Source organism: Segniliparus rugosus ATCC BAA-974, from assembly GCF_000185725.2.
Classification (GTDB): Bacteria; Actinomycetota; Actinomycetes; order Mycobacteriales; family Mycobacteriaceae; genus Segniliparus; species Segniliparus rugosus.
The window spans coordinates 1,124,890-1,182,099 of the sequence record NZ_KI391954.1 but is presented as its reverse complement, the minus strand read 5'-3'; the positions used below and the strand labels follow the sequence as shown (position 1 = coordinate 1,182,099).

Here is a 57,210-nt window from a genome sequence, read left to right as displayed (position 1 = left end):
CACCACCACGACTTGGTGCTTGGCCGCGATGTCCCGCTTGGCCTGGTCGAGGCCGAAGAGGACCTGCGACTTCTTGTACAGCTTGGTCTCCGGGGTGTTGAGGTACTTCGGGCCGTCGTCGTCCTCGAAGATGCGCCTGGCCCCGAACCCGATGACTTCCCGTGAGGCATTGCGGATCGGCCACAGGAGCCTGCCCCGGAACCGGTCCACCAGGCCGCGCTGCCCTTTGCGCGCGAGCCCTGCTTCCTCCATCTCGGACTCGGCGAAACCTTTCGACCGCAGATGCCGGACCAGGTGGTCCCACCCCCTCGGCGCGAAGCCGCAGCCGAACCGCTCGGCGAGCTCCCGGTCGAAGCCCCTGCCTTTGAGGAACTCCCTGGCGGGCGCGGCCTCCTCGCCCAGCATCAGCCGGGCCGCGTAGAACTCCGCAGCCACCTCGTTCGCGCTGAGCAGCCTGCGCTTGGTCCCCCGGTCCCTGCTGCGCTCCTCGGTGTCGTCGACCCGAGTCAGCTGGAATTTGATCCGGTCGGCGAGCATCTCGACCGCTTCCACGAAACCCACGTGTTCCATATTTTGGATGAAACGGTAGATGTCGCCGCTTTCCCCGCAGCCGAAGCAGTGGTAGAACCCCCGGCTCGGGGTCACTTGGAACGAGGGCGTGCGCTCGTCGTGGAACGGGCACAGCCCGGTGAGCCGGTCATGACCGGCTGCGCGCAACGAGACATAATCGCCGACGACCTCGGCGATCTGGGCGCGCTCCCGGATTGCCTCGATATCCGCAGGAGCGATCACATGCGGATTGTACCTCTGTCCGGGTCCAAACGCGCCAACTGCGTTTCGGTCATCGTCGCCATCTGGTCCACGATCACCCGCTCCTTCGCCGCGTCGTCCGCCGCGTCGCGCCAGAAGCTGGCGAACATCGGGTCCAGCAGGTCCGGGGCCCGGTCGGCGACCAGCTCCGCCACCCGCCGGACTTGTTCGCGCTGCCCCGCCCGCTCGCGGAGCCGGTCCGCGTCTTGCATGACGAACCGCAACGCCGCCACCTTCAGCACCGCGACCTCGGCGCGGACCTCCCGCGCAACGGCGAGGCCGCCCTCGTACCTTCCGAAAGGCCCGTCCCCGTACGCGGCCTTCGTCCCGGCGACCGCCTCGGACGCGAACCGCGACACAAGCTCGGTGGTGAGCTGTTTGAGCGCGACCGAAGCCGCGAGCGAACCGTCGTACCCCACGCACGCCCGCACCGCCTCCAGGCCCCACAGCCGCGCGCCGGCGGCGGCGAGCTCCGCCTCGTCGAAACCGGGGGCGAACGCGTCGTCCCGCGACCATTGGTCCGGGTCGGCGAGCTCGCGCAGGTCGAAGCGCCCGGCGAGCACCGCATCCTCCATATCGTGCACCGAATACGCCACATCGTCCGACCAGTCCATGATCTGCGCCTCCACGCAGCGATCCGCCGAGGCGGCTCCGTCGCGGACCCAGTGGAACATCGCGGCGTCCTCGCCGAACGCGCCGTACTTCCGAAGCTTCTGCTCCCCCTCGCCCGCCGCCAGCCAAGGGTACTTCAGCACCGCGTCGAGGGCCGCGCGGGTCAGGTTGAGCCCGACGCTGCGGCCTTCGCCGTCGAGCCGCTTGGGCTCGAGCAAGGTCAGCACCCGGAAACTCTGCGCGTTCCCCTCGAACCCGCCGCACCGGACGGCGAACTCGTCGAGCGCCTGCTCGCCGTTGTGCCCGTACGGCGGATGCCCGATGTCGTGGGCGAGACCCGCGAGGTCCACCAAATCGGGGTCTGTCCCGAGGCCGAGCGCGATAGCCCTGCCGATCTGGCCGACCTCCAAGGAGTGCGTGAGGCGCGTCCTCGGCGTGTGGCCTTCTTTCGGGCCCACCACCTGGGTTTTGTCCGCGAGCCTGCGCAACGCGGCGGAATGCAGCACCCTGGCCCGGTCGCGGGAGAAGTCCGAGCGGGCGTCGTGGGCTCCGCGCCATTGGTCGGCTTGTTTGGCGGGCTCCGGCGCGATCCGGTCGAAGGCGGACTCGTCGTACTCGTACGGGCCCGCGCCGACACTGCGACGAGATTTCACCTGGCGCACAGCCATCGCGTCTCACGCATCGCGCACCCAGCCCCTTGCCTGCGCGAACTCCGCGAACCGACGACGGATCGTGAGCACCTGGCGAGCGGTGAGGCTGCTGGAGGCGTCCAACAGGATCTCGGTGATCTCCAAGGCGAACTCCTCCGAGCTGAGCGTCGTCACGCCCGTCGCCGGACGCGCCGGCCCGAACGCCTTCGGCTCGGCGGAGCGCGGCTCGGTCTCGTCGTCCGCCGTTTCGCCGTCGGCCTGCGACCTCTTCGGGGTCGCCGCGGTTTTCACCATTGGCTGCTCTCCGTCCGCCTCGCGCACGAAACGGACATTGACCGCCTTCAGGCCTCGGCCGCCGCGCTCCACTTCGAACTCCAGCACCGCCCCCGGACGCAACAGGCGTTCGTCGACGATGGCCTCCTCAAAATCGTTGACATGGATGAACACGTCCTCGCCACCCACATCGGGCGCCACGAACCCGAATCCGCGCACCGCGTCGAAATGCACCAACTTCCCGCTGGACATCATGACCACCGCTCTCCTGCCCCGAGCCCGGGACCGCCAACCTCTCACCGCGCCCCGTCAAGAGGCGCAAGCACCGATTCTAAGCGGAGCTTCGCGCCGCCGCACGCCGGTCGCGCGAGCGCTTTCCCGGCTCGCCCCCGCCCAGCGCGAGCGGCCCGCCGCCGTCACAGCCCGGACGGGTCCAGTCGTTCGAGGAGGTAGCGCCCCACCTGGTCCAGCGCCACCCGCTCCTGCGACATCGTGTCCCGTTCGCGGATCGTGACGGCCTGGTCTTCGAGGCTCTCGAAGTCCACGGTGATGCAGAACGGCGTGCCGATCTCGTCCTGTCGGCGGTAGCGCCGGCCGATGGCTTGGGTCTCGTCGTAGTCGATGTTCCACCGCTTGCGCAGCCGCGCCGCGAGCTCTTTCGCCTTCCCGACGAGCTCGCCGTCCTTCTGCAGCGGCAGCACGGCGGCCTTCACCGGGGCGAGGCGCGGGTCGAGGCGCAGCACCGTCCGCTTGTCCACGCCGCCCTTCGTGTTCGGAGCCTCGTCCTCCGCGTACGCGTCCACGAGGAAGGCCATGAGCGAACGGGTGAGCCCGGCCGCGGGCTCGATGACGTAGGGGGTGTACCGCCGGTCCTCGGCCTGGTCGTAGTAGGACAGGTCCACGCCGGAATGCTTCGCGTGGGTGGAGAGGTCGAAGTCCGTGCGGTTCGCGACCCCTTCGAGCTCGCCCCACTCCGAGCCCTGGAACCGGAACCGGTACTCGATGTCCACCGTGCGGTCCGAGTAGTGCGAGAGCTTCTCTTTCGGGTGCTCGTACAGGCGCAGGTTCTCCGGGTCGATCCCGAGGTCGACGTACCACTGCAGACGGGTGTCGATCCAGTGCTGGTGCCACTCGGCCGCGGTGGCGGGCTCGACGAAGAACTCCATCTCCATCTGCTCGAACTCGCGAGTGCGGAAGATGAAGTTGCCGGGGGTGATCTCGTTGCGGAAGCTCTTGCCGATCTGCGCGATGCCGAACGGCGGCTTGCGCCGCGCGGTGGTGACCACGTTCGCGAAGTTCACGAAGATGCCCTGCGCCGTCTCAGGGCGCAGGTAGTGCATCCCCTCTTCGGTCTCGATCGGCCCGAGATGGGTCTTGAGCATCATGTTGAAGTCGCGGGGCTCGGTCCACTGCCCCGGCTGGCCGGTCTCGGGATCGCGGATGTCGGCGAGGCCGTTCGGCGGCGGATGGCCGTGCTTGGCCTCGTACGCCTCGATGAGATGGTCGGCGCGGTAGCGCTTGTGGGTGATCAGCGACTCCACCAGCGGGTCGTTGAACACCTCGACGTGCCCGGAGGCCACCCAGACCTGCCTGGGCAGGATGATCGAGGAGTCGAGCCCGACGACGTCCTCGCGCGCGGTCACGACGGACTGCCACCACTGGCGTTTGATGTTCTCCTTGAGCTCGACTCCGAGCGGGCCGTAATCCCAGGCCGACTTCGTGCCGCCGTAGATCTCACCGCAGGGGTAGACCAAACCGCGCCGCTTGGCGAGGTTCGCGACCGCATCAACGACACTGCCCTTCTGGGAAGAAGCCACTCTCGTCCTATCTCCTTGGTTCGTACGACACACCCCGCCGCTGGAAGAATTCTGCCACACGCCGTCGAACCAGCTAAGCTGAAGGTACTTCCCGCAGGGGCAGAGCAACCAGCGACAGAGCAGCCCGGCGACGGCACATGAGGAGGAGAGACCTGGCCATGCGAGTGGACGATCAACCGCTGGCGCAATCTGCCCTCCTCGGCGGGGGAGCCGGCCCGGTCGGCGCGGAGCCCCACGACGACAACGAGCCGCACATCGGGCGCCGCGTGCCGACCGGGCACAACCCGCTCCCAGAGAAGGCCGTGCTCACCGCCGCGGGCGACATACTCCGCGCGCTGGCCGCCCCGGTGCGCATCGCCATCGTGCTGCGCCTGCGCGCGGCCCCGCAATGCGTCCACGAGCTGGTCGACGCGCTCGACTTGCCCCAGCCGCTGGTCAGCCAGCACCTGCGCGTGCTGCGCGAGCAGCGCATCGTCGCGGTGGAGCGCTCCGGTCGCGAGGCCATGTACCGGCTCGCGGACCACCATCTCGCCGAGATCATCATCGCCGCCGTCAGCCACGCCGAGGAAGGCGGACAGTGACGGCGGCTGAAACCGCGACGCGCAGGACCTCGCAACGCGCGGCGGTCGCCGCGCTCCTCGACGAGCTCGGCGAGTTCCGTTCGGCGCAGAACCTGCACGCGCAGCTGGTCGCGAGGGGCGCGCAGGTCAGCCTCACCACCGTGTACCGGACGCTCGCGAACCTCGCCTCGGAGGACGCCGTGGACGTGGTCCTCACCGCTTCCGGCGAGACTCTGTACCGCAAATGCTCCACCGGGCACCACCATCATCTCGTCTGCCGGACCTGCGGCCGGACGGTGGAGGTCTCCGGGGAGGGCGTCGAGAAGTGGGCCGCGCAAATCGCCGCCGAACACGGGTTCTCGAACGTGAGCCATGTGGTGGAGGTCTTCGGCGATTGTCCGGACTGCCCACCGGCCTGATCACGGCGTGAGGTTCCGCCTCCTCGCGAAATTCGCTGTTCGCGAGGCTCCGCCGAGGGTACTGTTGCCGCTATGAGCGCAACGCTGGTGGCCAAGGGCCTCAAAGCTTCCCATGGGGCGCGCGAGCTGTTCGCCGATCTCGACCTCGTCGTCGCGCCCGGCGACGTCATCGGCCTCGTCGGAGTCAACGGCGCGGGGAAATCGACCCTGCTCGACATCCTCGCGGGCCGCGCGCGCCCCCAAGCCGGGACCGTGGCCGCCCATCCGGGCTCCGCGATGGTCGGCCACCTCGCCCAGACCCATGAGCGGGACGAGTCGCTGACCGTTCGCGAATTTTTGCTCCAGCGCACCGGGGTCGGGCCCGCGCAGGCCGCGATGGAAACTGCGGCGGAACAGCTCGCCGAAGACCCGAACTCCGGCGACCACTACGCCGAATGCCTCGACCGCTGGCTTCGTCTCGGCGGGGCCGACGCGGAGGCCAGGTTGGAGACGGTCGCCGCCGAACTCGGCTTCGGCCCCTTGCTCGACCTGCCGACGAGCGCGCTCTCCGGCGGCCAGGCCGCCCGCACCGGGCTCGCCGCGCTCATGCTCAGCCGTTACGACGTCTACTTGCTCGACGAGCCGACCAACGATCTCGACTTGGACGGGATCGAACGCCTTGAAGCGTTCGTCTCGGACCTGCGCGCGGGCGTGGTGGTCGTGAGCCACGACCGGGAATTCTTGGCCCGCACGGTCACCAAAGTGCTCGAACTCGACCTCGCCCAGCACAAGACCCAGGAGTACAGCGGAGGGTACGAGGCGTACCTGCGGGAGCGCGAAGTCGCCCGTCGGCACGCGCGGGAGCAGTACGAGGAGTACGCGGACACCAAAGCCGCGCTGGAGGCCCGCGCCCGGACCCAGCGCAACTGGATGGAGCACGGCGTGCGCAACGCGCTGCGCAAGGCCACCGACAACGACAAGTTCGTCAAGAACTTCCGGGCGGACTCCACCGAGAAGCAGGCCGCGAAGGTCAGTCAGAGCATGCGCGCCATCGAACGGCTCGAAGTGGTCGAGGAGCCGCGCAAGGAATGGGAGCTGCGCTACTCCATCGCCACCGCGCCCCGCTCGGGCAACGTGGTCGCCTCGCTGCACGGCGCAGTCGTGCGCCGGGGCGGGTTCGAGCTTGGGCCGGTCGACCTGCAAATCGACTGGGCCGACCGGGTCGCGATCACCGGGGCGAACGGCTCGGGCAAGTCCACTTTGCTCACCGCGCTGCTGGGCCGCGCGGCGGTGGACGAGGGCACGGCCCATCTCGGCCCAGGCGTAGTCGTCGGAGAGATCGACCAAGCGCGGGAGGCGCTGAGCGCGCCGGAAAGCTTGCTGGAGGTCGTCGGCGCGCTCCTGCCCGATCTGCCGACGGCGGACCTGCGCACCTTGCTCGCGAAATTCGGGCTCACCGCCGCGCACGTGCTGCGCCCCGCCGAGACGCTCTCCCCCGGCGAGCGCACCCGCGCCGAACTCGCGCTGATGCAGGCGCGAGGGGTGAACCTCCTGGTCTTAGACGAGCCGACCAACCACCTGGACCTGCCGGCCATCGAGCAGCTGGAGTCGGCGCTCGACGCCTTCCCCGGCACGCTCCTTTTAGTCACACACGACCGGCGGATGTTGGACGCGGTGCGGGTGAACCGGCGCATCGAGGTGGCCGAGGGCAAGGTCGCGGACCAGCTGGTCTAACTGTCACAAGCCGCTTTTTCTTTCCCTTTTTCGATAAAATATGCGGCACTTTCCAGGCGGACCGGACGTACGATCAGCACGACGGGGATCGTGCCGGAAAAGGAATCAGGAGCCTCCCGGCGGAGTTGCGCTCGAGCGCGAAGGCGAAGTTCCGGCCCTTGCGGAGATCGAGCGCGCGGAGGCGGTGCTGTTGTCGTTGAAGGCGGGGGTCGTCTTTGCGTGGTGGCGTGAGGCGTTCATCAAGGTGGGCGGCGAGGTCGTGGAGGTAGTCGCGTAGGCCGACCTGCTGGCCGTCCTCAACGACGGGATCAGGATGGTAGAACCGCGCTGACAGGGAGTCGGCTATTTCGGCCGCCCTCCTCGCCGCGCGTCTGTTCCGGCGTGGCGGCATCAGTCGTGCACCACGCCGAATCGGGCTGCTTTCGCGGCTTTTCGCCTGGTTTGAGAGAGCTTTTCGGCTTTCTCGGCCTGCGCCTCGTCGGTGCCCGGGAGTCCAGCTCACGACCACTTTTTACCCGGTATCCAGTGGCTTCAAACTCATCCCCATATCGAGCGACCACATTTCTCACATACTGCTGCCCCACCTCGTAGAACGCTGCAACTTGAGCTGTCGTGGCGAACTCGCGATTCGGCACCGTCGCCAACTGCTTCACCCGGTCCAGAACGTCAACACGACTACCAGTTGAAGAGCTTGCTCGGCTTATCCGGCGCAACGGATTCGCTCGGCTTATCATCGCTGAACCCATCGCGTGTGATAACAACCGGTTCAGGGATGGCCTGATAGGACTGGGTATTCACCTGAAAACATGGAGAGGTGACTATAACCGAGGGAGGGGATTGCGGGTTGCCGGATGGAGCAGCTTTTATGCTGAGCGTGTATCCGTCAGGCGAGATGCTAAACCTATTCGGCTTGTCGAAGCCGTTCCGCTCTTCGACAGGCCATCCCCAACCCCGCCAGATGTCCCCCACCTTTCCAATAATGGAGTTGTAGTTGGTCTCGGAATGAGAGACCAAAACACGCCAGTTGTCGTACATGCTGGGCGGCGACTCCGGCGATGGCGTGTCGTCGCATGGGCTCAAATTGCCTCCGACTCCACCAAATCGAGAACTGTCTAGGATGTAGCCGTCTGGCAACTCTCGCAGGGTTTTCTGTAGGTATTTGTGGATGATGTCGCGCGCTTCCTCCGGGGTGCTGGGCGGTTGTGGCATGGTCGCTCCTTTTGACGCTAAGGCATTGGTTGGCATGGTGCTTGACGAGGGGTCGGCGTGGGTCTCGCAGCCTGCGAGGATCGCCCCCGCGACGAGGATCGCTGCGAGTCGGCGCTTACTGCTTTGGTGTGACATTGGTAGCCGAGTCCGTTCCGTCGATGATCCTGCCCATGTTGTTCAACGCCTCATTGCCTGGCTCGAAATACGCCTGATGAGCGTCCGAGGTATAGAAGGTGCCCCCTGGTGTCGATCCGACCTGGTGCGCGTCTTTCCAATCAGCCGGGTCATTGCCGAGGTCGCTCGCCCCGATGAAAGACCCCGCGTTGGCGATGTTGATCGGGTCGTTGCTGTTCTTCGCCACGTACACCTGCGCGTCTCCTGCCAAGGAGAGACCGTGGGCGTTGTCCGCAAACATGCCTGGGCTGGCCACGGCGATCACCGCATCCGCGTCGAGGTGGTTGCCGTGGGTGGCGGCTGCTCCCACCTCGGTGGTGCCGTAGGAGTGGCCGATCACGGTGTTGAAGGAGGGGCCTCCGGTGCTGTTGTCGCTATGAGAAGCCCTGATGCCGTCCTGCCACTGGTCTAGAGCATTCGCCCCCTCAAGGGCGAACTTCGGATCCCCCGCCCACTTGTCGTTAAACGGGTTGGGGACGCTCTGGGGTGCGTCGTAGCCCATCCACGTCGTCACCGAGACATCGCCTGCTCCGAGCTTGCCCTCAGCGTGGTCAATAGCCGACCTGTAAAGGTTGAAACTTCTACGGTCGTAGTCGCCCATCTTGCTCTCGTCCGAGTACGTCCCTGGGACGAGGGTCGCGTTCTTCTTCGCGGTGTCGGGATTGTTGATCGACACGGCGGCGTGGCCCTTGTCATCGAGGAAGCCGAGATATCGGGGCGGGTTTTGGCCCGGTCGTGCCACATTCGCGAGGGTTTGAAGTTTCTTCAAGTCGTCGCCCGTGGCTGTTTTCATCATGTCTTTCAGGTGCTGCTGGTTGTAGTGGTCGCGGCCCAGATGGTCGGGAGGGTCGAACGGGATGCCGCCGTGGTTGCCGATGTCGTGGTAGCGGTCGTAGATAGCCTCCTTCTCCTCACGGGTGAGCTGCTGCCAGAGGTCATGCAGCTGTTTAGGGTCGCTGGGCACGCCCATAGTGCCGTTCGCGATGGCCGCGGCTCGCTGGTGGACGGTGTTGTTGGGGTCGTAGGGCGCGTACGCCTGGCCTTTCGCGTTGCGCCCGAGCCCCGTGACATCGAACGCGGCTTTGATCTTCGCGCCCCATGTGTCGCTCACATCGGACAGCTGCTGCGCCAGCGGCGCGAGGTCTTGCCCTCGCTGAGAAGCCAGCGCGGCGAGCGCGGAGCCGACCTGCGGCGGCGCACCGGCAGGGACCGACCCTGGTTTCACCTGCACCGAGAGGTCGTCGGAGACCGTGAACGGGTCGCCGCAATTCCAATGCTTCCCGTCCACGTCCAAACCGACCGGCTCGGCCTCGATCTCCACAATCTTGCTCCGCAAGACGCTCGCGGCGTGCCCGATATGCCCCTCGGCCTGCTCGCACTGGCCCGCCACATCGCGCATCTTCGTCGCCAACAACCCGTAGGTCTTCCCCATACCCTGGCCCGTGAGCTGGAGCGTATCCGAGGCTTGCCCGGTGAACTCCTCGCCACCGCCTGGGAACCGGAGGCGGTGGGAGAATTGCGACTGTTCCGGCTCGTACTTCCCCGCTTGCGCCCGAAGCGCCCGCGCGAGGTCGCCCAAATGCGACGGGTCCACAGCCTCTGCGATCTTCCGGGTTATCTTGCCGCTCACCTGGGTATGTCCAAGCTATCGATGGCCTTCATGCCGTCCTCGTCGGTCAGCTCGACGTCGGACGCTGCGGCGATGACCGCGTTGCCCAAATAGTCCAGCTCCCCGCTGAAACGCCCTTGGAAATCCTTGTAGTCGTTGTGCAAAGCTGCGAGCGCTGCTGTGATCGACAAGCCGATCAGGCCGCTCTGCGCCTCAATGAACCCTTGCGCGGTCTGGTCCGCGCACATCCCGTCCCGCAACGCGAGCACATCCACCCCCGCCTTCCGCAACTTCTCCGTGTCCAGCTTCAACGTCGCTCCCTTCCTCCATCGCGGATTTTCTTCACCGCAGCCTCACGGCTACGCAATTCGAGTTCCCTTTCCCCCCAGTACGCCGACACCCGAACCCCGCCGACGTCCAACACTTGGTTCGGCTTCACCGGCGGGAGGCTGTCCCGGTATGCCGCCACCTGCTGCTCGACCAACGCGGTCTCGTCCTGTTCCTCCTGGGCCATCCGGTCCAAATCCGAGAACCGCCCCGTCCCCTCCACAGCCCCACGGGGCGGCACAGGCAGCGGCATGGGCGGCTTCTCGAACCAAAGCGCGGGATTCGACGGCCACGCCTCCGAAGGCGCGGGCACGCCCGCAGGAGAGGACGTCGGCGCGGGCCGCTCCTCGTCCGCCCTCGCGAACGTCTCAGCCGTCGCGGGGTCGTATCCACGCGAGCGGTAGGGGTCGTAGCTAGGCATCCCGGCCCGCTTCCGTCATGGTCTCCCTGCCTTGTCGACGCGCTCATGTGTTGCGACGACTCTACGGCATTAAAGTTCACGCCGCAACAGCTGTGTTCATCTTTGGCCAAAGTCCGCAAATCGCACTAAAACAGCAGGTGAAATGACATTAATGCGAAGCCATAGAGCAATCGAATTAGTAATTGGAAACAGATCCTTTTGAACTAGTTCGGGTAGAGTTGGGACCGTGACGAGATGTTCTCGGCGCAGGTCTACCAGTGATGGTAGAGCGGGCGATTCGCGGTCTCGATCTAAGCGCGCTGGCCCACGCTCGCGAACGACGGCGCATGACCCGCGCAGACTTGGCCCGCGTGACCGGCCTATCGACCTCCACGATTCAGAAATGGGAGAGCGGAGCGGCATCCCCCAACATTGAGACGCTGGCGAAAGCAGCGGCGGCACTCGGCGTGCCTCTGCGCCGCATCGTCAAAGTCCCCCCAAGTCGGCGCACATTGGCCGACTGGCGACACCTCGCAGGTCTCAGCCAGACCAAACTAGCCCGAGCCGCTGGCCTCACCACTCCCGCTCTCGCCGCTCTCGAACGCGGCGAGAGCCAACTTACAGACGACAAAGCCGACCGGATCGCGCCGCACCTGAACGCCACACACGCCCAGCTACGCGCCGCATGGCAGCGGGCGAGAGACCGGCCACCAGGCGCACCGGCCTAGCGGCGCTGCTCACCCCTCGCTTTGTCCGACTATCCGGCGCACCGCTTCTTGTGCGGCTTCTCCGAACTGTAGCCGCTCCTGGAATCTTTGGATGTCTTCGAGGTCGATATGCCACTTCACAGCCCCGTTTTGGTTCTCGAACGTACGACAGGCATCCCCCGCAAAAAGAGGGTAGCTTTACGACTTGACAGGAACATCAAGAGGCTTTGTCGCCACCACCCTCCCCCACTCGCAGAGCTCGTGGGAGGGGCCCCACCACCCGACTAGAACGGCAATCAGCTCAGCCCCGCTTCACACCAGTGATCAACGCGTTGTAGAAGAACCTATCCGGCACCACCTTGTGCGCCACCCACGTGTCCAACCACGACATGGCCTTCCACGAATTAAAGGCGAACTTCGCCCAGCCCCAGCCGAGCTTCCCCTGCGGCACAGCGGCCTCGAAGGTCCGCACCGGCCAGCCGACGAAAGCTGCGAAGAGCTCTTCGGTGACCACCCGCACGTCCTGCGCGCCAGCCTGACGGCCGATCTCCCGCAGCTGCGCGGGGTCGAAGGTGTGCAGGTCGACGACCGCCTCGAGCGCAGCGGCCCGCGAGGACTCGTCGAGCTCTTGTTTGGGCCGCCGCCAGTCTTTGAAGAACGGGAGCTTGGTCACCGCGATGGTGGTGTGCCAGGTGATCTGGCCGAGCTTGCGCGCGTACCAGTTGCCGACCGTGGTGGGCTCGCCCGCGAAGACGAAGCGCCCGCCCGGCTTCAAGACGCGCAGCACCTCGGTGAGCGCCTGCTGGACGTCGGGGATGTGGTGCAGCACGGCGTGCCCGACCACAAGGTCGAAAGTGTCGTCCGGGTACGGGATGCCCTCGGCGTCGGCCACACGGCCGTCCACGTCCAAGCCGAGCTGCTCAGCGTTGCGCAACGCGACTTTGACCATGCCGGGAGAGAGGTCGGTGACGCTCCCCTTCTCGGCGATCCCGCCTTGCATGAGGTTGAGCAGGAAGAATCCCGTGCCGCAGCCGAGTTCGAGCGCCCGCCCGTACGGCAGCCGCTGGCCGGGGGCGACCAGCTCGAACCGGTTCTTGGCGTAATCGACGCAGCGCTCGTCGTAGGAGATCGCCCACTTCTCGTCGTACGTCTCCGCTTCCCAGTCGTGGTAGAGCACCTGGGCGAGCTTGGTGTCCTTCAACGCGGCCTCGACCTCTTCGGCTGTGGCGTGCGGACGGGGCAGTGCTGTGTCTTCGCCGCCGACGGGCGGTGCTTCGTCATGCGCAGTCATAGCGAAACAGCTTATCGGTTGCTCCCCCGGAGGACTAACGTCCGACGAATTTCGCCTTGCCCGGACCGTTCTCGATGAACGAGTCCATCCCGATGGTCCGGTCTTCCGTGCCGAAAAGGCCGGCGAAAAGCTTTTCCTCCAACCCGAGCCCGGAGCCGAGGTCGGCGTCCAGGCCCTCGTCGATCGCGCGCTTGGCGGCACGCAGGGCGACCGCCGCCGCACCTTGGAATCTCGAAGCCCACTCCACGGCGGCGCGCAGCACCTCGTCCGGGGCCACCACCTCGTCCACGATCCCAAGGCGCAGCGCCTCCTCCGCGCCGACGAACCGCCCGGAGAAAATCAGATCCTTCGCTTTCGCGGCCCCGATCAAACGGGGCAGCCGCTGGGTCCCGCCGCCGCCGGGGATCACGCCGAGCAGGATTTCCGGCAAGCCGACCTTCACGTTGTCCCCGACGATCCTGCGGTCCGCGCCCAGAGCCAGCTCCAAACCGCCGCCGAGGGCGTATCCGGTGATCGCGGCGACCGTGGGCTTGGGGATCCTGGCGAGGGAGCCGAGGCCGGATTGCAGCTCGCCAGCCCGAGCCGTCATCTCCGCTTCGCTGAGCCCGGCCATCTCCTTGATGTCCGCTCCCGCGGCGAACACTTTCTCGCCGCCGTAGACGACCACCGCGCGCACCTCGTCGTCGGCGCTGACCTCGTCGACCGCCGAGGAGATCTCGCGCAAGAGGGCCGCGTTGAGGGCGTTCATCGGCGGCCGGTCGAGGCGGATGACCGCCACCCCTGGGTGTTCCGATTGCCTCTGGACAGTCACGAATTCAGCCATGTGACGCACCCTACCAGCCGGTGGTCAGTCCCCGGCCTCGTGTCGGGCGGAACTGGCGGCCCGTCTGGCGAAGTACCGACCGCCCGCTTTCGCGAGAAAAATCGGCTGGTTGAACGTCCGGGACAGGTTCTCGCTGGTGAGCACGTCCGCCAAAAGCCCCTGCGCCACGGCCCGCCCCTCGCGCAGCAGCAACGCGTGGCTGAAGCCGGGCGGGATCTCCTCCACGTGGTGGGTGACCATGACGATCGCGGGCGCGTCCGGGTCGTCCGCCAACGAGGAGAGCCGCGCCACCAGGTCCTCCCTGCCGCCGAGGTCCAGGCCCGCCGAAGGCTCGTCGAGCAGCAAAAGCTCTGGGTCCGCCATGAGCGCCCTCGAGATAAGCACCCGTTTGCGCTCCCCTTCCGACAGAGTCCCGAACCGACGCCCCGACAGTTTGGCCGCGCCGAGCATCTCCAAAACGGTGCGCGCGCGCTCCTCGTCCATCCGCTCGTAGCGCTCTTTCCACCGGCCCAGGACCGCGTGCCCGGCGGACATGACCAGGTTCAGCGCCAGCTCTTCCGAGGGGATCCGGGGGGTGAGCGCCGAGGAGGCGAGCCCCACCCTCGGCCGAAGCTCTGCGACGTCGGTCCGCCCGAGCTGTTCGCCGAGCACCTTGGCCGTCCCGTCCGTCGGGTGCTCCTGGGCCGCGGCGAGGCGCAAGAGCGACGTCTTCCCCGCTCCGTTCGGCCCGATGACCACCCATCGCTCGTCCAGCTCCACTTTCCAGTCGATCGGCCCGACGAGAGTGCTCCCGTTGCGTCGCAGATGCACTCCCGCGAAATCGAGGACGAGATCGGAGTCGGTCGTTGTCATGCCCCTAGTCTGCCGTGCTCCCTTCGAGGGCGTGCGCGCGAGGGCGCTCTGCGCCCCGCACTGGACACTGGTGGCCCCGTGCAGCATGATAGTGGTCTAGTGTCTAGTCACGGTAACAATTGTGAAATCCGGAGAAGGGTCCTCCAGGGGAGCTCGATTCGGACCGTCAGTCCTCGGAGGGAGTGCAGCCGGTGAGCTCACCAGCGTTGGCCAAGGAGTCGGGAAGCAGCATCGAGCCCGCGCTGTGCAGGGTCGCCGTTCTCGGAGGAAACGCCCAGTTCGACGTGGGGCTGCCCGCAGAGGTTCCGGTCGCCGTCCTCATCCCCGACCTCGTCGCCCTCATCCAGACCCGCGTGCCGAACCTCGGCGGAGAGGGCAGCCAGAACGAGGCGCGCAACCAATGGACGCTCGGACGGGTGGGCCAGGCGCCGATCCCGCTGACGAAAACCCTCGCCGAGGCCGGCGTGTACGACGGCGACCTGCTGATCCTCCGTGCGGTCGCCGCCGAAGAGTCGCCCCTGCTCTTCGACGACGTGATCGACGCGGTCTCGCGGGTCAACCAGCACGCCTTCCGGCACTGGGGGCCGAACGCCGCCCGCTACCTCGGCATGGCGACGCTCGTGGTCGCGTCCTTCTTCGCCGCGAGGCTCCTGTTCCTCTACGGCAGCGTGCCGCACGAGAGCCGGTTCGAGGACTTCCTCGCCCCGGTCCTGTGCATCGTCTGGGGCGTCTTCTTCCACGTCTCGGGCTGGATCATCGGCAGGCGCTACCACCAGCACGCCATCTCCAACGTGCTCTGCTGGTGCGGCGTGCCGTTCATCTTCTTCGGGGTCATGGTCTCCGTGCCCGGCGACACCAGCAAGGCGAACGTCTGGGGCCTTTCGAGCGTCTGGGCGGCGTGCACGGTGACGTTCGTGATCGCGATCATCTCCTCCCGCATCTCGACCTCCGGCACGGTGCTGCACACCGCCATCGCGACGTTCACGCTGCTGCTCGGCCTCGCCTACGCGGACATGGACATCTTCCACCACAGCTACCAAGTCGTCGGGGCCGCTTTGGTCTGCGCCGCCATCTTCATCATCTCGGCGGGCTCGAAGTTCGCCATCGCGCTCGCGAAACTGCCGCTGCCCCCGGTGCCGACCGCGGGCCAGGCGGTGGACGCCGAAGAGATCGACCTGCACCCCTCCGTCGAAGGGATCGGCGCGATCGGCGCGATGGCCCTGCCGAACGCGAAGGATCTCGAACAGCGCGCCAAGGCATCGAACCACTACTTGACCGGGCTGGTCATCGCCTCGAGCCTGATCGCCATCGGCGGCGCGCTCGCAGCGGCCCGCCCCACCGCCGCATACCCGTGGCAGGGCCCCGTCCTCGCGACCATCGTCGCCATCGTCCTCGTGCTGCGCGGACGCAGCTTCACCGACCTCGTGCAGGCCAGCGTGATGATCGGATCGGGCTTCTTCCTCTTCGTCGCCCTGATCTACGGCGGCGGCCGGGGATCGCTCCAGAACCAGCCGTGGATCGCTCTGGCCCTCGGCGTGGCGTTGGTCCTGTTCTCCATCGCGTTCTTGATCATCGGCGTGGTCGTGCCGAACCAGACCTACTCCCCGGTGATGCGGCGCGCGGGCGAGGTCTTCGAGTACACGCTCATCGCCTTCATCTTCCCGCTGGTCTTCTGGATCATGGGCCTCTACAGCGCGGTACGGAACATCGAGATATGACGCCCGCCCGCCCGCTTTCGGCAGGACGGGCCGCGTCAGCGGCGGCGGCGACCCTGCTGGTCTTCAGCTTGGCCGTCCAGCCCTCCTACGCCGACAGCGGTTTCGACGGCCCGCCGCAGGCCGCCGTCCCCGCTCCGGCGGACCAGGTCGAGCCGGACCATGACTACGAGCAGAAATTCCTCTGCCGCACCGGCGCGCACCTGCCGAACTCTGATTTCCACAACCCGACCTGGGGCCAGCGCAGCCTGGACCTGGACAAGACGCACGCCATCTCCACCGGGGCCGGGGTGTCGGTGGCCGCGCTCACCGGGGTCGAGCCTCCGCCGCTCGCCCAGCATGCCAATTCCGCTGCTCCGCGCCGCGATCTCGCGCCCCAATCCACGATCACCGCATCGGCCATGATTTTTGGCGCTGTCGCAGGGACAGCGCTGCTCGGAGCAGGTGTCGTCCTTTTGATCGTCTTTTTGCGCGCACGGAGGGGAACACGGTCATGACTCGAAAGCCCGGTTTGGGAGCAGCGGTCCGCCGACAGGGCATGCGCGCCACCGCCGTCGGCATGGCCGCGGTTTTCTTCGGGATCTCCCCGATCCCGGGGACCGGGGCTCCGCCCGCGTTCGCGGACAACGGCGTGACCGGTCCGCCGCAAGCGCTCGACAGTCCGCCGAGCGACGAGGTCTCCAACGGCGGCACCGATTACGAGCAGAAGAACCTCTGCCGCACCGGAGAGCACCAGCCGGACACGAACTTCAAAAACCCGACCTGGGGCCAGCGCAGCCTGGACCTGGACGCGGCGCACCGGATTTCCACCGGAGAGGGCGTGTCGGTGGCCGTCATCGACACCGGGGTCACCGAGGTCAAAGGACGCCTTGAAGGCGTCGAGGGCGGCGGCGACTACATCCGAGGCGAGGGCCAGGGCGGGCACGGCGGCGACACCAACGGCCTGGACGACTGCGACCTGCACGGCACCTTCGCCGCGGGCATCATCGCGGCAAAAGCCAAACCAGGAGCCGACTCCTTCGTCGGCGTCGCCCCCGACGCCCACATCATCTCGATCCGCCAGTCCAGCGACCTCTTCGGCCCCAAAGGCGGCGACAACAACATCCCCGCCGGCACCTTGAACACGCTCGCCCACGCGGTCGTCCACGCCGCGAACAAAGGCGCGCAGGTCATCAACATCTCGATCGACTCCTGCTTCGCGGCGGGCAACTGGCAGCAGAACGACAACCGGGGCCAGGACATGATCCTCGGGGCCGCGTTGAAATACGCGGCCGAAGTGAAAGACGCCGTCGTCGTCGTCGCCGCGGGCAACCTCCAGGGCGGCAGCAAAGACGCCACCTGCAAGGGGCAGAACCCGGACTACGACGCCACCCAGCGCTACGACTACGACACGGCGGACCCCGCGCCCCCGACCGACCCCGGGACTCCGACCTACGGCCCGAAGAACCCGTTCAACACGGCGAGCCCGGAGAACCCGGCGAACTGGACGACCTTGCAGACCGTGGTCACCCCCGCCTGGTGGTACCAGTACGTGCTCACGGTCGGCTGGGTCGACCGCTCCGGCCAGCCCGCTGGGGTCGACCCCAGCGGTCAGGCCAAGCAGGACAGCGGCACCATCGGCGGCCCTTGGGTGGGCATCGCCGCCCCCGGCGACAACATGATCTCGGTCAACCCGCGCCCCGGGGAGGATGTCGTCGGCAAGCCGAACGCCGACCTCGCCGACGCGACCCCGGCGGGCGACGGGAAGCTCCAGACCATCCAGGGCACGAGCTTCGCCGCGCCGATCGTCGCAGGGGCGGCCGCGCTCCTGCGGTCCCTGCACCCTGACTGGAACCGCGTGCAGGTGATCGAGCAATTGGAGCGCACCGCGATCCATCCGCCGCGCGGCAGGGACAATTACGTCGGCTACGGCCTGGTCGACATCGTCGCGGCCTTGACCCAGGAGCCCGGCCCCGCCGTCGACCTCATGCAGCAGTACGCCACCAAACGGCTCCCTCCCCCGGTCCCGCCCGCGCTGCCAGAGCATCGGCCGAGGAATTTCGCCATCATGGTGAGCAGCGTCGCGTTGCTGTTATTGGCCCTCGGGGCCGTGGTGAGCATCCCGATCCGTGACGCTCGTCGGAATCGAACAGGAGGGAAGAAGTGAGCGCACCAGCGCCCGCCCCAGCGCCCGACCATCTCGACATGGCGTTCCGCAATCGCCACGCGAACGCGGCCAAGCCGTCGAAGGAAGAGGTCGCAGCCTTCAAGGCGAAGCAGAAAGCCGACAAAAAGGCCGAGGCGCAGTTCCGACCGGGCCGCAAAGCCCTCTTGGTGAGCCTGGAGCTGCGCCCGAAGAACCTCATCCCCGCCGAGACCGTCGCGGTCCTCTCCCTCTTCCTCCTCGCGAAGCTCCACGCCCCGCTCTGGGCGGCCATCGCGGTCCCCTCCGTGCTCGCGCTGCTCTTGATCCTGCGGATCCGAGGCAAGTCGCTCACCGTGCGGATCGGGACGTTCTGCGCCTACCTCTGGCGCAAAATGGTCAAGCCGAGCAAGAAGCTCGGCCCCGAGCACATCCCGAACGCGTTCGACGTCAGCGGCGAGGGCGGCGCGCTGTTCGGCTTCCGCTGGGACGACGACCTGCTCATCTCGGTCCTGCACGTCACCCCCCGCCCGTACGAGGCGACGACGCTAACCCCGAGGGACATCCAGACCGACGACATCGTGTCCCTCGACACGCTCGCCGCGTCGCTCAACCAGTACAAGGACATCGTCCTCGACGGCATCGACGTGATCAGCCACGGCTGGCGGGCCCCGAACAACGCCCCGTACACCCAGGTCTACGAGAGCATCCTCGGCAAGCTCCCCGCGATCGCCTACCGCTCCGTCTGGGTCGTGCTCCGGCTGAACCCGCTCAACTGCCCCGAGGCCATCGAGAAACGCGGCGGCGGGCCGGAGGGCGTGCTCAAGACGATGATCAGCGCCACCAGCCGCGTCGCGCACCGGCTCCGCGAGAGCGGGCAGCGGGTGCACATCCTCAACGCCGCGCAGATGAACACCGCGATCGGGCGCCTCTCCGAGGGGCTCCGGTTCGACGACATGACCGAGTCCTGGAAAGAGATCAAGGGCGGGCAGTACCGCCACTTCACCACCTTCCAGATCTCCCCGTCCGCGTTCAGCCGGGCCGGACTCACCCAGCTCTGGACGGTGCCGTCCAACCTGACCACGGTCACGTTGCGGCTGCGCCCGGTGGACGCGCACACCGACGTCCGGGACTACGTCCAGATCTCCGGCTTCGTCCGCTACCTCACGCCGAAAGAGCTCAGCGCTCCCCCGTTGCCGACCTTGGCGCGGCTGAGCGGCGAGCAGCTCAAAGGCTTCCTCGCCAGCTTGCCGTTCGGGGCGCGCAGCCTCGAAGCGCCAGCGCCGGGGATCACGGCCGCCTCGAAGCGGCTGCGCGACCTGCGCATCCAGGCCTCCGGCTGCGGCCAGCTCATCGGAGCCAACCAGAACGGGCAGGCGGTCGCGATGGCGCTCTTCGGCGTCTCGACCTCCTCACAGCAGTCGACGAACGTGGAAATCATCTCGGACGTCCAGTTCGCGCAGCAGGTGGTGCTCCGCGCGCTCTGCGTCGGAGCCAGGGTCCTCGTCCACACGAACCGGCCCCAAGCGTGGCAGCCCATGGTGTCCGTGGTGAACAGCCGCAAGTCGCTGTGGCTCGCGGGCGGGCAAGCCGCCGCGGAGCGGTCCAGCACCACCGGCAGGGAGTACAACGTCTTGGTCTTCGACGGGGTGGACGTGCAGATGCACGGCTCCGAGATCACCGTGATCCGCGTGATGCCCCCGGGAACGGAGAAAACCCCCGAAGTCGATCTCGCGCTCATCCAGGACCCCAAGTCCCCTGGGCAGGTCAAGGTGGTCACCGAGGAGAAAGAACTTCTCTTGAACACGGTCAACCCCCGAGAAGAGCTTCGCTTTTACGGCCAAGGCCGGCAGGCTCCGCCGCGCCAGACCGGCCCCGCAGTTCCTGGGGGCCCCGCCGGACTGCCGGGAAGGGCCGGGCCTGCTCCTACCGGCCCGGCAGGCCCTGGCGCTCGTCCGGCCATGGGGCCTGGCCCCGGCGCTCCGCGCCCGCCGTTCGGCCCCGGCGGCCCGGCGCCGTTGGGCCCTCGGCCTGGGGCTCCCGCCCCGGGCGGCAATCGGCCGCCGCTGCCGCAGGGGCCGCGTCCGGGCGGCCCGGCCGGTCGTCCTCCCGTGCCTCCCGCCCCTGGGCAGTCCCCCTACGGGCAACCGCCCCAGCCTGGAGCCCCCCAACCGCCGCGACGGTGATCCGAGCGGGGGCCGGGGCTGCTTGCGCGCAATCGGCCATGGGGAACGGCCCCCGGCTCAGTCCTCCTGGGGCCACCACTTCTCGCTCGGCAAAAGCTCGATCAGGGACGTGAACGCCTGCGAGATCCGGTGATCGGTCCCCGGCGTGAAAGTGGACCAGATTTCCCCGTCGCCCGCAACGCTCGGGCTGGAGACGAACCGCCCCTTCGGGGAGTCGAAGATCGAGACCGCCCCCTTGCCCCGGACCCGTGGCCCCTCCTCGCGCTCGTGCACGACGAACTCGGACTGCACCTCGACGTTCGCCATGATGGTCGCGAGGACTTTCGCGTCCTTCTGACTCGCGCCGACCCGCAAGAGCGAGGTGAAGACCGCGTCGAGGTCGATGTTGCGGGGCATGGAGTCGACGATGCTCTGCGTCGGCGCGCTCACCCGGTTGAAATCCGGGACCACGCCTTCGCCAAGGACCGCCAGAACCGGTTTCGCCAGCTGCCCTGCGGACTTCTCCGCCTCGTACTCGAAGTCCTGGATCACGACCTCGTCCCCGTACCGGATCGCCAGCGCGTGCGTCCTCCCGCGCCGCACCAAGGCCATGCGCAGCATGGTCTCTTGCCGTTTGATCCGCCCGGAAAGCTCGCGCTCGGGATGGTCCAACGCCTCAAGCCACAGCTGGAGCTCCGGATGCACCGTCTCCCCTCGGAGAATGCCCTTCTCGTTGAGCTCCTCGTTCATGAGCTTCCACTCTTTGCTCCGCTGCTCGGGATCCATGTAGAAGCCCTGATAACAGGCGAGCACCGTGGGAAGGCTCTCCGTTTTCGCCAGCTTGCGCACGTATTCCAGCGTGGACACGTGCAGCGCTACCGCCCCGATCTCTCCCGTGGCCATATATGCTTCCTCAATCCCTTCGCTCATCGTTGACGCGACCCGCCCAGGGCTGCCCACGAGAGAATAACTCTCGTGCGAACATACTGTTTTTTCTCTGAAAAATCCAGATCAGAACTCATGACTAGCTGGTATGCTCGCCCGCGAGGGCTGGCCTTTCGGCCGGTAGCCCCTCCAGGGCGTCCGCCGCTTCGATCTCATGGCGAGTCACGCCTAACACGTACAAGACCGTGTCGAGATACGGCTGGTTGAGGCTCGCGTCGGCGACCTCGCGCAACGCGGGCTTCGCGTTGAAGGCGACCCCGAGACCGGCGGCGGCCAGCATGTCGATGTCGTTCGCCCCGTCGCCCACCGCGACCGTCTGGGTGAGGGGTATCCCGCTCTGGCGGGCGAACGCGCGCAGCGCCCATGCTTTCCCCGGACGGTCGACCACCTGGCCGATGACCTTCCCTGTCAGTTTGCTGTTTCGGACTTCGAGGGTGTTGGCCTCGACGAACTCCACCCCCAGCTCGGCGGCGAGCGAGTCGATCACCTGGTGGAAGCCGCCGGACACAAGACCGACCCGGTAGCCCAGCCGACGCAAAGTACGGACGGTGGTGCGGGCGCCTGGGGTGAGCCGCAGCTCCGAAGCGACTTCCTGCAGCACCGACTCCGGCAGGCCGCCGAGGGTCGCCACTCGCTCGCGCAGGGAGGCGGTGAAGTCGATCTCGCCCTCCATCGCCCGTTTGGTGATCCTTGCGACCTCTTCCTCCCGGCCCGCCTTGGCGGCGAGGAGTTCGATCACTTCATCCTGGATGAGGGTGGAGTCCACGTCGAAGACGATCAGCCGCTTCGCGCGACGCTCCAGGCCGCCCGGCTGCACCGCGATGTCCACGCCCTCCGAGGCGGCGACCAGCGCCATGGCGGCCCGCAGGTCCGCGTCGGCCTCAGGCTCGGGCGAGGCTTGCACCCAGAGCTCGATCCCGATCACCGGGTAATCCGTGATCCCTCGGATGAAGTTGATGTTCGCGCGGGACTGCGCGAGGGCCGATGTGATCGCGCTGAACGCGCGGGCGCTCACCGCGCTGCCGAGCACCGTCACCACATGCGTGGAGACCGGCGGCTGCGCGGAGACGCCTTCGCCGAACTCCACCGAGAGCCGCACGCCGAGGTCGCCGGTCGCCTCTTCCAGCGTCTCGGTGAGCGCTTGACGTTCCTGGTCCGACCGGACCAGCACCGCGAGGGTGAGTTTGCCCCTGATCACGACCTGTTGCACGTCGATCAGGCTCACCCCGGCGCGGGCCAGAACTTCGAAGAGGGCCGAGGACACTCCCGGACGGTCCGTTCCGGTGACGGTGATCAGCGCAGTCTCCTGCGAACCGGGCGCCATCCTCTTGCCTCTCAATCAATCCGATACAGGAATCAGCCCAGCATAGGCGCGCAGCTCAGTGCGAGCCATCCACGAGCTCGTGCTTCTTGCCAGCCCGACCCGCGTGGGCTTCGGCGCGCATGCGCTCGGACATGTGCGGGTAGTGCAGCTCGAAGGCGGGGCGCTCGGAGCGGATGCGGGGGATCTCCAGGAAGTTGTGCCGGGGCGGCGGGCAGGAGGTCGCCCATTCCAGCGAGCTGCCGTAGCCCCAGGGGTCGTCCACCGTGGCGACTTCGCCGAAGCGGGCGCTGCGGAACGCGTTCCAGATGAACGGCAGCGTGGAGGCTCCGAGGATGAACGCGCCGACAGTGGAGACCATGTTGAGCGTGGTGAAGCCGTCCGAGGGCAGGTAGTCGGCGTAGCGCCGGGCCATGCCCATGTCGCCCAGCCAGTGCTGCACCAAGAAGGTGGTGTGGAAGCCGATGAACGTCAGCCAGAAATGCAGTTTGCCGAGGCGCTCGTCCATCATCCGGCCGGTCATCTTCGGGAACCAGAAGTACACGCCGGCGTAGGTGGCGAACACGATGGTGCCGAAGAGCACGTAGTGGAAGTGCGCGATGACGAAGTAGGAGTCCGAGACGTGCAGGTCCAGCGGCGGGGCGGCCAGGAGCACGCCGGTGAGCCCGCCGAAGAGGAACGTCACAAGGAAGCCGCAGGAGAACAGCATCGGGGTCTCGAAGGTGAGCTGTCCCTTCCACATCGTCCCGATCCAGTTGATGAACTTGATGCCGGTCGGAATGGCGATCAAGAACGTCATGAAGCTGAAAAAGGGCAGGAGCACCGCGCCGGTCGCGTACATGTGGTGCGCCCACACCGCCACCGACAGCGCCGCGATGGAGAGGGTCGCGTAGATCAGGGTGTTGTAGCCGAAGATCGGCTTGCGGGAGAACACCGGGAAGATCTCCGAGACCACACCGAAGAACGGCAGGGCGAGGATGTACACCTCCGGGTGCCCGAAGAACCAGAACAGGTGCTGCCAGAGGATCACCCCGCCGTTGGACGCGTCGAAGATGTGCGCGCCGAAGTGCCGGTCCACGGCGAGGCCCATGAGGCCGGCGGTCAGGATCGGGAAGGCGAGCAGGACCAGGACGCTGGTGACCAGGATGTTCCAGGTGAAGATCGGCATCCGGAACATCGTCATGCCGGGGGCGCGCAGGCAGATCACCGTGGTGACCATGTTCACCGCGCCGAGGATGGTGCCGAGGCCGCCGACCGCGAGGCCGGTGATCCACAGGTCGGTGCCGACCCCCGGCGAGTACTTCACGCTCGACAGGTTCGTGTACATGGTCCAACCTGCGTCAGCGGCGCCGCCCGGGGTCAGAAAGCCGGACAGGGCGATGAGCCCGCCGAAGAGGAAGAGCCAGTAGCTCAGCGCGTTGAGCCGGGGGAACGCGACGTCGGGGGCGCCGATCTGCAGCGGCAGCACCACGTTCGCGAACCCGAACACGATCGGGGTCGCGTAGAGCAGGAGCATCGCGGTGCCGTGCATCGTGAACAGCTGGTTGAACTGCTCGGCGGAGAGGAACTGCAGGCCCGGCTGCGCGAGCTCGGCGCGCATCAGGAGGGCCATGAGCCCGCCTGCGAGGAAAAATCCGATACACGTGACGATGTACATGTTCCCGAGCACCTTGTGGTCGGTCGTCGTCACCATCTTGTAGATGTACGAGCCCTTCAGGCCGCGCCGGGCCGGAAAGGGGCGTGTCGCGGCGACCTCCGTGTCGGGTAACGGGGCAATTGCGGTCACGTCTGCTCCTTCAAGATCTCTCTGCCAACAATGGGACGTACGTCCTGTGCGCTCAAGGACGCCCGTCCCGAACATCGCGGGAAGTACGTCCTGTCCTCTCTAGCCTAACCCCTCCCTATCTTGGACGTTGCATTGGACTACCGCCTGTCGTAGACGACCGGCCTGCAAACCCTGCGGCGGCCGGTCCGCGCGGGGTTGCCGCAGGGTGAGGACGAGCGGAAAAAGGGCGCGCTCGGGCAGGCCCCGGCCATCGCGGCGAGGCTGGCGCTCTCGGGCGTGTCCGACGCGAGCGGAACGCGGTATCGTGTTCGGCAACCGTTGTCGGCCGAAGCGAGGAGCGTGGAACGATGCGTCGCACTCTTTATCAGAAAGCTGCGCCAGGGCTGGCCGTCTTCGCGGCGGCGATGGGCGCGGTCGCCCCGTCCGCCGGAGCCGCTCCCAAGCCGGTGAACCCGGACTGGCCGCCGATCCCGATGGACGAGGAGCTTTTCGGCGACGACGTCGGCCTCGTCGCGCGCACCAGCGACTTCGTCCAGTCCTTCTACGAATGTCTGAGCGCCTGCTCGGTCGACGATCAGCTCGGGTTCTTCCGCTTCCCGACCAAGATCGTCCTCCCGACCGCGACCATCCGGAACGCCGCGCAGTACCGGGCCGAGGCCGAGCGCGCCGAACGCGACGCCCCGGACTCCGATCATTTCGTGAACACCTTCAAAGCGACCGGCGACGCGGACAACCCGGTGGTGCACACCACGGTGCTGTACTCCGGGGTCCACCGGGCGACCGGCGAGCCGTTCCGTTTCCTCACCGACGAGCAGCTGCAGCTCGTGTGGGACGAGGAGGCCGGCTCGTACGCGATCACCCGCTACCAGATCAACACGATGGCCCCGGCATGATGCGGCCGCTCTTCGCCGCCCTGCTCGTCGCCTCGGCCCTGCCCGCCGCACAGACGCTCCCCGCCGCCGCGGATCCGAACGGCAGCATGGTCAGCTGCTCCGCCAGCCTGCCCGCCGAGCCGCAGCCGAACTCCGACGTGGCCGCCGAGGCTCGCGATTTCGCGCAGACCTGGTTCGACGACCTCTCCCGCCACGCCTCGGCCAACGAAATGCTCAGCTATCTGAATCTGCATTCGTTGGTCATGTCCTTCCCCGATCCGACCTCCGCCACGCCCGCGTCCGTCTGCGACGAGGCCAGCTTCCGCCAATGGTACGACGCGGCAGGCGCGCGGTACGCCGGCCAGCGGTACGAGATCCTCTCCTTCGACGCGGGAGGGACCGACGACCAGCCCATCGTGCACCTGTCCGTGGACTGGTCGGGGACGGACTCGCAGACCGGCCAGCCGTTCCATTACACCGTGAGCCAAGCCTGGTCGTTGGCGCGGGGCGGGCCGCACGGCTTTGTGATCGAGATGTACCTCGTGCGCGATTTGGCTCCGGCGTGAGCGGCCTGCCCGCGCGCCGCGCCGCCGCCTCGGCGCTGCCGTTCGTCCTCGCGGCCGCGATCCTCGCCGGTTGCGGCGGCGGGGCCAAGCCCGTTCCCGGAGCCACCGTGTCCAAAGACCGCACGGAGATCGACGGGATCAGCCTCATCGGCTTCCCCCGCATAGCCCAAGGGGTCTGCGCCCCGCCCGTCTTCGAGATCCCCACGCCGGTGGGCTTGGCGGATCCCGACGACGGCGGTTCGCCGCCCGCTCCCCCGCCTGTCGCCGAGACCCCGCCCCTTCCCGAGCAGTCCGCCGAGCCGGCCGGATCCGCCTCGGCTCGGCGGATCCTCGTCGTCGGCGACTCGTTGTTGGACGGGTTGTGCGCGTTGGGCCTGGGCGACCGCGTCGTCGGGCGGGTCGCCGAGCGGGCGGGCGAGGACGCCCCGAACTATCTCGGCCCGGTCGTCGCCGGGCTCCCCCAGCCGGGCTCGGTCGGCTCCGTGGCGGTGGACCAGGTCAAGGATCTGCATCCTGACCTCGTTCTTGTCCGCTCCGATCTCGCCGACAAGCTGGGCGCGGACCTCGGCGCGATAGCGCCGGTCCTGCCGGTTTCCCCGGTCGGAGAGGCGGGGCCGACCGCGACGTGGCAGCGCCGGTTCCTCGCCCTCGGCGCGGCGTTCGGGCGCGAGGCCCAGGCTCGCGCGGTGCTGGACGAATACCGGACGTTCGTGCGCGAGCAGCGCCAGGACGACACGCTCGACCCGGCGCACACCCGCGCTTCGCTGGTGCGTTTCGACGACGGGAGGATCGCCATCGAAGGACCGGAGAGCTTCGCGGGCTCCGTCCTCGCCGAGCTGGGCGTGGACCGCCCCCCGGCGCAATTGTCGGCCGGAGCTGAGCGGGTCATCGGCTTCGGCCAGCTCCACGACGCGGACGGCGACCTGATCTATGTGAGCTTCGGCCAGCCCGAGTCCTTCGGCAGGAACGTGGTCGCCTCGTCGGAATGGCGCAACCTCGCGTCCGTGCGCTCGAAGCAAGTGTTCGCGGTCTACGACCAATGGTGGTACCGGGGCGCGGGGCCCATCGCCGCGCTGGCCGTGGTCATCGACGTGGTCGGCACGCTCAACGCTCCGCCCCCGCCCTGATCGCCCGTCCCCGCCGAGTCACCACTCCCGGCAGAGCCGCTCCTTCGCCTGTTCCCAGGTGAGCCCGGCTGCGGCGAGGTCGCCTGTCTTCGTCAATTCGCAAGTCCCGCCTGGGCTGGTTCGCGAGATCGCATCATCGCCGACCGCCACCTCCACGATGGCGTTGTCCTGGTCGAACCGGTCAAGGCGCCGCGTATGCTCGCCCGCCGACATATGCCACAACGCGAGGAAGAAACCACCCTCTTCCGGGAGGGTCGCCACAGCGCCGAAACTCCCCGCCCGCTGGAACAAGGCATTGTCAGCGGGCCTGCGCCACACCGACCATATCCCGTTCTGCGCGCCGTCATCCTTGTGCACCACCAGTTCGGGCAACCCGTCCTGGTCGAGGTCCCAGAGCTTGAAGCCGTACGGTTTGGATATGCCGCCGACCTGTTCGCGCACGCTCTGTCGCACGGCCCCGCGAGGATCGGCCACCTGGATCGCGGCCTCCCACTCATACTGCGTCGCGCCCTGCGACCACGTGGCCTGGTAGCTCCAGCCGTCCGAGCCACGCAGCACACATGCCGTCGAACCTGTCGGCGCGACCATATCGACAGGCGGGCCGAAACCCCCGTCCACGCAGCCCGGCAATGGGTCGGCTGAGGCGGTCGGCGCGACCAGCCCGGCCGCTGTCGCGAGCGCAGCGGTCCAGACGGTCATTTTCTTCGCGCACACAGCAGGCTCCTCGTCTCCTCCAGGCCAAGGCCGCCCGGCACCGGCTTCGGCTCGCACCGGTAGTCCGATTCGCTCTTCGCCGACCAATCGGCCTCCGCCACCTTCGCCAGCTCGTCCTGCTCCGCGAACCGGTACAGCTGGTAGACCCCCTCGCAGCAGCTGACGTGGATCCGGATGAACACCAGGCCTTTGCGCTGCGAGAACGGTTCGAGCTGCACCCCGAACAACGCTCCCGCGCGCACGAGCCGCCCGTCCGGGCCGTGCGAGCGCCACACGGCAACCGTCTCGTTGCTCGCGCTGGTCTGCATCACCACCAAGAGCTCCTGCGTGCCGTCCACGTCCAGATCCTGCCAAGACGGCGTGGCAATCGACACGGCGTACTGCTCGCGGATGTCGTGCAGCTTCGACCCGGCGCGGTCGAACACCTCGACCGTGCCGGTCCCGCCCGGCTCCGTCGGGAAATGCGCGACGAACGACCGCCCCGAGCCGTCTGCCGCGTTCGACCGGCAACCTGCCGCCTTCTGCGCGGCTTCTGCGGCCCACAGCTTGAACTCCGCGCAGTCCGGCAATGGGTCGGCGCGGGCGGCGGGCTGCGGCACAAGCGCCGCCGCGCCGAGCGTCATGAACGCGGCGAACGCACGAACGCGCCTCCTCACTGCCAATCCACCTCCCGCGCCTCCTGGCAGAATCTGCGCTCAGCGGTCGCGGCGTCTATGCCAAGGAGGGCGAGATTGCTTCGATCCTGCAGCAGGGCACAGGTCCGAGGCGCGTTTTCCTCCCTTCCGGAGGGATCGAACCGGACCACAGCGAGGTTCTCGATCTTCGTGTCGCCGAACCGGAAGAACGTGACGATGTTCGACCCGCCGGCGACCTCGTCGGTGACCATAAGACCGCTCGCAACGTGGCCTAGGCTTTTCCCGAAGATCCCCCCCATATTGCGGAACTGGACAGACTGCCCGACCGCCCGCCACACGTCGTACGAGCAACCGCCGGTCCCACAACTGCTCTCTATCAACAGCTCATCGCGCCCGTCCCGATCGAGGTCCCGAGCTTGCAGGGCCAGGACGGGCCCTGAGCGCTTGATCGTCTGTGCCACCGCGCCGGAAGCATCCAGCACATCCACAGCGAGCCGCCCATCGAGCTCCCCGACTGGCTGCCAGCCTGCTTGAAAGCGCAGACCGAGCGAGTCATGCGACTGCAACTCGCATGTCCAGGCCGCCGCCTTCCCAGGTGGCGGCAGACACCACGCCAACGGGTCGGCGAAGGCGGCAGGAGCCGCCGCCGCAAGCCCGGCGCACAACAGAAGAAAAACGAGTCCCCGACGAATCATATGGGCATTATGGCAGTTCTACCCCAGCTTCGCGAGCACGTCGGCCGCGGCGCGCTTCCCGGAGGAGACGGCCCCGTCCAAGAACCCTGTCCACCGGTTCGCGGTCTCCGTGCCCGCCCAGTGGATCGGGCCGACCGGCTCGGCGAGCGTCGGCCCGTAGCGCGTCCACGCGCCTGGCGGCACGGCGGCGGTGGGGCCGCCTTGGGAGAATTCCTCGGCGCTCCACCGCTGATCGAGGTAGCCGACCGGCGCGAGCGCCCGCTCGCCGAACAGCGCGGCGAACGCGGCCAGCGCCTGCCGCTTGCGCTCCTGGTCGGGCAGGCGTTCGAACGCTCGGGAGTTGTCCCCGCCCGCGAAGCCGAGCAGCACCCCGCGCGACCCGTCCGAGGGGGACGCGTCGAAGGTCGCTTCGATGGGGCCGATGTCGGACAGGGACTGGCCGCTCAGCCCCGCTTCGCGCCAGAACGGGGTCTCGTACACCGCGTACGCCTTCGTGATCGTCCCTTGCGGCCAGCGGCTCGGCAGCTGCCGGTGCGCGAGCGGCAGTTGCGGGGCGAACCGGATGTCGGCGCGGTGCTGCGGCGCGACCGCGACCACCACCGCCTTCGCGGACACCTGGAAGCTGTGTGAGCGCACGACGGCCCCGTCCGGGGACCATTCGATCTTCCGCGCGGGCCGTTCCAGCACCACGCTCCCCTCCGGCAGCGCGTCGGCGAGCCGGGTCGAGAGCGTCTGCGCGCCGAGATGGAAATGCCGGTCCTGCGCGCCGCCCGCCGTGGTGTAGAGGGCGTCCATGCCGCCCGCCGCCGCCGTGTAGTGCAACGCGTGCAGGAGCGAGACCTCTTCGGGCTCGCAGGCCCAGGTGAGTCGCGCGACCAGCGTCATCAGCTCCCGCGCCCCGGAGCCCGCGCGGATCTTCTTGAGCCACGAGGCGAGGGTCTGGCCGTCCAGCTCCTCCGCGCGCTTCGCGGTCCACGGGGCCCCCGGCGGGACCGCGCGCGCCAGGCGCTCGTAGCGCCACTGCGCCCAGCCGACGCCGAGCAGCGCTCGGGGGCCGATGGGGAACGGGATCATCCCCTTGTACTCGCGCGTCCTGCCGCGCCAGCGGACCAGGTTCGCGCCCTCGTCGTAGGTCGGGCTCGCCGCGAGCCCCAGCTCGTCGGCCAGCGCCAGCACCTCGCGCTGGGTCGGCCCGACGAAGGTGCCGCCGAGGTCGACGTGCGCCCCGGCGACGGTCGCGTTCAGCGTGCGCCCGCCAACGCGGTCCCTGCCCTCGACCACCACGACGGACCGTCCCGCCCGGACCAGCTCACGGGCCGCGGTCAGCCCGGCGAGCCCGGCCCCGACCACCACGACGTCGACGCAAGCAGGTGATGCAGCCATAGCCCATCATGGCACCCGGCGATCACGTCGCGCGCGAAGCCTCCGCGCAGAAACGCTCTTCGGCCTCGCTCGCGGTCAGGCCGAGCCCGGCGATATCGCCCAACCTGGCTTCGCACCGTCCGTCCTTGAACGGGCGGAGCACGGTGGCGGCCCCGACGACCTCGCCTCCCTCGAACCGGTAGAAATCCAAGGCGCGCGCCCCTGCGTCCACGTGGCTGTCCACGGCGAAGACCCCGCGCCAGCCGGTCGGCCTCGCCCCGAGACCGACCTCCCCCGCTTCGGCGTAGCCGCTGCCGCCGTCATGCCACACCTCGGCGGAGCCGTTGCCGCCTGCCCCGCCGTAGACCATGGCGACCAGCAGCTCGTCCCGCCCGTCGCCGTCGAGGTCCGCCGGCGTCAAATACGGCGGTTTCGGCCCGTCCTGCCCGACGCGCTGGCGCAGCGCCCCGTCGGGGCCGAACACCTCGACTTCGACATGGACATGCCAGCTCCCGTCCGGATCCGCTGTGGTCGGGCGCTCGGGGACTCCGGCCCAGCGCGCCTGGAAACCCGACCCGTCCGCCGCCCGCAACACGCACGCCCCCGACTCTTGGGGCGCTCGCAGCCCCGCGCAATCCGGCAGAGGGGCCGCATACGCGCACGGAGCCGCGCCCGCCGCCCCGGCGAGCAAGGACACGAAACCGAAAAATCCCCGAACAGCCATGCTTCATCTTCGCACGCTCACCAGGTCGGCTGGCAGAGGAACGCCGCAGGGCGCGCGCCGATCCGCGCGAGCACAACGGCGAGCCGCTCGGAGCCGCGCAGTTTGAGCCTCGGGCGCAGCGCGGCGGGATCCACGTCCACCCCGCGCGTGAGGATCTCGACCGCGCCGACCCTCCGAGCCCCGAGCGCCGCGCGCAGCCGCTTCTCGCTGTACGGCATCTGCTCCAGCACCCGGAACCCCCGGACCCCGGGCGGGAGCCGGTCGCCGGTGAGATACGCGAGATGCGGGTCGAGCTGCCAGAGCCCGTGCCGGTGGGCGTAGTGGCGGACCAGGCCAGCCCGGACGACCGCGGGGTCCGGGTCCACGATCCACTCCCCGGCCGGCGCGGTCGGGCAGTCGTCCGGCTCCGCGTCGGCGATCTCCTCGACCAGGCCGTCCGCGCCGAGGACGCTCGCCCTTCGGGCTGCGGTGGCGAGGCCGGGCGACCACAGCGCGGCCTCGCGGACCGAGCCCGCGAGGGAGACCACCTCGATCTCGCCCTCGAAGCCGAGCGCGCGCAGCTTCGCGAAGTCGAGCCCAGGCGCGCACTTCACCACCAGATCCCGGCCGGCGCAGGCTTCGAAGAGCGCGGGCAACGACGGCTGGAACGCCTCGGGGTCCACCGTGCGCCCCGCCGAGGACCGGCGGGCCGGGTCGGCGACCAGGACGCAGTCCCGGCTCGCCGGGGCGAGCGCGTCCGCCAGCGCGAACCCGGCCTGCGGCAGCTCCGCGAGGTTGTGCCGCGCGATGGCCAGGCGGACCGGGTCGAGGTCCGACCCGAGCGCAGGCGCGCGGGCGGCGAGCTCGCGCAAGCTCGGAGCCGATCGAGCAGGTGAGGTCGTGCGCCGCGCGTCCCGCGAGGCGGGCCGACCGGCTTCGGGCGACCAGCGTCGGCGTGGCCTGCTGCAACGCCTCGTCTGTGAACAGCCAGTGTTCCGCGTCCAGCAGTTTCTCCCGCGCTTTGCGGCGCAGGAGCACCGTCTCCACCAGCGCGGAGGCCAAAGACCCGAACCGGGCGCGGACCGAGGCGACGTCCCCGATCAAGCTGGCCTTCGACAAGTCCAGTCCGGCGACCTCCGCGAGCGCCGACCGGCCCGACGGCGAGCCGAGGGCCGCGATGTCGTCGAGCGTGAACTGGTATGCCACGCGTCGAGCGTAGCGGCTGGCGCCCGGTCCGCCCGAACGCCAGATTCCTAGACCCGCTCCACGACGGCCTGCTCCACGACGCGCGAGGCTTCGAGGACAGCCGCCTGCTCCCGCAACGTCAGCGCCCAGCCGCTGCGCGCCAGGACCCGCCCCGGCACGAGCCGCAGGACCAGCTGCACGAGCGGGCCGATCCCGAAGGCGTAGACCAGCGTGCCGAGGCCGACCGACCCGCCGAGCAGCCAGCCGACCGTCAGGACCGTGCCCTCGATGCTGGTGCGGACCAGCCAGACCGGGCGCCCGGTGCGCGCGACCAGTCCAGTCATCAGGCCGTCGCGCGGGCCCGCGCCCATGTCCGCCCCGATGTAGAGGACTGTGGCCGCCGCGTTGAGCGCGAGCCCGCCGAGCAGCATCGCGGCCCGCGACATCGGCGACGCTGGCGGCTCGATCGCGCCGAGCCCGGCGTCCACGACGACCGCGATGATCACGACGTTGACGACTGTGCCGATGCCCGGCTTGAGCTTGAGCGGGATCCAGGCCAGCAAGACCAGCGCCCCGACGACCGCCGTGACCGCACCCATCGAGGCTCCGCTCTGGACGGAGAGCGCTTGGTGCAGCACGTCCCAAGGGTCCAGTCCGAGGTTCGCGCGGACCATGAGGGCCATGGAGAGCCCGTAGAGGGTGAGGCCGACGACCAGCGCGATGTCCCGGAACGACCAGTAGCCCTCGTCGTCCGCGCTGGTGAGCCACTGCGAGTAGGTGTGCGGTGCCGATCCGTGAAGTGCCATGGCATCCATACTGCGCCGACTCTGGCCTTCCTTTCAATATCCAGTTTTGCTAATCTGGATCCATGTCGAAAACTCTTCCTGTGCCGATCCCCGCCGTCGCGCCGGGAGCGCACGTGGACGCGGGCACCTTGGCAAGGCACCTCGGCAACTGGCGCACCGCGCCGGACGCCGGGCCGGTGTACCACGCCCTCGCCGACGCGATCCGCCTCTCGGTCCTCGACGGGCGCCTGCCGCTGGGCGCGCAGCTGCCGAGCGAGCGGACCCTTGCCGCCGTGCTGCGGGTCAGCCGCACCACCATCACCTCCGCGTACAGCGAGCTGCGCGAGTCCGGCCATCTCGTCGGGCGGCAGGGCGCGCGCAGCATCACCGCCCTCCCCCAGGCGAACCGGCCCGAGCACTCGGGCGGGTACGTTCCCGCCCCGGCGACCGGCATCGACCTCGCCAACGCCTCCATGGCCGCCCCGGAAGGGGTCATCTTCGAGTCGTACCGCGAGGCCGTCGACTCGCTGTGCCCGTACCTCTCGGGCATCGGGCTGGAGCATTTCGGCCTTCCGCAGCTGCGCGAGGCCGTCGCCCAGCGCTACCGGGAGCGCGGCCTGCCCACCAGCCCCGACCAGATCATGATCACCAGCGGGGCGCAGCACGCCCTCGCGCTGCTGCTCGCCACCTACGTCGCCCCGCTCGACCGGGTGCTCGTCGAGCATCCCACCTACCTTGGCCTCCTCGAAGCCGTCCGCCGCCACGGGGCGAAGCCGGTCCCGGTCGGGGTCCGGTCGGCCACCGCGCAGGAGGCGCGGCTCGGGGTCGAGGCGGGCTGGGAGCCCTCCGCCGTCGAGATCGCCATGCGCCAGACCGCCCCGAACCTCGCCGTCCTGATCATCGACAACCACAACCCGACCGGGCTCACCATGCCCGTAGAGGACCGCAAGGCGCTCGCCGAGGCGGTGCTGCGCACCCGCACCCTCACCGTGGTCGACGAATCGCTCCTCGACATCTGGCACGAGGCCCCGCCCCCGCCCCCGTTCGCGAGCTTCGTCGCCGAACGGCCCGAGCTGGTGATCACGCTCGGGTCCATGTCGAAATCCTTCTGGGGCGGCCTGCGCCTCGGCTGGATCCGCGCCGAGGCCGAGGTCATCCGGCGAGTCGCCGCCACCCGGCCCACCATCGACCTCGGCACGCCGATCGTCGAACAGCTCACGGCGACGAACCTTTTGGCCAAAGCGGGGCAGATCCTCCCCGCCCGCCGGGAGCTTGCCGTCACCAGGCGCGCGTTCCTCACCGCCGAGCTCTCCCGCGCCCTGCCGGACTGGGAAATCACCACCGGCAAAGGCGGCCTGAGCCTGTGGGTGCAGCTGCCCAAGCCGATGAGCTCGGCCCTCGCCGCCGCCGCGACCCGGCTCGGCCTCGCGCTGGTCGCGGGCCCGAGGTTCGGGGTGGGCGGGGCGTTCGAACGGCACCTGCGCATCCCGCACACCCAGCCAGAGCCGGTGCTCGCGCAGGGAGTCGAACTCTTAGAGCGCGCCTGGCGGTCGGTGACCGGCGGGTCCGTCGAGGCCACGCCCCGGACGCTGGTGAGCTGAGCGCTCAGCCCCGCACGCGCTCGAACAGCGAGAGCTTGCGGGATATCCGGGGCGCAAGTCCCAGGGCGACCGCCACCGCCCCCCTCATGCCGCCGTGTACCGCGTGACCGTCGTGCCGCCGACCGCCAGCACGTCGCCGTCGAGCATGGTGACCGCCCACGCGTCGCCGGGCGTGGCGATCCGCCACGCCTGCTCGCCGGTCGCCAGATCGGTCGCAACGATGCTTCCGCTCATCTCGCGGTCCACGTCCACGGCATACCGCCCGTCGGTGAGATAGATGAACCCGAGCGAACTGCCAGGCGCTTCCCACCGCAGATCCCCGGTCCGCAGGTCGAAGACCTGGAAGGCGGGCGGCTCGCTGCGCTCGACCACGAGATAACCGTGGACGACAGCCCGGACCGCCGAGATCCGGACCGCGCGGCCGCCGGCCCCGGCGCGCGCCGTATTGAGCAACGCCGGATTCGACCACAGCGCCTCGCCCGTCCCCCGGTCGTACACCGTGTCCCCGTGGATCCGCACCGACAGCTGCTCCTCGCCGATCTGCACTGCCGCAATCGGGTCGAGTTGGTCGGAGATCGTCGGCGACGACGTGTCGAAATTCTTCACGCGGGCTTCCCCGGTCGCCGGGGTGAAATCGATCTGCGTCGGTTCGAACTCCCCGCTCGACACCAAGGCATGGATGACACCGTCCCACGGAGCGCCGATCTCGACCGCGACACCCTGCATGATTTGTTGCCCCCTCTGCTGGGGCGTTCGCCTTGGCGGCGGTTTTTTCTTCAACCGCAGCACCGTTTTGCCGCTCGGCCCCGCCCCTCGGACCGGCCGCCAGAACAACTCCACGTCGCCTCGCGCGTCCCCCGCCGCCGCGCGCGTGAGCACATACGCGACGCCATGCTCCGCGCCGCTGGCCAACACCCCGCCCGGCAGGCTCTGGTCGATCAGCGCCTCGCCGCTCCGGCTGTCGATCACCAGCCACTGCGCGGACTCCTGGAAGCCGAAGCCTCCGCAGTTCACCGCGTGGTCCTCCTGGTCCGCTAAGCACCAGGCCCCGGCGGGAACCTCGCGCCGGAAGACCGTCGCCCCGGAGCCGAGATCGACCGCGACGAGCATGCCCGCTCGGGACGTGCCGTCATCCGGGAAAAGCTGGAAATACCCGATATCCCCGTCCCGCCCGAAGCCGCTGGAGCGCAGCGAGAGCCCTTCGCCCCCGATGTCCGCGCTCCACACTTGGCGCGGCTCGACCGCGTAGGAGCCGTCGAGCAGAGAAGACTCCTCCGACCAGCGGATCGCCTGCTCCTCGTCCGGGTCCGCGCCGGCCGACCCGGCGCACACCGACGACGCTGCCGCGACAAGAGAAAAAAGAAGCCCCGCGAATTTCCCACTCATGGGGGCAAGCCTATTAGCAGGCTGCTCGTCGGAGCTCGACACGATCTCGTCCGCGAGCGCCTTCTCGTAGAACCGCTCGACAACCTTCTCCAGCGACTCCGCGCCGCCGATCTGCTCGTATACGGTGATCACCGCGCCAGCGCACCGCCCGCTGATCGCCCCCGCATCAGCCGAGGGGCGCCGAGGGCGTGAACCTCTGCGCACGCGCCCGTCTCGTCGGCGGTGAGACCGGGCCGACTAGGCTCGGGCACATGCGTATCGCCACCTGGAACATCAACTCGATCCGCGCACGGGTCGACCGGGCCGTCTCGTGGCTGGAGCGCTCCCAAGTGGACGTGCTGGCCCTGCAGGAGACCAAGTGCGCGGACGCGCAATTCCCAGAGGAACCGTTCCGCGAGGCCGGGTACGCCGTGGCGCACACCGGCAACGGCCAGTGGAACGGCGTCGCGATCGTCTCCCGGCTCGGGCTCGCGGACGTGCAGGTCGGCTTCGACGGCCAGCCCGGCTTCCACAAGGACCCCGAGGCCGAGGCGCTGCCCGAGCCGCGCGCCATCGCCGCGACCTGCGGCGGCGTGCGGATCTGGAGCCTGTACGTCCCCAACGGGCGCGACCTGGCCGACCGGCACTACGGCTACAAGCTCGAATGGCTGGCCGCGCTCCGGGGCCAGGCCGAGGGCTGGCTCGCCGCCGACGCGGACGCGAAGATCGCCCTGACCGGGGACTGGAACATCGCCCCGTTCGACGAGGACGTGTGGGATCCGTCGTTCTTCGACGGCAAGACCCACACCTCCGGCCCGGAGCGCGACGCGTTCTTCGCGTTCGAGAAGTCCGGCTTCACCGATGTGGCGCGCCCGCACACGCCGGGCCCTGGGGTCTACACCTACTGGGACTACACGCAGTTGCGCTTCCCGCGCCGCGAGGGCATGCGGATCGACTTCGTGCTCGGCTCCCCCGCCCTCGCCGCCTCGGTGACCGGCGCGAGCGTGGACCGGGAGGAGCGCAAGGGCAAAGGCGCGAGCGACCACGCCCCCGTGGTCGTCGAGCTCGGGGACTAGCCGCGCGAAGGGCCGGCTAGAACGCCGCCTCGACCGCGAGAGCGGCCAGCGCAGCCTCGTGCAGACCGGATTTGATGGCGGCGAGGGTCTTGCCCCTCGTGCCCGCGAATTCGGCGGCGCTGGCCACCGCCAAGCCGAGCAAGTCCTCCTCCGAGGCCACGGCCTGGACGATCCCCGCCGCGAGCGCGTCCTGGCCGCCGTAGCGCCTGCCGGTGGTCATCGCCTCCAGCGCGGTCTGCGCCGGGAGCTTGCCGCGCAGCAGGCCTCGCATGCCTGGGGTGAAGGGCAGGCCGATCGCGACCTCGGGAAGACAGTAGAAGCCCCGGTCCGCGCGCATCACCTGGTGGTCGGCGGCGGAGGCGAGCATCGCGCCCGCGCCGAAGGCGTGCCCGTTGACCGCCGCGACCGTGCGCATCGGGAACGCGAGCAGCCGCGCGTAGAGCCCGTGCACGGATGAGAGATACCCGGCCGCGTCGCCCGAGAGGGCCGCGACGTCCAGGCCGTTGCTGAAGAATTTGCCGGTGGCGGTCACCACCAGCGCTCCGGAGCCCTCCGGGTCGCCCGCCGCCTCGACCTCGTCGAGGAGGGAGCCCACCGCGCGCAGCCAGTCGGCGGTGAAACGGTTCTCGGGGTTGTCCGGATCGAGCTCCACGCCCTCTCCGCCGAGGTACAAAATCGCGACATCGCCGTCCTGGCGCAAATATGGCATAAGCCATACCCTAGCAAGGGCCCCGTTCTCCGCCGCGGCGCCTGCCGCGACGACTTGACATAAAACGGAGCTGTCGTTCCTTTTTTACTTTCCTTCTGCTAACCTTCTCGGGAGGCGTCGCGACGGCGGCGCCCGACCATCGACACACGACTCAACGCGCGCCAGATTTTGGAGGTTCGCATGAAGAAAACGATGTTCGCGCAGGGCAAAGCGCTGCTGGTTGTCGCGGCTTGCTTGGCCGCTCCGCTCTCCGTCGCAGGGGCTCCGCCCGCCTCCGCCGACGTGGAAGGCTGTGTTTACGGGACGGTCGGCCGCCTCTGCGGCGGCAGCGATGGGGTCGGCGGCTGCATCACCGGCACAGTCGCCAGCGTGTGCGGCGGGAACGACGGCCGCTCCGGCGATTGGGGCCACAGGCACAGGCACCATCGCCACTGGGACGACTGACCTCGAAAGCCCGCGACCGTCGCCGCTCCGTTCACAGGTCGAAGAGGGTCTGCTCGGGATTGTCGAGGTATTGGACGACGTCCTGCTCGATCTGCGCCACGCTCTCCGGCCTCTGCCGCAGCGCGGCGGCCCATTCCCTGCCGGGGTGGAGCGTGTCCCAGCGCGAGCGCGTCCCCTCCCTGCGCCCGGAGCCAGGGTCGTGGTTGCCGAACCCGTCCACGACGACGTTCCACAACGGGCGGTGGATGCGGATGCCCACCTGCTCGGCGAGCGGCACCCAGGTCGGCGCGACGACCAGCGCCCGGACCTGGAAATGGCGCGGGTCGAGGTTGCCCGCCTTCTCGATGGAGGCGCGATGGTGCGCGATGCGGTGGAAAAGCTTCGGCCCGTCCACCACCGCCGTCTGGTTCGGGTCCCCCTTCCGGCGCGCTTCCGCCTCGGCTTTCCCGACGTAGAGCGCCCAGGAGCCCGGCTCCTCCCGGTTGCGCTCCGCGAGCTTCGCGTACGCGGGGAACTCGCCCGTGTAGTACAGCGCGTACACCCCGGCCCCGTCGAACCGGCCGATTTCGACGAGGTTCTGCACCTGCTGCTCGTCCATGGCTCGGGTGATCGAGGCTCCGAGGTTCTCGTAGCTCAGCGGATCGAAAGCCTCCGCCATCACGACACCGCGCGAAGGCGTTTCGCCTGGCCGAGGCGGCGCTCGGCAGTCCTGCCCGCGTCCAGCTCCAAGTGCTCGACCACGCTCGACATGACGACGCGCGCCAACAGCACCGGCACCGCGTTGCCGATCTGGCGCATGGCCTCGCCCCACGAGCCGTGCAAGGCGTACTCGTCCGGGAAGGTCTGGATCCGGGCGGCCTCCCGGACGGAGTAGTACCGCACCCCGCCGTCCGGCCTGCGGAGCATGTTCTCGCCTCCTGGCACGCCGTGCCCGCCCGCTTTGAGCGTTTTGCTCGGCTCGTCCACCGGCGAGCCGGTGTGCCCTGGGTAGCTGCGCGCCCCGGCTTGCAGCTTGTGGTCCGACCAGCCCGCAGTCCCGCCGTGGCGGGGCTCGGGCATGCCCGCCAGGGCGTCGCGCACAGTCCGCCACGGGAGCAGGTCGGGATCGCCGCCCTGTCCGGCCTGCCGGATCACGAGGCGCTCGCGCGCGGGGACCTGGTGGCGGTCGAAATAGTCCCCTTCGGCCTGCGCCCGGCGCAGCGCCTCCCCCGAGTGCGTCGGGGCGGGGAAGGCCCATCCGGCCCGCACGTCGGAGCGGAAGCCCACGATGAACACCCGGTGGCGGCGCTGCGGCACGCCGTAGTCCGCCGCGTCCACGACCCGGTCCACCAGGTTGTACTTGAGCGCGGCCCCGCCGCCGGCGGTGTGCTCGCGCTCCAGCCTCCCGGCGTGCTCCCGCCACGTTTCGCCCTCGCGCGAGCCGATCTCCGGGTACGTCAGGCGAAGCTTCACGTACGAGAAGTAGTCGTGGAAGCTCTGCCTGGTCAGGCCGCGCACGTTCTCCACGACGAAAGCCCTCGGGCGCAGCGCGGCGATCGCCTCGGCCAGCGCGGGGAACATGTCGCGGGAGTCGTCCGCCGCCCGAGCCTTGCCCCCGAGCGAGAACGGCTGGCAGGGCGGTCCGCCCGCGACCAGGTCCACGCCGTCCTCGAACCCCGACCAATCCGCCGAACGGACGTCGTCGCACAGCACCCGCAACCCGCGCACGAGCGGATGGCCCGCCGCCGCGTTCGCCCGGAGCGTGTCGCAGGCCCACCGGTCCCGCTCGACCGCGAGCTCATGCCGCACGCCCGCGAGCGAGGAGCCAAGGAGCAGCCCCCCGCCGCCGGCGAAAAGCTCCACACCTCGGATCGACATGCTTGAGAACGTAGCGCATGGCACCGACAAAAAGCCGCAGCCGCAGCGTCCACGCGTTTCGCGGGCGGCCCCGACCGGCCGAGATCCGCCGTCGGCTCCGTCGCGCCCTCGCCCGGCTCCGTTGATTCGCGCGCGCAGCTTTGTGACAGTATGCTTCCTGGAGTGATTTCCTCAGCTGCTCGCGCAGTCGCGCGGTGGATCTCCCCGTTCCTCGCTATCGCCGCCGTCACGGGCGCGGATTGCTCCGCCGACCCGGCGGAGGACGCGCCCGACACGGCCCAGGAGGCCTCGGAACAGGACGCCCCAGAACAGGAAGCCCCGGAGCAGGAAGCCGAGGCGCGCGAACTCCCCGACGTCGCGGCGCGCCTCGCCAACGGGGAGAACCCCCTGGTCGGGCAGCCCCTCTACGTCAATCCCACGTCGGCGGCTTCGCGCGCCGCCAACAGCGCCAACCCGCCAAGCCCTGAGCTGTCCGCCATCGCCAACACGCCGCAGGCGTTCTGGATCGACGAGGCGGTCCCCGGCTGGGTGGTCAACGGGTACCTCGACGGGGCGCGGGCCGCTGGCGAGCTGCCGGTGCTGGCGATCTACGCGATCCCGCACCGCGACTGCGGCAGCTTCGCGGCGGGCGGCTTCGCGACCGGGGCGGACTACCGGGGGTGGATCGACGGCGTCGCGGGCAGCATCGGCTCCTCGCCGGTTGTGATCGTCCTCGAGCCCGACGCGCTCGACATGGCCGACTGCCTGTCGCCGGACCAGCGCCAGGAGCGCTTCGACTTGATCCGCTACGCCGTCGACACGCTGACCCGCAATCCCGCGGCGGCCGTGTACATCGACGGCGGGAACTCCCGTTGGAAGAGCGCCGAGGAAATCGCCTCCCGGCTCAACCAGGTGGGTATCGAGCACGCCCGAGGCTTCAGCCTCAACACCTCCAACTTCTTCACCACCGAGGAGGAGATCGGCTACGGCGAGGAAGTCTCGGCGCTCACGAACGGCTCGCACTACGTGATCGACACCGGGCGCAACGGGGCCGGACCTGCTCCCGAAAGCCCGCTCAGCTGGTGCAACCCCGGCGGCCGCGCCTTGGGCGCCGCGCCGACCACGGAAACGGCTGGCGAGCACGCCGACGCGTACCTCTGGGTCAAGCGTCCCGGCGAGTCCGACGGGGCGTGCAACAGCGGGAACCCCCGCGCGGGCGTCTTCGTGAACCAGTACGCCATCGAGCTGGCCCACAACGCGGGCCAGTAAAGGCGCGTCCCCCCGGCTTCCGCGCTCCATCTGGTCCGGTATTAGAGCGCGCGCAGCGGCGTGAGCCCCCAACGGCGGCATTCTTCGACGAGCGAAGCGACGAACTCCTCGTGGCCGACCGCGTGCCGCTCGGGATTGCGCCCTTCGACCATGAGCGTCATCTCCTTGCCAGTGTCTGTCAGCATGACTTGGACCGCGCTGGAATACCGCCGCCACAGCTCGGCTTCGTCTTGCTTCGGCAGCACGAACGACGGGTAGAACGAGCGCGCGCGCTTCCCGTCGAGCATCATGACCACATCTGCCAGCCTGCCGATGTTCGACGTCGTGCACAGCGCCCTGCTCGGATTCTTTGGCCGTACGCCGAACCGTCGGGCGAACAGACAATCGGGGAGCGCCTGGATCAACGGCGAATCAAGCTCGGCGAAGTTATGCTCGCCGGTCACCCGGTTCTGCAACGCCTCTTTGCTCGCGGCCCTGATCGGCCGCAGGTCCTCGTACAACGAGGGACCGGCGTCGACTAAGAGCGAGGCTCCCGAGGTGACGTTCCCCCGGTAATCGCCCTCGGCGCGTTCGCTCACCCGCTGCGAGACCTCCACCGTGCGCCCGTCTGGGATCACTCCTGAGGCCACGAGCAGCCTCGCCCCGATCCCCATGAGCAAACTGTTCACCGTGCCGCCCCGCTCAGCAGCAGCCTGACGGAACTCGTCCGGCGCGAACTCCAAATAGGCCCGCCGAGGGAGGAACGTCGGAGACGGCGCAGGCTCATGGTCCAGATCCCCCGCGGTGGTCACCTGGCGGTCGTCGGCCGGCGACGCGGGACTCCCCTCGGCCTTCTGCCGCCACCGCGACCGCACCAGCTTCCCCGCCCCGACCGAGGCCGCTCTCCATTGCCGCAGGCTGTCCGCGAGATCGGCGACCAAGCCCCCGTCGTCGGCCAATTCGCAGACGACCTTGCCCTCCGCTGCCGCCGCCCACGCGTTGCCCGCGCCGTGCCCGTCGGCCACCGCGTGATGGACGAGCAGAAGGACGACCGTATGGCCGTCCTCGACCGCTGTCGCCGTCAACCGCCACACAGGCCCGCGGCGCAAATCCAATGGCGCTCCCCACTGCTCTTCAAACCAGTCGAAGACACGCTCCGGCTTGATCGGCTCAGCCGAGTAGAACATCGCCCCCGCACTCGGGGACTGCGCCCAACGGTCCCTCGCCCCTGGGATCCGAGCCCGCTCGACCACACGGTTCAACGGCCCTCGCATCAAGCGGTCGTACATTCCGAACAGAGCAGGCGGATCGATCGCCGCCTCGAAATACCATCCCATGGTCAACACCGACGGAACGCCCAAAAGGCGGTCGGCACGCACGCCCCAATCGTCCCGGGGCTGCAGCCGGCTCGGCGTTATCACGCAGGCGCCGTAGTCCTCCCCCGTTCGCCCAGCACCGCTTCGACGGGCCGCCTGGGCGGGTTTCGACATCCAGCCGCTGCCATTCATGATCGCCGCCGCAGCGCTCGGTTTTCTGCAGCATCGTCTGATAATGCTGTTCGCGTTCGCGACCGGGGCCGCTCGGCGCGCGCCGCCCGGTTCGGCATCACGACGAACCGGTGCGGCGGCGCAATGCTCTCATCGGCGCTCGGCGAGATCCCGCTGGCCGCCGTCCTGATCGGCGGCACAGCGCGCGTCGTCTGGCTGGGCGGCGACCCGCCGCGTTCGGGACGGGTCTCGAGATTCGTCAACAGGTGGCGCTGAGGGAGACGGCGCCGGGGCGAGTGGCTCGCGTCCACTCGCCCCGGCGGGGAATCCGAAAACCCCAGTTCACATCCTGACCGCGTCGTGCTCGTCGGCACGGCGCTCCGCCTCGTCGTCCTGAGCCGCGGCGTCCTGAACCGCGTCGTCCTGAGCCGCGTCCTGCTTCAGCGGATGACGTTTCAGCAGGCTGCGCTTCGACATATCCCGTTCAGCCGCGTCCTCCACATTCGCCGTTTGGATGAGAAGGTCGGAAACCCGGTTGCCAACTCGCTCAAGTGTCAGATCCGGGGTGAACTGGAGCGCGCCGACCTGGATGTTCAAGCGCTTCGCGGCCCGAGCGCCGAATTCGACCGCCATGAGGGAGTCGATCCCGAGATCCACAATGGGGGCTCGGCGGTCCAGGGTCTCCGGTTCGACTTCAAGCACCTCGGCGAGCTGCTCCACCAGCACCTGCGTGACGGCTGGGCCGCGCTCTTCCGGTTGCAACTGCAACAGCATGGCCCGGAACTCCGCTTGCTCGTCCGACATCGAGGCCGCGTCCTTGGGGAGATGCCCCAAGCGGCTGCTCTGGAAGGCCACCGGCATGGTGGCCTGGAGCCGCTCCCAGTCGGCGCTCACGATGGCGACGTGGGGGAGGTCGAAGCGGGAGCACTCCCGCATGAGCTCCACCCCGGCGTCCATGTCGATGAACTTCATCCCGAGGTAATCGAGGTAGGAGACGACCGCGTCCGAGGTCTCCGCCATGCCGCCGCCGCTCATCGCGCCCCAGTTGATCGAAGTCGCGGGCAGCCCGAGGGAGCGCCGCCACTCGGCGAAGGCGTCCAACGCGCTGTTCGCCGAGACATAGCTCACCTGCGGGACGATGCCGACCAAGGCGCTGATCGAGGAGTAGAGGACGAACATGTCGAGCTGCGACTCGTGTTCGAGCGTCGCCTTGTGGAGGTTCATCGCCCCGGCGATCTTCGGAGCCAGCACTTCCCCCAGCGCGTCCAACGTGATCTCGCCGAACGGCTGGTCGTTGACGACTCCAGCGGCGTGGAAGACGCCCCGGAGCGGGTGCTCCGAAGCCTCCAGCCGCCCGATCAGGCGGTGCGCCTGTTCGTAGTCGGTGATGTCGAGCTGTTCCTCCTGGACATGCGCGCCAGCGGCCCGGAGCGCTTCGATCTGTGTCCGCGCCTCGTCCGTGGTAGCTCCGCTGCGGCCGACGAGGACCAGATGCCTCGCCCCTTTGCCGACGAGCGATCGAGCGGTCGCCAAGCCGAACGCTCCGAAGCCGCCCGTGATGAGGTAGGAGCCGTCCAAGCGCACAGGGGTCGGTTGCGGTTTGCGCGGCAGCACCATGGGGAGCTGGTCGCGCAAGTCGATCACGATCCGCCCCATGTGCGAGGCTTTGAACACGGCCTCGAACGCCTGGACGATTTCCGTGACCGGGAACCTCGTGTACGGCAGCAGCTTGAAGAATGATTCTGCTTCCTCCGACACGGCGAACATCTCGGCGCTCTCCCGAAGGAGCGCCCGGAACTCCTGCGGCCGGCGCAGCATGAGCCGGTCCAGGTCGACGGAGAAGAACGCCAGGTTCTTGTTGAACGGTCTGAGCTCTATCGCGCCGCCGAAGAGGATGTCCGCTTTCCCGATCTCCACGATCCGGCAGAACTCCCCGGCGACTTCGAAGTTCTGGGTGAGGGCTTCGCCCGGCAGGGAGTTGTAGATCACGTCGACCCCTTCTCCGTTGGTCGCCCGAAGGATATCGTCGACGAACGAGACGGACCGGGAGTCGAAGACTGCGGTCGCGCCGAGGTCCAACGCAGCCTGCCGGCGCTCCTCGCTGCCGGCGGTCGCGTACACGACCGCGCCCATGAGGAGCGCGACCTGCACCGCGCCCATGCCCGTGCCACCGGCCGCGCCGTGCACGAGCACCTTCTCTCCGGGTTGGAGCCTGGCCAGGGTGCGGAACGCGTGGACGGCGGCGATGTACGGCAGCCCGGAGCCGATCGTGAGCGGGTCGCGGTTGACGTAGTCGAGCTTCTCCTCCTCCAAACGAGCCCATGGCGTGTCGCTGTCGAGGTCGAAGGTCACGTAGCGGCGCAACGGGGTCGACCTGTCGGCGACGACAACGAGGTCGCCGACCTCCAGCTCGTCGACGTGGGGGCCCACTCGCGTGACGACCGCGCAGGTCTCCATGACGAGCTTCGTGCCGAAGTATGTCCCTTCGAGCTCGCGCTCCCCCAAGATCCCAATGACCTTGAGGGCGTCCTTGAAGTTGAGCCCCATGGACTGGAAGGAGACCTCCACCTGCCGGGATCCGGGTTCGACGCGGTCGCACTCGCGCAAGGCGAGGTCCTTGAACAATCTCGACTTCGGGAGCTGGATTTCATACGCCACATCGGGGTCCGTGGACTGCACAGGCTGGTCCCACACCGCCGTGAGGTCGGACAATGAACGACGCAGCCGCTGAGTCCATCGCTGGCCCCCGCGAACGGCGACCTCGTCGAGGTCGACCCGTGTTCCTGCTGCGCCGACCTCTGCGGCGACTTCGTCCGCCGTGGCCGACCCCGGCAGGTCCACCAAGAACCACTGAATGCTCTCCTTCTCATTGGCCAACGTCCTCCGCGCGCCGACCAGGGGGGCCTGGGCGAGGTCCAGATCGCTGTCGCCTGGGGCGACCAAGGCCTTGCTGGTCACCATGACCAGCTGCATCTCCGGCGCGACGGCCTGCTCCTCGGCGGGAGCCGCCTCCTCCGAGGAGGCCGCCGCGTCAGGCTCGGCCTTGTCCGGGTTGAGCGCGGTCAACGCCTTGGCCACCGCGAGGAGCTGGTAGAGGTTTTCCTCGGCGGTGTTCGTCGTGCCGAAGGCGACGACGACTCTGAGGAACGAGTCGCGGCTCAACACTGCCGAGAGGGCTTCGAGCAGTTCCGCCGACTGGTCTTGCGACGCTCCCGTGGCGAGGCGGACGACGGAGGCTTCATCGCCGGCCGTTTTGCGGACGCCTTCGGCGACCGAAGCCGGCACGTCCCCGACCTCGACGACAGCGTTGGCCTCCCGGACCTCGGCCACGACAGCCTTCTGCTCCTCGGGCTGAGCCCCTTGGCTCTGCCGATGCTCGGCCAAGCGCCGCTCGATGAGCTGCTCGGCGCGGGCGACCTGGTCGACCGGAGCCGCTTGCGGTTGCTCGGCTTGCGGGCTCTCGGCTTGCGGTTGCTCGGCTTCCTGGCCTTCCAGTTGCTCGGCCTGCTGCTCCTCGGCCTGCGACTGCTCCGGCTGCTGCTCCTCGGCCTGCGGCGGGTCGGCGAGCTCCCACTTGAGCTCGTAGAAGTTTTGGGAGAGCTTTTCGAACGGATCAGGAGCAGGTCCGACGGGCTGCAGCACCACGCCGACCATGGCCAGGGCGACGTCGCCGTCCGGGGAGACGAGGTACGCGTTCGCGCGGAGCGGGTGGGAACTCGTCACCTCCACAACGGCCAGCGGGTTTTCGGGCACCTCGTGGTACAGCCGCACCCGCTCCACCGCAACCGGGATATGCGCCATTTGCACGGCGAGCAATTCCGGCCGCGCGGTGAGGACGACCGCGATGCACTGCAGCGCGGCATCGGCGATGGTGGGGTGCACGGAGTACGGGGAAGCGGGTCCGGACTGGTCCGGATCGGGGCTCGCCAGCTGGGCGACACAGGTGGAGCCAGTCACCCTGGCGCTGCGAATTCGCTGGAAGGCCGGACCATAGGCGAGCGCGGCCGCCTCGAGTTGCGCGTAGATGGCCTCGGACTCGAAGACCTGGTCGTCCTCGGACGCTTCGGGAATGTCGATCTTCATGCTCCCGAGGTTCGCCTCGACCAGCCTGCCTCGGGCGTGCTCTGTCCACAGCTCGGTGTGGCTCGAGCGGCCGTTGAAGGTGAACCGGTTCGTGGACCTGTCAAGGACGAGACGGGTGATCGGCACATCCTGGTCCGCGACGATCAGCGCCGCCGTGAAGGCCACCGAGTCCAAGCCCGCGTAGGTGTGGCCGGTGCGCTGGCGCACGGCGCTCAACGCGGCGTCGAGGTACGCGGTCCCCGGCAGCACGACCGTGCCGGCGACGACGTGGTCGGGCAGCCAGGGCAGATTCGCCGGAGCCAATGTGAGCCCCCACGTCGGCGGCAGCTCCCCGATCCGGTCGCCGAGGAGGGCGAAGCGGTCAGAGTCGCCGTAGCGGCTGCTGAGCGTCGCGGGATCCTCTTCCCAGATCTCCTCCCTGACCCATGGGTACCTCGGGAGGTCCATATGCTCGACCGTCCCGTCGCGGTACAGGTCGGCCTCGCCGGGAACGTCGATCGAGCCCACCGCGTACAAGTCCGAGACAGCCTGCAACACGGCCTCTTCGGCGTCCCGGTCGCGGTGCAGCGTCGAGATCGCAGCCCCGAAGATGTTGTTGTGGACGAAGCTCTCGCGAACGTTCCCTGTGAGCACCGGGTGCGGTCCGACCTCGAGGAACACCCAGTAGCGGTCCGAGATGAGCTTGTCGACAGCGTCCGCGAACAAGACGGGCTGGCGGACGTTCTTCTGCCAATAGGCCGGGTCGGCGAACTCTTTTCCGTCGACCCGCCCGCCGGTGACCGTCGAGTAGAGGGGGATCTTCGCCTGACGGGGGACGAGCCCGGTCAACGCGCCAGCGAGCTCGTCGAGGATCGGGTCCATGAGATGGCTGTGATACGGCACGTCCACCCGCAGCGCCTTGGCGAAGACCTCCTCGGCCACGAGCTCGTCGTGCAGGGCGCTCAGCGCGTCCGAGTCGCCGGCCAGCGTCACAGCGCCCCTGCCGTTGATCGCGGCCACGGACACCGCGCCCTCGAAACGCTCGATACGGCGTTCCGCGTCGGCCTGGCCGAGGCCGACCGCGAGCATGCCGCCGGTGCCCTCCGTCTTCGCCTGCACGCGGGCGCGGTGGAAGGAGACCTTCGCGGCGTCGGCCAACGACAGCGCGCCGCTCGCGTACGCCGAGGTGACTTCGCCGACGCTGTGGCCGACCACGGCGGCGGGCCGGATGCCGAAGTGCTCGAGGTATTTCACCAGCGTCGCCTGGATCAAGAAGTTAGCAGGCTGGGCGATCCGGGTGCGCGTGATGCGGGAGGTCTCCTCGGGGCGGAGGATCTCCGAGATCAGCGACCAGCCGGATATCAGGCCGACGGCCTTGTCGACCTCCAGGGCGAGGTCCTGGAAGAGGCCGGGGCGCTCTAAGAGGCTGCGCCCCATGCCCCACCATTGCGGGCCCATGCCGCTGAAGACGAACACCGGGTCTGTGATCCCCCCGAACAGGACGCGCGGCGGAACCGGCTCGTCGCTCTGCGCGTAGGCGCTCAACTGCTCGAGCAAATCGCCCGCGTCGCGGTAGATGAACCCTCTGCGCAGGAAATGCTGGGCCCTGCGCCCGACGATGCCCGTCTTCAGCCGTTGCGCGTTCTCGTCGGTGGGATCCGCGCGCAGCAGCTCCGCGTAGTCCCTTGCGGTGTCCTTCAGCGACGGGCCGCTGCGCGCGGAGATCGGGAAGACCCGCACGCTGTCGCGTTTGGGGGATTGGTTCTCGACGGGCGCGGGCGGCTCTTCGAGGATGACGTGTGCGTTGGTCCCGCCGTAGCCGAAGCTGTTCACTGCGACGAGCGCGGGCCCGCCGAGGTCGGGGTATTTTTCGGCCTCGGTCGGGATCCGGATCCGGAGCGAGTCGAGCGAGACGTCCGGGTGGGGCGCGTTGAAGACGGCCTGCGGCGCGATGGTCCGCCGTTGCGCGGTGAGGGCGGCTTTGATGAGGCCGGCCACGCCCGCGGCGGCCTCGGTGTGGCCGAAGTTGTTCTTCACCGAGCCGATCAGCAACGGCTCGGCGCGCCCCTCGGCCAAGCCGTACGCGTTGCCAAGCGCCGACAACTCCAGCGGGTCGCCGATGCCGGTGCCCGTCCCGTGCGCCTCGACGAACCCGATGAGGGCCGGGTCGACTTCCGCTTCCCGGATCACCCGCTCGGCGAGCTGGCGCTGCGACGTCGGGTTGGGGACGGGCAATGCCATTGTTCTGCCGTCCTGGTTGACCCCGCTGCCCCGCAGGACCGCGTACACGCGATCGCCGTCGCGCCGCGCCTGCTCGAGGCTCTTGAGCACGACCACGCCGATGCCCTCGCCCCGCCCGTAGCCGTCCGCCGCCGCGTCGAAGGATTTGCACCGGCCGTCCACGGCGAGGAACCGGCCTTTGCACATGGTGATGAACGTCTCCGGCTGGAAGATGACGCTCGAACCGCCTGCGAGCGCGACGTCGCATTCGCCCGAGGTGATCGCTTGCACCGCGAGGTGGGTCGCGACGAGGGAAGAGGAGCAGGCGGTGTCCACGGTCATGCTCGGCCCCGTCAGGTTGAGCGTGTAGGAGACTCGGTTCGAGAGCAAGGTCTGCGAAGCGCTGAACGCCGCGAAGTTGTTGATTTTCTCGATCTTGTTGGTGATGCCGCGGCTGACGGCGTTGTCGTTCGTGAAGCCGCCCATGAAGACGCCCACGTTCGTGCCAGCGACCTTCCCGGCGATCCCCGCGTCGTCCAGCGCCTCCCACGTCACCTCGAGCAGCAGCCGCTGTTGCGGGTCGAGGATCGCGGCCTCGCGCCGGGAGATCCCGAAGAAGTCCGCGTCGAACAGCTGGAACCGATGGGTGAGGAAGCTTGCCCGCCGCGTGTACATCCGGCCCGGAGCGTCGGGATCCGGATCGTAGAACTTGTCCGCGTCCCAGCGGTCTTTTGGAATTTCAGTCACAGCGTCGCCCTTGTTGAGGACAAAGTCCCAAAAGCTGTCCGCGTTCTCGATCCCGCCGGGAAACTTGCACCCAATTCCAATAACCGCTATAGCAACCATCGTTTACTCCTCGTTGTTCATTACGGGCGCGTCTTCATTCAGCGCCAAGCGATTCGACGTCGAGCGTCGCCGTGCGTCATAGCATTTTCACAGTACCGGGTCTCGATAATATCTTCACGGTATTCGGAGACATCACTCATGCGTACGCAGGAGTCTAATACCTAGGTCGCAAATCCGGGAGGTGGCCTTTCTCACATCTCCTCGCATTTTTACTTCTCGCATTCCTTGTTTCCGATTCATGTCGAGTTGTTTCTGATTCATGTCGAGCGACGGAGCGACCATGATTGAGCGGAGCCGATAACAACCGGGCGGATAACGACGAATCGAACCGGATCGAAGACGGCTTCGGGACACCTCGGACCACTCGCAGACGGAGGATGAGAGCGCTGCCGTGCACAGAGAGGATAATCCGATCTTGCTATCTTAACTATCCCTGAACAGGGAGGATATGTCTGGTCAACCGACCATAACCTTTCAGGTCGGCCATACCTCCGCCGCAGCGAAGCGTCTCATCTCGATAAAGAATAAAGAGGCTTTATAACTCATATCGACCTATGGCCGCTCATGCGCCTTGCCGCCAAGACTAGACGCGCCAGCGCGCACCCCATATACTGTACGCACACCGAAGATAACGTCCAACGAACTGCCCCCGCCCCATCGTCGCGAGCGCGGCAGAACCGGAGGATTCGACCCCGTTCGGGAAACATTCGGGAAACTAGGGCCAGCTCGAATATGGCCAAATAATGCAGACTTCCCAAGGTCGCGAAAGTACTGCTAGAATCAAGCCCCCGCCACACAATACGTATGCGATGAGGCATGCTGATCTCAACGAAAACAATCGGTTCTCGACGAAAACTGCCGTCGAGGAATTCGTAATGCCGTAAAACCTCCGCCAACGATGCGGCGCGCAAGCAAGCATGAGAAAAGGAGCGTTGATGAAAAGCAGTTGGGTGTACCTCGTCTCTTTATTCGTCCTCGCTGCGGCAGGAGTGTTCATCGCCGTTGTGCGCACGAGTCCGATCCCCGATCAAGCGGTCGGGTACGTGGATATCGCGCCGACCCTCGGAACATTCGCCGAGCGAACGGTGGAATACGAGGCCAACGGACCGAGGGGAGCGCCGGTCACCGTGTCCTACCTCGACGAGAACGCCCACGCCCGCGACGTTGCCACGACCCTGCCGTGGCAACAGTCGGTGCATGCCACAACACCGGCCGTGATGGCCTCGCTGGTGGTGCAGTCGCGAACCGCAGGGGTCGGATGCGGGATCTTGATCGACGGAAAGCTCCGCGACGAACAATTCTCGAACTCGCCCGCAGGTGTGGTGAACTGCAAGGTTCGGGTCGGATGAACGAACGACCGGATCCCGTTCGCAAGCAGGCGGGAAGCGGACGCGTGCCTGCGCTCAACCGCCTGATCACGCTCGTCGCTCGCATATTCAATGAGTTCTCCCTGCCGTTCCGCCGCAAGACCTACGCCCGCGCTCCGGGGCGGCCCCTGTACGCCAGGCTGCTGTACGGGCTCTCCGTTCCGATCATCATCGCGTGGCTGTCGCTCGCCTACGAGCTCAATCTCGCCGTCCCGCAGCTCGAGCAGGTGGTGGAGCGGCACGCCCTGTCCTTCTTGCCGGACGAGGCCGCCTCAGTCAAAGCGCTCGCGAACATGGGCAGATACTTCGGCCAGGGCTCCACGAACAACTTCGTCACAGTCCTGCTCGAAGGGAACGCCCCGCTCGGCGAGGACGCGCACCGTTATTACACGGCCTTGATGCAGAAGCTCAACACTGACAAAAAGCATGTCATCAGCTCTGTCGACGTATGGTCGGACCCCATGCTGTCCTCAGCATTCCAAAGCTCCGACAAGAAAGCCGCCTTCGTCTACCTCAACCTCGCGGGCAATATGGGGACCGCGCTCGCGATGGAGTCCACCCAGGCCGTCCGCGACGCTGTGGCGGCGGCCTCGCCCCCTGCGGGCCTCAAGGTCTACGTGACAGGTCCGTCTGCAGTCGTCAACGACGAGCTGGTCGCGATCAACCAGTCGACCGTGCGTTTGATCTTCACGTGCGCGCTGATCGTCACCCTGATCTTGCTTTTCGTCTACCGCTCGCCGGTCACCGCCGGCGCGCCGCTGCTCGTCGTCTTGGTCGCTTTGACGACGGCCCGGCAGATCGTCGCGCTCCTCTGCGACAACGGGACCATGGGCGTCGCCATCTTCGCCTCGAGCCTGCTCGCGGGCATCATCTTCGGCGCGGGCACGGACTACGGCATCTTCTTGCTCGGCAGATACCACGAGGCCAGACGGGCGGGGGAAGACCGGACCACGGCGTACTACACGGCGCTGTCGGGCGTGCAGCACATCATCCTCGCTTCCGGGCTGACGATCGCCGGCGCGACCGCGTGCATGGCCTTCACCCGGCTGTCGATCTTCTCCACCTCCGGCCTGCCGTGCACCATCGGCATTCTCACGATGCTCGCCGCGTCGTTGACCCTCGGCCCGGCGATACTGGCGCTCGCATGCAGGTTCGGCCTGTGCGAGCCGCGCGGACAACGCTCCCCCATGCGCTGGCGGCGCATCGCCACCCGGACGGTGCGCTGGCCCCTTCCCGTGCTCGCCGGCAGCGTCGCCGTGCTCCTCGCCGCGCTTCTCATCGTGCCGACGTACGCGGCCAGCTACAACGAACGCGCGGCCCAACCGGGCACAACCGAGGCGAATCTGGGGCTCGATGCCGCAGACCGGCACCTGCCGCCGAACATACTGAACCCGAACATGCTTTTGGTGGAGTCCGACCACGACATGCGCAACCCCGCCGACCTGATCGCGCTCGCGAAAATGACGAACGCCATCTACGGCCTCGACGGCGTTCGGGCCGTACAAGGCATCACCCGGCCGCTCGTCTCTGCGCTGCCCCAGGGGACGTTGCCCTACCAAGCCGAGTACATCGGCGAGCGGATCTCCCAGGCGGCGCAGACCACGATCGCAAGACTCCAGGACGTGGCGGCGATCACCGGACGCCTCGACCAGCTCTCCTCGGTGGTCCAGGGCCTTCAAAGCGCCCTGAGAACCACCGAGCGGGGCGTTGGGCTCTCCGTTCGCAGCGGCAAGGAGCTCCAGGACCAATTCCTCGACATCCTATCGGGCATACGTTCTCTTCGTGATGACGTCGAACCGATGGTCGGGTCCAGGGAATTCCTCTTGAACACGATCCCGAACTGCGAGAACATCATTCCGCACTGCGACGCGGTCGTCGCCGGCCTCTCCCTTTTCGGGGATGTCGACCAAATCCTCAGCAGGCTCGACCAATTCGACGAGCACAAGCTCCAGGAGGTCTTAGACGGGGCCCGCACCGCTTCGAGCGCCCTGCCGCAGCTTACTACCCAGATCAGCGCGTTGGGCAAGTTTCTCGCCGATATGCAGCAGACGCTCGCGCCGCTGAGCAGCCTGCTCGACACCGTGCTGCCCCAGATAGACGAGATCAAGCAGTTCGCGGAAGAGGTGTCGAACAGCTTCGCCGCAGGGGATCCGGGCAAGTTCTTCTTCCTGCCGAAAGCTGCCTTTGATTCCCCGCTGTTCCAATCCGCCCTCCGCATCTACTTCTCCCCCGACGGCAAAGCCACCAGGATGCTTGTCATGGGCGAGATGAACGCCTTCAGCAAAGAGAGCATGGACTGCAGCGCCCGCATCATCCCGACGGCGAAAGCAGCGCTGAAGGGAACCTCCCTCGGCGGCAGCAAAGTGAGCCTCGGCGGAGCCGGGGGCACCCTGCTGAACATCGCCGCGTTCGCCAAAGAAGACTTCATCACCAGCGCCATCGCGGCGTTCGCGTTCGTGTTCTGCGTTGTTCTGATCTTGCTGCGCAGCTTCGTCGCCGCGCTCGTCGTCATTGGCACGGTCGGGCTCTCCTACCTTTCGGGGCTGGGGCTCAGCACCGCCATCTGGCAACATTTCGTCGGATTGCCACTGCACTGGGCCGTCGCGCCGTCCTCGTTCATCACCCTCGTCGCAGTCGGCGCGGACTACAACCTGCTGCTTGTCGCCCGGTTCAAGGAAGAGCAGCACGCCGGGATCAAGACCGGAATCATTCGCTCCATGGTCGGCACCGGCAGCGTGGTCACCACCGCTGGCTTGGTCTTCGGCGGCACAATGCTCGCCATGGCGGCAAGCGCCTCCAGCACCTTCGCGCAGATCGGCTCCACCGTCGCGATCGGCCTCTTCTTCGACACTCTCGTGGTCCGCTCGTTCACCATCCCCGCCGTCGCGACGCTGCTGGGCCGGTGGTTCTGGTGGCCCGCCCCAGCGCGCAAACCGGCCATATGACGGAGCAGCTCGCCATGACAGTCCGTGCCCGCGACTCCATTTTCACTGACACGAGAACACAGCTATGAGCCTTGTCTCTATCCTCCCTTAGAGCGCCGAATCATCTCAGCCCCTCCGAAGAAGACCGGCATGACGATCCCGCCATATGACGCAGAATCAGTGGCTCGCGAGCCAAACAATGGTGAAATCCCGCACCATGTCAAGGACTTTGATGATCCGCTCGGAAAGGTTCGATTCGATCTTTGATTTGAGGAACGGGACCTTCAGCTGCAACTCAGTGGTGTAGTTGAGCATCGAACCATTGCCCTTCGGCGTGAGGGCCACATCACCCCGAACCCGCACGGGCGACTCGGGGATGCTAAAAGTGAACAATCCCGAAGCCCGGTTGTTCCAGAAAGGCCCCCAATGCTCGCTGCGATTAATGCGAAGGTCAGCAGCGCGGACGTTCGTGATAGCCGGCGGCAGCTCGGCGACAGGGACCAGATGGCTCGACCAGACCGAGAACCAGCCCTCCGGCACAGGACCCTCGTCCGGGTCTACGCGGAATTCGCACGTCGCCTCCTCGCCGCTAATGCTATTGACTCGGTTCAGCCAATAGCTCTTATCGATAAGCGCATCGTGCAACCGCTTCGGTTCCACGGGGAAATCTGCGGAATAATTGATAGAAGTCGCCATGCGGCCAGCATACCCAAATTTCCTTCCCCCCGCAGCGCTTCGAGCTGCGAAGAACCGTGGTTCTCCGCCGCGCGTGAAACCTGCGCGCAGCCGAGCCTACGCGAGGCTCAACGGCTCGAGTTAAGGATCGCAGAAGCAAAGTGGACAGCCGGGCAAAAAGGCTTCGGAGATGATTTCCGATCTGATCACGCGCAGCCGAGCACGTGCTGTTGCAACACGCTGGTTTCGCCGCTGGTATGGTTCCGAAAGGTCAGCCATGATGAACCAGGGAAGACCCAGCCCACCACCGCAAACGGATGAGCGTCTCACCATGCCAGGGACCGTCATGAGTTTTTCGAGCCACCTCATGATTGTGTCGATCCGCGCTCGCCCCGTCCCGCGTCGACGCTTGACACAACCCTGTATTACCTATCAGTATACTTACGAATTACATGCTGTTAAATCATTTCCGAGAGGAGCTTTCCCGCCCAAGGGCACATACGTCGCCGTCATATACCGCCGTCATTCTCCAAAAGGCATATACCGCTATAATATTCGGCACGCATGAGGAACGCTCGCGGAAACTTGAGCGGAAACTTGAGTTGACAATTTCCACAAGAAAGGCCGCGCCAAACCGAATGGGCTCAAAATGAGCGCGAAAAGTATTGCGCCGTAGAGACAAGGGCTGTATTATTAGCGCAAGCGGACCACCGTCGCTCTGCTCCACGCTTTCTCTGAATCCCCTCTTTTCTTTTCATCCCGGAGGGCCAGAAGACAGTAATTCTATCCCTATCGGCGGCAACGTTGCCAGTGATACGCGGATATGCGCGCAGATCATTTTGCTACATACGTTGACACCCTTGCAACCAGGCCAGCATTCCTGTAACTGAAGCGTAACTCGCGACAGCGGGGCCCGATGAGCTTGAAGCGGGGTCCAACCGGCTTTATTTGACATGCTGTTCCTTCGGGGATGGCCACCAAGGGCGCGTGTTTTGGAACGGGCATAGTGGCCAGAAAATTCACGCGACCGTATCGGAAAATTCACTCAATAGAACACGCAACAGAAGAAGAGAACAAAAGAAGAGAAGATTCACGCAACCCTCAAGAAGCAGCAAGAAGGTTTTCCTATGTCTCAAATGCGCAAAAGGCGTACCTCAGCGCCGCTGACGAGTATCATCGCCGGAGCCACGGCGTTTGCGGCCGCTCTGGCCTCCTACAACTATCGCGACGCATCGACCGCCGCGTTGCCTCAATACGACAAATTCGATGCCATCGGCACGCGTACCGCTCTGCCCCACGCGCTCAACAGCTACGGGTTCTCGACGGTCGACAACCGCAGCGGTGGCGGCTCCAGCTCAGGCGGCGGCTCCAGCTCAGGCGGCGGTTCCAGCTCAGGCGGCGGCTCCAGCTCAGGCGGCGGCTCCAGCTCTAGCGGCGGCTCCAGCTCTAGCGGCGGTGCCAGCTCTAGCGGCGGTGCCAGCTCCAGCGGCTCCTCCTCCGGTTCCAGCGGATCGGCCTCCGGCGGCTCCCTCAGCGGCGCCAGCGCAGGCGGCTCCCCCTCCGGCTCCAGCGGGTCTGGTGCGAGCTCCAGCGGCAGCGTGAACGCCGCCGAGCGCACGGCAGGCTCCAGCACCGGCACGACCACAGGTACAGGTGCCAGCACCGCCTCCGCAGGCTCCAGCACCGCTACGGCTGGCGCAGCCGCAGCGACGCCGAGCACCGCCACCGTCGGCACAGCGGCAACGCCGAGCGCCGCCACAACGGGCACGACCCTGAGCGCGGCAACCGCACCGAGCACCGCCACCGTTGGCACAGCGGCAACGCCGAAGGCCAGCACGAGCGCGGCAACGCCGAGCGCCGCCACAACGGGCACGACCCTGAGCGCGGCAGCCGCACCGAGCGCCACCACGGTTGGCACGGCGGTGACGCCTGTGGCCAGGCCTGGCGTTCCCTCGATAAGTGGTTCCACGAGCCCTCTCAGCGATATCACGTCGGCAATCAGCCGCGCCGCCGACGACACGCTGTACGGCGCTCAGGCCGGCCAGCAAATCGGTGGGCTCGCTCCAGTCGTGGGTGGCGTTGCCGGCAGCATCATCGGCGCCGCCGGCGGTGCGCTTGGCGGCGGCCTCGCCGGTCTCAACGCTGGCTCTCCCTCCGTCGGCAACTTCGGAGAGATCGGAGCCCAGGTTGGTTACAACTACGGAGCCCAGGTTGGTTACAACTACGGCCCCACGAACCAGTTCGGGCCGCTCTCAGCGGTGGTCGCTCCGACCGCCTCGGTTCTAAGCAACCTGGGGATGGCCGCCGACGGCGCTGCCTTCGGCACCGGCCTCGCCATCGCGAGCGTGGGCGCCGGTATCGCAGAGGGCATCAGCGGCTCCGCCAATAGCGTTGCGATCAGCAATC

At 67.8% G+C, this 57,210-nt stretch carries 47 protein-coding genes and 1 pseudogene (2 of these 48 cut by a window edge); 19 read left to right on the top strand and 29 right to left on the bottom strand.

All coding sequences use genetic code 11. The features are described from left to right. From dnaG to HMPREF9336_RS15345, 4 genes are all read right to left on the bottom strand, one after another. Positions 1–792 carry the 5' end (the start) of a DNA primase gene (gene dnaG / locus HMPREF9336_RS15360; protein WP_007468640.1) on the bottom strand. Its footprint begins 1,080 nt before the window's first position, so the window shows 792 of its 1,872 coding nt (coding positions 1–792); the start codon lies at positions 790–792; its stop codon lies beyond the left edge, outside the window. After that, positions 789–2,090 (bottom strand): deoxyguanosinetriphosphate triphosphohydrolase, encoded by a 1,302-nt coding sequence (locus HMPREF9336_RS15355; RefSeq protein WP_007468639.1) that lies wholly within the window; start codon positions 2,088–2,090, stop codon positions 789–791. Before HMPREF9336_RS15355 ends, dnaG begins: the two co-directional genes overlap by 4 nt. Before the next feature lie 6 nt (positions 2,091–2,096). Next, a complete protein-coding gene (locus HMPREF9336_RS15350; protein ID WP_007468638.1) occupies positions 2,097–2,597 on the bottom strand; it encodes a cold-shock protein in 501 nt (166 codons plus the stop codon). Between the two features lie 164 nt (positions 2,598–2,761). Further along, positions 2,762–4,162, bottom strand: a complete 1,401-nt coding sequence (locus HMPREF9336_RS15345; RefSeq protein ID WP_007468637.1) for a glycine--tRNA ligase — start codon at positions 4,160–4,162, stop codon at positions 2,762–2,764. Between the two features lie 158 nt (positions 4,163–4,320). Between HMPREF9336_RS15345 and HMPREF9336_RS15340 the strand changes: the two genes are divergently transcribed. From HMPREF9336_RS15340 to HMPREF9336_RS15330, 3 genes are all read left to right on the top strand, one after another. Further along, positions 4,321–4,743, top strand: a complete 423-nt coding sequence (locus HMPREF9336_RS15340) for an ArsR/SmtB family transcription factor (RefSeq protein WP_021030830.1) — start codon at positions 4,321–4,323, stop codon at positions 4,741–4,743. Continuing rightward, complete coding sequence (locus tag HMPREF9336_RS15335) at positions 4,740–5,141, top strand: Fur family transcriptional regulator (RefSeq protein ID WP_007468635.1); 402 nt, start codon at positions 4,740–4,742, stop codon at positions 5,139–5,141. The genes HMPREF9336_RS15340 and HMPREF9336_RS15335 overlap by 4 nt, the downstream gene beginning before the upstream one ends. A 72-nt stretch (positions 5,142–5,213) precedes the next feature. Then, positions 5,214–6,854 carry an ABC-F family ATP-binding cassette domain-containing protein gene (locus tag HMPREF9336_RS15330; RefSeq protein WP_007468634.1) on the top strand — a complete coding sequence of 547 codons (1,641 nt, stop codon included), beginning with the start codon at positions 5,214–5,216 and terminating at the stop codon, positions 6,852–6,854. Between the two features lie 675 nt (positions 6,855–7,529). Here HMPREF9336_RS15330 and HMPREF9336_RS18585 read toward each other — a convergent pair. The 4 genes from HMPREF9336_RS18585 to HMPREF9336_RS18580 all read right to left on the bottom strand — a co-directional run bounded on the left by HMPREF9336_RS18585 (position 7,530) and on the right by HMPREF9336_RS18580 (position 10,594). Continuing rightward, positions 7,530–8,063 (bottom strand): hypothetical protein, encoded by a 534-nt coding sequence (locus tag HMPREF9336_RS18585; protein ID WP_007468632.1) that lies wholly within the window; start codon positions 8,061–8,063, stop codon positions 7,530–7,532. A gap of 115 nt (positions 8,064–8,178) precedes the next feature. Continuing rightward, positions 8,179–9,867 (bottom strand): alpha/beta hydrolase, encoded by a 1,689-nt coding sequence (locus HMPREF9336_RS15325; protein ID WP_007468630.1) that lies wholly within the window; start codon positions 9,865–9,867, stop codon positions 8,179–8,181. Continuing rightward, a complete protein-coding gene (locus HMPREF9336_RS15320; protein ID WP_007468628.1) occupies positions 9,864–10,157 on the bottom strand; it encodes a hypothetical protein in 294 nt (97 codons plus the stop codon). The genes HMPREF9336_RS15325 and HMPREF9336_RS15320 overlap by 4 nt, the downstream gene beginning before the upstream one ends. Next, entirely contained in the window at positions 10,154–10,594 is a 441-nt protein-coding gene (locus HMPREF9336_RS18580; protein ID WP_007468626.1) for a hypothetical protein, read from the bottom strand. The genes HMPREF9336_RS15320 and HMPREF9336_RS18580 overlap by 4 nt, the downstream gene beginning before the upstream one ends. A gap of 260 nt (positions 10,595–10,854) precedes the next feature. Between HMPREF9336_RS18580 and HMPREF9336_RS18105 the strand changes: the two genes are divergently transcribed. Beyond that, a complete protein-coding gene (locus tag HMPREF9336_RS18105) occupies positions 10,855–11,301 on the top strand; it encodes a helix-turn-helix domain-containing protein (RefSeq protein ID WP_007468624.1) in 447 nt (148 codons plus the stop codon). 280 nt (positions 11,302–11,581) lie between these two features. Here the strand turns inward: HMPREF9336_RS18105 and HMPREF9336_RS15310 are convergent, their stop codons facing one another. Genes HMPREF9336_RS15310 through HMPREF9336_RS15300 form a run of 3 tightly spaced genes read right to left on the bottom strand, consistent with a single transcriptional unit; the run spans position 11,582 to position 14,246 of the window. Then, positions 11,582–12,571, bottom strand: coding sequence for a class I SAM-dependent methyltransferase (locus HMPREF9336_RS15310; protein ID WP_007468622.1), 990 nt, complete (start codon positions 12,569–12,571; stop codon positions 11,582–11,584). Positions 12,572–12,605: 34 nt separating this feature from the next. Then, positions 12,606–13,394: an enoyl-CoA hydratase/isomerase family protein gene (locus tag HMPREF9336_RS15305; protein WP_021030829.1), complete on the bottom strand. Its 789-nt coding sequence runs from the start codon at positions 13,392–13,394 to the stop codon at positions 12,606–12,608. A gap of 24 nt (positions 13,395–13,418) precedes the next feature. Beyond that, the gene (locus tag HMPREF9336_RS15300; RefSeq protein ID WP_007468617.1) at positions 13,419–14,246 is read right to left on the bottom strand and encodes an ABC transporter ATP-binding protein; all 828 of its coding nucleotides are present in this window, start codon (positions 14,244–14,246) and stop codon (positions 13,419–13,421) included. A gap of 191 nt (positions 14,247–14,437) precedes the next feature. Here HMPREF9336_RS15300 and eccD point away from each other — a divergent pair, with 191 nt between their 5' ends. Genes eccD through eccE form a run of 4 tightly spaced genes read left to right on the top strand, consistent with a single transcriptional unit; the run spans position 14,438 to position 20,269 of the window. After that, on the top strand, positions 14,438–15,964 hold the full coding sequence (eccD, locus tag HMPREF9336_RS15295; protein ID WP_021030827.1) for a type VII secretion integral membrane protein EccD: 1,527 nt from the start codon (positions 14,438–14,440) through the stop codon (positions 15,962–15,964). Further along, positions 15,961–16,458: a hypothetical protein gene (locus HMPREF9336_RS15290; RefSeq protein ID WP_007468614.1), complete on the top strand. Its 498-nt coding sequence runs from the start codon at positions 15,961–15,963 to the stop codon at positions 16,456–16,458. Before eccD ends, HMPREF9336_RS15290 begins: the two co-directional genes overlap by 4 nt. Beyond that, positions 16,455–18,107 carry a type VII secretion-associated serine protease mycosin gene (mycP, locus tag HMPREF9336_RS15285; protein ID WP_021030826.1) on the top strand — a complete coding sequence of 551 codons (1,653 nt, stop codon included), beginning with the start codon at positions 16,455–16,457 and terminating at the stop codon, positions 18,105–18,107. The genes HMPREF9336_RS15290 and mycP overlap by 4 nt, the downstream gene beginning before the upstream one ends. Further along, on the top strand, positions 18,104–20,269 hold the full coding sequence (eccE, locus tag HMPREF9336_RS15280) for a type VII secretion protein EccE (protein ID WP_021030825.1): 2,166 nt from the start codon (positions 18,104–18,106) through the stop codon (positions 20,267–20,269). The genes mycP and eccE overlap by 4 nt, the downstream gene beginning before the upstream one ends. Positions 20,270–20,326: 57 nt before the next feature. Here eccE and HMPREF9336_RS15275 read toward each other — a convergent pair whose 3' ends face one another. From HMPREF9336_RS15275 to ctaD, 3 genes are all read right to left on the bottom strand, one after another. Next, on the bottom strand, positions 20,327–21,151 hold the full coding sequence (locus HMPREF9336_RS15275; protein ID WP_007468608.1) for an ESX secretion-associated protein EspG: 825 nt from the start codon (positions 21,149–21,151) through the stop codon (positions 20,327–20,329). Between the two features lie 121 nt (positions 21,152–21,272). Next, positions 21,273–22,517 carry a phosphoserine phosphatase SerB gene (serB, locus tag HMPREF9336_RS15270; RefSeq protein WP_007468606.1) on the bottom strand — a complete coding sequence of 415 codons (1,245 nt, stop codon included), beginning with the start codon at positions 22,515–22,517 and terminating at the stop codon, positions 21,273–21,275. 55 nt (positions 22,518–22,572) lie between these two features. Beyond that, positions 22,573–24,300 (bottom strand): aa3-type cytochrome oxidase subunit I, encoded by a 1,728-nt coding sequence (gene ctaD, locus HMPREF9336_RS15265; RefSeq protein ID WP_007468604.1) that lies wholly within the window; start codon positions 24,298–24,300, stop codon positions 22,573–22,575. A 347-nt stretch (positions 24,301–24,647) separates the two neighbouring features. Between ctaD and HMPREF9336_RS15260 the strand changes: the two genes are divergently transcribed. The 3 genes from HMPREF9336_RS15260 to HMPREF9336_RS15250 are packed head-to-tail and all read left to right on the top strand — an operon-like array spanning position 24,648 to position 26,865. Beyond that, positions 24,648–25,193 carry a hypothetical protein gene (locus tag HMPREF9336_RS15260; RefSeq protein ID WP_007468602.1) on the top strand — a complete coding sequence of 182 codons (546 nt, stop codon included), beginning with the start codon at positions 24,648–24,650 and terminating at the stop codon, positions 25,191–25,193. Continuing rightward, positions 25,190–25,738: a hypothetical protein gene (locus HMPREF9336_RS18825; RefSeq protein ID WP_021030824.1), complete on the top strand. Its 549-nt coding sequence runs from the start codon at positions 25,190–25,192 to the stop codon at positions 25,736–25,738. The genes HMPREF9336_RS15260 and HMPREF9336_RS18825 overlap by 4 nt, the downstream gene beginning before the upstream one ends. Then, entirely contained in the window at positions 25,735–26,865 is a 1,131-nt protein-coding gene (locus tag HMPREF9336_RS15250) for an ABC transporter substrate-binding protein (RefSeq protein WP_021030823.1), read from the top strand. The genes HMPREF9336_RS18825 and HMPREF9336_RS15250 overlap by 4 nt, the downstream gene beginning before the upstream one ends. Before the next feature lie 18 nt (positions 26,866–26,883). Here HMPREF9336_RS15250 and HMPREF9336_RS15245 read toward each other — a convergent pair whose 3' ends face one another. The 7 genes and pseudogenes from HMPREF9336_RS15245 to yczE form a co-directional block, all read right to left on the bottom strand. Then, entirely contained in the window at positions 26,884–27,579 is a 696-nt protein-coding gene (locus tag HMPREF9336_RS15245) for a hypothetical protein (RefSeq protein WP_021030822.1), read from the bottom strand. Then, positions 27,561–28,235 (bottom strand): NHL repeat-containing protein, encoded by a 675-nt coding sequence (locus HMPREF9336_RS15240; protein ID WP_021030821.1) that lies wholly within the window; start codon positions 28,233–28,235, stop codon positions 27,561–27,563. Before HMPREF9336_RS15240 ends, HMPREF9336_RS15245 begins: the two co-directional genes overlap by 19 nt. Further along, positions 28,232–28,675 (bottom strand): hypothetical protein, encoded by a 444-nt coding sequence (locus HMPREF9336_RS15235; RefSeq protein ID WP_156920434.1) that lies wholly within the window; start codon positions 28,673–28,675, stop codon positions 28,232–28,234. The genes HMPREF9336_RS15240 and HMPREF9336_RS15235 overlap by 4 nt, the downstream gene beginning before the upstream one ends. A 252-nt stretch (positions 28,676–28,927) precedes the next feature. Then, positions 28,928–30,292, bottom strand: coding sequence for a flavin monoamine oxidase family protein (locus tag HMPREF9336_RS15230; protein ID WP_007468590.1), 1,365 nt, complete (start codon positions 30,290–30,292; stop codon positions 28,928–28,930). A gap of 22 nt (positions 30,293–30,314) precedes the next feature. Beyond that, on the bottom strand, positions 30,315–30,995 hold the full coding sequence (locus HMPREF9336_RS15225; RefSeq protein WP_007468588.1) for a hypothetical protein: 681 nt from the start codon (positions 30,993–30,995) through the stop codon (positions 30,315–30,317). 17 nt (positions 30,996–31,012) lie between these two features. Beyond that, a pseudogene (locus tag HMPREF9336_RS15220) lies at positions 31,013–32,180 on the bottom strand (THUMP-like domain-containing protein). A gap of 47 nt (positions 32,181–32,227) precedes the next feature. Then, positions 32,228–32,965, bottom strand: coding sequence for a membrane protein YczE (yczE, locus tag HMPREF9336_RS15215; protein WP_007468581.1), 738 nt, complete (start codon positions 32,963–32,965; stop codon positions 32,228–32,230). 62 nt (positions 32,966–33,027) lie between these two features. Here yczE and yczR point away from each other — a divergent pair, with 62 nt between their 5' ends. Beyond that, positions 33,028–34,545 carry a MocR-like transcription factor YczR gene (yczR, locus tag HMPREF9336_RS15210; protein WP_021030817.1) on the top strand — a complete coding sequence of 506 codons (1,518 nt, stop codon included), beginning with the start codon at positions 33,028–33,030 and terminating at the stop codon, positions 34,543–34,545. A gap of 84 nt (positions 34,546–34,629) precedes the next feature. On the opposite strand, the gene HMPREF9336_RS15205 is transcribed toward yczR, so the two are convergent. Continuing rightward, the gene (locus tag HMPREF9336_RS15205; RefSeq protein ID WP_021030816.1) at positions 34,630–36,063 is read right to left on the bottom strand and encodes a globin domain-containing protein; all 1,434 of its coding nucleotides are present in this window, start codon (positions 36,061–36,063) and stop codon (positions 34,630–34,632) included. 119 nt (positions 36,064–36,182) lie between these two features. Here HMPREF9336_RS15205 and HMPREF9336_RS15200 point away from each other — a divergent pair, with 119 nt between their 5' ends. Next, positions 36,183–36,986, top strand: a complete 804-nt coding sequence (locus HMPREF9336_RS15200) for an exodeoxyribonuclease III (RefSeq protein WP_007468572.1) — start codon at positions 36,183–36,185, stop codon at positions 36,984–36,986. A 16-nt stretch (positions 36,987–37,002) separates the two neighbouring features. Here HMPREF9336_RS15200 and HMPREF9336_RS15195 read toward each other — a convergent pair whose 3' ends face one another. Further along, positions 37,003–37,695 carry an enoyl-CoA hydratase/isomerase family protein gene (locus HMPREF9336_RS15195; protein WP_007468570.1) on the bottom strand — a complete coding sequence of 231 codons (693 nt, stop codon included), beginning with the start codon at positions 37,693–37,695 and terminating at the stop codon, positions 37,003–37,005. Between the two features lie 180 nt (positions 37,696–37,875). On the opposite strand from HMPREF9336_RS15195, the gene HMPREF9336_RS15190 reads away from it, so the two are divergent. Beyond that, positions 37,876–38,139 (top strand): hypothetical protein, encoded by a 264-nt coding sequence (locus HMPREF9336_RS15190; RefSeq protein WP_007468568.1) that lies wholly within the window; start codon positions 37,876–37,878, stop codon positions 38,137–38,139. 31 nt (positions 38,140–38,170) lie between these two features. Here HMPREF9336_RS15190 and HMPREF9336_RS15185 read toward each other — a convergent pair whose 3' ends face one another. Together HMPREF9336_RS15185 and HMPREF9336_RS15180 are read right to left on the bottom strand one after the other, a co-directional pair. Beyond that, positions 38,171–38,797 (bottom strand): Eco29kI family restriction endonuclease, encoded by a 627-nt coding sequence (locus HMPREF9336_RS15185; protein WP_007468567.1) that lies wholly within the window; start codon positions 38,795–38,797, stop codon positions 38,171–38,173. Beyond that, positions 38,797–39,996: a DNA cytosine methyltransferase gene (locus tag HMPREF9336_RS15180; protein WP_007468565.1), complete on the bottom strand. Its 1,200-nt coding sequence runs from the start codon at positions 39,994–39,996 to the stop codon at positions 38,797–38,799. Before HMPREF9336_RS15180 ends, HMPREF9336_RS15185 begins: the two co-directional genes overlap by 1 nt. A gap of 162 nt (positions 39,997–40,158) precedes the next feature. On the opposite strand from HMPREF9336_RS15180, the gene HMPREF9336_RS15175 reads away from it, so the two are divergent. After that, positions 40,159–41,244: a glycoside hydrolase family 6 protein gene (locus HMPREF9336_RS15175; protein ID WP_244431682.1), complete on the top strand. Its 1,086-nt coding sequence runs from the start codon at positions 40,159–40,161 to the stop codon at positions 41,242–41,244. Between the two features lie 41 nt (positions 41,245–41,285). On the opposite strand, the gene HMPREF9336_RS15170 is transcribed toward HMPREF9336_RS15175, so the two are convergent. Continuing rightward, on the bottom strand, positions 41,286–42,602 hold the full coding sequence (locus HMPREF9336_RS15170; protein ID WP_040585681.1) for a hypothetical protein: 1,317 nt from the start codon (positions 42,600–42,602) through the stop codon (positions 41,286–41,288). Between the two features lie 252 nt (positions 42,603–42,854). Here HMPREF9336_RS15170 and HMPREF9336_RS19235 point away from each other — a divergent pair, with 252 nt between their 5' ends. Next, positions 42,855–42,986, top strand: coding sequence for a hypothetical protein (locus tag HMPREF9336_RS19235; RefSeq protein WP_021030815.1), 132 nt, complete (start codon positions 42,855–42,857; stop codon positions 42,984–42,986). 66 nt (positions 42,987–43,052) lie between these two features. Here the strand turns inward: HMPREF9336_RS19235 and HMPREF9336_RS15165 are convergent, their stop codons facing one another. After that, positions 43,053–49,838, bottom strand: coding sequence for a type I polyketide synthase (locus HMPREF9336_RS15165; protein ID WP_007468559.1), 6,786 nt, complete (start codon positions 49,836–49,838; stop codon positions 43,053–43,055). 935 nt (positions 49,839–50,773) lie between these two features. On the opposite strand from HMPREF9336_RS15165, the gene HMPREF9336_RS15160 reads away from it, so the two are divergent. Beyond that, on the top strand, positions 50,774–51,187 hold the full coding sequence (locus HMPREF9336_RS15160) for an MmpS family transport accessory protein (protein WP_007468558.1): 414 nt from the start codon (positions 50,774–50,776) through the stop codon (positions 51,185–51,187). Beyond that, the gene (locus HMPREF9336_RS15155) at positions 51,184–54,150 is read left to right on the top strand and encodes an MMPL/RND family transporter (protein ID WP_007468556.1); all 2,967 of its coding nucleotides are present in this window, start codon (positions 51,184–51,186) and stop codon (positions 54,148–54,150) included. Before HMPREF9336_RS15160 ends, HMPREF9336_RS15155 begins: the two co-directional genes overlap by 4 nt. A gap of 156 nt (positions 54,151–54,306) precedes the next feature. Here HMPREF9336_RS15155 and HMPREF9336_RS15150 read toward each other — a convergent pair whose 3' ends face one another. Together HMPREF9336_RS15150 and HMPREF9336_RS18740 are read right to left on the bottom strand one after the other, a co-directional pair. After that, on the bottom strand, positions 54,307–54,825 hold the full coding sequence (locus HMPREF9336_RS15150; RefSeq protein ID WP_007468553.1) for a DUF2505 domain-containing protein: 519 nt from the start codon (positions 54,823–54,825) through the stop codon (positions 54,307–54,309). A gap of 1,288 nt (positions 54,826–56,113) precedes the next feature. Then, positions 56,114–56,773 (bottom strand): hypothetical protein, encoded by a 660-nt coding sequence (locus tag HMPREF9336_RS18740; protein ID WP_169727315.1) that lies wholly within the window; start codon positions 56,771–56,773, stop codon positions 56,114–56,116. A 100-nt stretch (positions 56,774–56,873) separates the two neighbouring features. On the opposite strand from HMPREF9336_RS18740, the gene HMPREF9336_RS18735 reads away from it, so the two are divergent. Then, positions 56,874–57,210, top strand: the start of a protein-coding gene (locus tag HMPREF9336_RS18735; RefSeq protein WP_007468549.1) for a hypothetical protein. The gene runs 422 nt beyond the window's last position; 337 of the gene's 759 nt are visible here — the first part of the coding sequence; its start codon is at positions 56,874–56,876; its stop codon lies beyond the right edge, outside the window.

Bases quoted from the DNA above. Each gene is read 5' to 3' on its own strand.
- HMPREF9336_RS15355 (WP_007468639.1), bottom strand. From the start codon at position 2,090: ATGGCTGTGCGCCAGGTGAAATCTCGTCGCAGTGTCGGCGCGGGCCCG.
- HMPREF9336_RS15350 (WP_007468638.1), bottom strand. From the start codon at position 2,597: ATGTCCAGCGGGAAGTTGGTGCATTTCGACGCGGTGCGCGGATTCGGG.
- HMPREF9336_RS15340 (WP_021030830.1), top strand. From the start codon at position 4,321: ATGCGAGTGGACGATCAACCGCTGGCGCAATCTGCCCTCCTCGGCGGG.
- HMPREF9336_RS15330 (WP_007468634.1), top strand. From the start codon at position 5,214: ATGAGCGCAACGCTGGTGGCCAAGGGCCTCAAAGCTTCCCATGGGGCG.
- HMPREF9336_RS18585 (WP_007468632.1), bottom strand. From the start codon at position 8,063: ATGCCACAACCGCCCAGCACCCCGGAGGAAGCGCGCGACATCATCCAC.
- HMPREF9336_RS18580 (WP_007468626.1), bottom strand. From the start codon at position 10,594: ATGCCTAGCTACGACCCCTACCGCTCGCGTGGATACGACCCCGCGACG.
- HMPREF9336_RS18105 (WP_007468624.1), top strand. From the start codon at position 10,855: ATGGTAGAGCGGGCGATTCGCGGTCTCGATCTAAGCGCGCTGGCCCAC.
- HMPREF9336_RS15310 (WP_007468622.1), bottom strand. From the start codon at position 12,571: ATGACTGCGCATGACGAAGCACCGCCCGTCGGCGGCGAAGACACAGCA.
- HMPREF9336_RS15305 (WP_021030829.1), bottom strand. From the start codon at position 13,394: ATGGCTGAATTCGTGACTGTCCAGAGGCAATCGGAACACCCAGGGGTG.
- HMPREF9336_RS15300 (WP_007468617.1), bottom strand. From the start codon at position 14,246: ATGACAACGACCGACTCCGATCTCGTCCTCGATTTCGCGGGAGTGCAT.
- HMPREF9336_RS15290 (WP_007468614.1), top strand. From the start codon at position 15,961: ATGACGCCCGCCCGCCCGCTTTCGGCAGGACGGGCCGCGTCAGCGGCG.
- mycP (WP_021030826.1), top strand. From the start codon at position 16,455: ATGACTCGAAAGCCCGGTTTGGGAGCAGCGGTCCGCCGACAGGGCATG.
- HMPREF9336_RS15275 (WP_007468608.1), bottom strand. From the start codon at position 21,151: ATGGCCACGGGAGAGATCGGGGCGGTAGCGCTGCACGTGTCCACGCTG.
- serB (WP_007468606.1), bottom strand. From the start codon at position 22,517: ATGGCGCCCGGTTCGCAGGAGACTGCGCTGATCACCGTCACCGGAACG.
- HMPREF9336_RS15260 (WP_007468602.1), top strand. From the start codon at position 24,648: ATGCGTCGCACTCTTTATCAGAAAGCTGCGCCAGGGCTGGCCGTCTTC.
- HMPREF9336_RS18825 (WP_021030824.1), top strand. From the start codon at position 25,190: ATGATGCGGCCGCTCTTCGCCGCCCTGCTCGTCGCCTCGGCCCTGCCC.
- HMPREF9336_RS15230 (WP_007468590.1), bottom strand. From the start codon at position 30,292: ATGGCTGCATCACCTGCTTGCGTCGACGTCGTGGTGGTCGGGGCCGGG.
- HMPREF9336_RS15225 (WP_007468588.1), bottom strand. From the start codon at position 30,995: ATGGCTGTTCGGGGATTTTTCGGTTTCGTGTCCTTGCTCGCCGGGGCG.
- yczE (WP_007468581.1), bottom strand. From the start codon at position 32,965: ATGGCACTTCACGGATCGGCACCGCACACCTACTCGCAGTGGCTCACC.
- yczR (WP_021030817.1), top strand. From the start codon at position 33,028: ATGTCGAAAACTCTTCCTGTGCCGATCCCCGCCGTCGCGCCGGGAGCG.
- HMPREF9336_RS15200 (WP_007468572.1), top strand. From the start codon at position 36,183: ATGCGTATCGCCACCTGGAACATCAACTCGATCCGCGCACGGGTCGAC.
- HMPREF9336_RS15195 (WP_007468570.1), bottom strand. From the start codon at position 37,695: ATGCCATATTTGCGCCAGGACGGCGATGTCGCGATTTTGTACCTCGGC.
- HMPREF9336_RS15190 (WP_007468568.1), top strand. From the start codon at position 37,876: ATGAAGAAAACGATGTTCGCGCAGGGCAAAGCGCTGCTGGTTGTCGCG.
- HMPREF9336_RS15185 (WP_007468567.1), bottom strand. From the start codon at position 38,797: ATGGCGGAGGCTTTCGATCCGCTGAGCTACGAGAACCTCGGAGCCTCG.
- HMPREF9336_RS15180 (WP_007468565.1), bottom strand. From the start codon at position 39,996: ATGTCGATCCGAGGTGTGGAGCTTTTCGCCGGCGGCGGGGGGCTGCTC.
- HMPREF9336_RS19235 (WP_021030815.1), top strand. From the start codon at position 42,855: ATGCTCTCATCGGCGCTCGGCGAGATCCCGCTGGCCGCCGTCCTGATC.
- HMPREF9336_RS15165 (WP_007468559.1), bottom strand. From the start codon at position 49,838: ATGGTTGCTATAGCGGTTATTGGAATTGGGTGCAAGTTTCCCGGCGGG.
- HMPREF9336_RS15160 (WP_007468558.1), top strand. From the start codon at position 50,774: ATGAAAAGCAGTTGGGTGTACCTCGTCTCTTTATTCGTCCTCGCTGCG.
- HMPREF9336_RS15155 (WP_007468556.1), top strand. From the start codon at position 51,184: ATGAACGAACGACCGGATCCCGTTCGCAAGCAGGCGGGAAGCGGACGC.
- HMPREF9336_RS15150 (WP_007468553.1), bottom strand. From the start codon at position 54,825: ATGGCGACTTCTATCAATTATTCCGCAGATTTCCCCGTGGAACCGAAG.